The organism is Xanthomonas sp. NCPPB 3005 (genome assembly GCF_041228095.2).
GTDB lineage: Bacteria > Pseudomonadota > Gammaproteobacteria > Xanthomonadales > Xanthomonadaceae > Xanthomonas_A > Xanthomonas_A bonasiae.
Map to the genome: position 1 here is coordinate 395,274 of NZ_CP166096.2, position 55,932 is coordinate 451,205.

Below are 55,932 nucleotides of genomic sequence, written 5' to 3' on the forward strand. Positions count from 1 at the left end.
GCCATGTGCAGCTTGGTGCGCCAGGTCGCGATATCCGGCGGCGGTGGTCCGGCCAGCACCATGTCGGTGGAAGCCGGCGCGGCCGCCTTGGCTGCGGACGCGGCGTCGGCCGGCGCCGTTGCAGGTTCGGCCGCGCGCGCGGCGACGCCATCGTTGGCCGCGGGCGTGTGCTTGGCGATCCGCGCATCGTCGCCACTCACCTTGAGCATGTAGTGCCCGATGCGGATCTCGTCCTTGCCGTCGATCGGACCCTGCTTGGCCACGACGACCTTGCCGTTGAGCGTGATCGGTTCGCGCCCGCCCAAGGGCAGGATGAAAACGCCCTCGTCTTCGCGCAGCAGGGTGGCGTGCTTGCCGGCGATATTCCAGCCCTGGAGCATCACCAGATTGGCATCGGCGCGCCCGATGCCGCACTCCCGATGCATGCATTTGACCTGGCGGGTATCGCGGCCTGGCGTATTGATCAGCACTGTGAACATGACGATGAACCTTCCGCACTACGTGGGGTGGATTACTTGATCAACTTGTCCTGCCTGGGGCTGATCTCGTCCTGCAAGCCCTTCTCGATCGCATCGCCGCGCTGCAGATCCTGCAGGTTCTCCGGCGAGGTCGGACTGACGATGCGCGGGGTCACGAAGATCACCAGTTCGGTCTTGTTGCCGCGGAACCCGTCGGAGCGGAACAGCTTGCCCAGGATCGGGATGTCGCCGAGGATCGGCAGCTTGTCCACGGCCTTGGAAGCCTCGCGATCGAGCAGGCCGGAGATGACGATGGTCTGGCCGGCGTTGACGTTGATTTCGGTCTCGGCGCGACGCGTCAGGAAGCCGGGCACGCCCTGCACCGACACCGAAGGATCGATCCTGCTGACCTCGGCCATGATCGAGGTGTTCACCTGATTGGAGGAGTTGACCGTCGGGTTGATGTTGAGACGGATGCCGTATTCCTTGTATTCGATCTGGGTCTGCCCGAGCACCGACGGCACCACGATCGGCACTTCGCCGCCGACCAGGAACGAGGCGCTGCTGCCGCTCTTGGCGCTGAGCTTGGGCTGGGCCAGCACCCATGCCTTGCCGCGGCTCATCAGCAGGTTGATCTGCGACCCGATGGTGGTCGCGATGCCGAAGTAGCCCTGTGGCCCGGGCAGCCTGGTGGGCAACGTGTCCTTCACGTCCTGGAACGTCTGGTTGTTCTCGGGAAGCACGCGAAAGAAGCCGTTCGTGGTGACATCGCGGATCAATCCGCCGATCGGACCGTCGATCGTGGTGTCCCAACGGATGCCCAGGTCTTCCACCGCGTTCTTGTTGAACTCCATGATGGAAACGTCCATCTGGATCATCGGCCGCATGCCGACCGGATCGGCGCCGGCGAAGTTCAGGACTTGCGGGTAGAGCTTCTGCAATGCCTGGATCTTGGCGGTCGTGGCCGCATCGATGTCGTTACCGGAGATGACGACGTTGGAGCCGATCGCCCTGACGGTGACGCCAGGCGTATTGCCCAGCAACTCGCGCACGGTCTCGGCCACGCCTTCCGACTTGCCGCCCGTCACCGTCACGCTGACATCGCGCTGGCTGCCGTCTGCCATCCATAGATGCACGTTGGTGTCGCCGGGCTTGGTGCCGATCATGACCAGTTCGGACTTGCCGACCGAAAACACGCTGAGCACCTCGCCATCGCCGACTGCGATGCGGCGCAAGGCACCGTGCACGCGGCGAACCACGGCCTCACCTGCATAGACGGTCTGGGCAGGCTGCAGGGGCGGTGCGACGGACGGCTTCCTGTCACCAGCCAGGGCGACGCCGCCCGAGGCCGTACCCGTTCCCAATTCCTGGATCTGCGATTCGGCCGCGCGCTTGAATTGGTCGACCTGGCGACCTTGTGCGATCAGCCGCGCCTGCTCGGCCGCCGCTTCGTCGGACGGCGTGCCGGCGGCGGGCGCCGCCGCAGGATGCGCCGCGGTGTTCGCCGCGGCCGGTGTGGCGGCCTGTTGGGCCGACGCGTTGATTCCCCCAATACCCGCCAACAGGATGCCGGCCAGCCACGCCGCCGACCTGCCTGCCTTGCTTCTGCCACGTCCTGGTGCTTGCCTCATGCTCAACCCTTTCCGCCAATGATGAACTCAACGCGGCTGCTTCCGGTGCCGGTGCTTTCCGGATCGCCCGATCCCAGCGATCGCAGTAACTGACTCTCGCTCATGCCTGTCGCCGCGCCAGGCGACGTGTCCTGAAGTTCGCGCAGCAGCACACGGACCGCGCCCACCTTCGATGCCATGGCCAACTGCTTGGCCTGGTACTGGTCGAGCTCCAGGGTGACGCTGGAAAATCCAGCCGATTCGTTCGACTCCTCTCCCTCCTTTGGCGTGGGCGCATCGCCGATCCGGCTGCCGGCCGCCAGGACCTTGACCTTCTGCAGCAGCGGAAACACCTGGGCGCCGCTGCCCGAACCGGGCGCGCCGCTGGTGGAGGCATCCTTCACGAAGAAGATGTCGATGAGGTCGCCCGGGGCGATCATGCCGGAGATCGAGTTGTTCTCGTCCACGCTCATCGTGTAGGCGACCTTGCCCTTGGGAATCAGCCGGGAAAACTGTTCGTACAGCGGCACCAGCGCACTGGCGCTCAGCGGCGCGCCGCCACGGGCCGGAGCACGCAGCATCCGACCTTCGTACTGGCCGTGGTTGTCCGGCGTGACCGCATCGGCAGGCGCGAATTCGGCCGGGATCGGCCGCGACGCCAGATCGCTGCCTTGCAGGATGGCGCCCTGCGGCAGGTCGTTCACCGGCACGGCCACCTCGACCATCGGCCGGGTGTCCTGGGTGCGCTCGGCGACGGTGGTGCGGATGTAGCTCACCGCGATGAAGGCAGCGAAGGCGGCCATCACCACGGCGATGAGGATGAACAGGACGTTCTTGCTGAGTTTTGGTTTCTGCATGAAGAGTTGCCGTCGAGGCAGGCCGTGGCGAGGGAATGGAGGTCAACCCACCAGGATGTCGGACGCCGAGATGGCGTAGACAAAGGCGGCATAGAGGTCTTTCAGGGCGGTGACCACGTCGGTGATCACGTTCGGATTGGCGATCAGCACGATCACCAGCGCCATCACCACCACGGTGTACTCGATCGTGGACTGACCGCGTTGGGTGCGCTTGCAGGGCATGCCGGAGCGATTCATTCGACCACCGCCACGACCACGGTGCCGGTCTTGCCGCGGCTGGAGGTCACGGTGACGCGTTCTTCCTGGCGGATGAAGCGGCCGATGCAATGCGGGCTCGTCGCCGCGCAGGCCGACGAGGAGCTGTCCCGCACGTAGCCTTGCGCTGCGAAATAGCGCGTGTAGTACTGCTGGTTCTGCAGCGGCGTATAGCGGTTGAGCATGCTCAAGGTCCTGACATGGCGCGGCGTGTCCATGTAGACGATGTCTTCGGCGACCTGCGTATCCGGCAGCCGTCCGAAGCCCTTGCCGACGCCGTCCGCCGGCAGGTCGTTCTTCGGGAGCTGCATGACGCCGATCTGGCCGCGCGTGCTGGTGGCATCTCCGCTCAGTTCGACGGTGACGTAGTAGCCGCCCGCCTCCATGTGGCCGAGCACGGTCTTGTTGCCCACGGGAGTGGCCACCACGCCCTTGCCCCATTCCTTTCGATAGAACTGTTCCACCTGGCTTGGCGGCGCGGGCACGGTGAAGCGGCTGGCGCGCATCGAAATGCCGTTGTAGATCATGTGGTCGGACACGATCTCGCCGGAGGCCTGTTCGGGCACAGGCACATCCGGCCAATCCGCAGCGCGTGCATGGTGGGCGGCGAGCCCCAACAGGACCGGCCCCACCATCTGCGCGAGCAGGCGGCTGGAAGGTCGCCCGCTCATTGCTTGGCCGGGTAATTGGCCAGCTTGTCGGAGGGGACGACATCCGGCTCGATCGTGCCGATTTCCAGATCGCCGAGCGATCCGACCATCGGCATGATCGGCTCCAGCACCTTCAGGGTGTCGAAGATGCCGTCGAGTCCTTCGAAATACGACAGCGGCGCCAAAGGCTTCACGGTGCTGACCACGCTGCGCGGTCCGCTGCGTGGGCCGGACGCATTCCAGGCGTCCGCCAGCAGGGTCTGGTGACGCTTGTCGACCAGGTTGAGGCTGTCCAGCGGCTCCAGGAAATGCGCGGGCCGGCCATCGGCGGTCTTCAGGTCGCGGTAGTTCAGCGACACTTCCGCGGTGACGTAGCCCTTCCGATTGGGCGGGAAGGCGTTGTCGAAATAGTTCTTCGGCAACAGCGTCGCCGCTTCGTCGACGTAGCCGGGCGAATTGGCGTTGGCGGTCCGTGTGACCGACAGGTCGTTCTTCTCCAGCAACTTCCTGTTCGAAAACGTATTGAGCATCTGGTCGCCGAACGCGCCGCTGCCGTTGCCGGACGTCGCCGACCTGATCGGCGCATCGGCATCGGCGAAATTGCGGTCGAGCGCCTTGCTCTGCAGTGCGCCCCGGGTAGGCGGCTGGTAGTTGTTGGCCACCGTGGCTTCCCAGGCCGCGTTGCGTGCGGCCTGCATCGCCATCTGCTTGCCGTGCCCGAGCTTGGCCACGACCGGGATCAGCAGAAAGAGCGGGACCAGCACGGCGGCGCAAACGGCCAGTTCCACCATGCCTTGCCCGCGCATGCGGCGTGGCGACGCAATGGACATCGCTTTCATCCTGCCTGCTCCTTGCCTGTTACCTCGCCGGCTGGGTCTTCGGGAAGCAGTCCCTTGCCAAGGCTGAACGACTTGACCTGCAACAGGCAGCCATTCCCGCCCTGCAGCGGCTTGGCTTCCAGCGGGATGGAATTCAGGTAATTGCCTGCGCTGTCCACCGTGCAGCCCGCCACGTCGCCAGGCGCCTCCCCGAATCCCCACTTGATGCCGCCGGACCACATGCAGACTTCCTGCTGCCCGTTCTGCCACCGTGTGCAGGGCTGGCCCTTGATCTGGCCGTCGCCCATGAGCTTCCAGCCGGTGCCTTGTACGTCCTGCCGCTCCTGGCTACGTGCGCCGCTGTCGATCGCCTGGTACATGCCGGTCGCGTCTTCGATCGCGTCGTGGTCTTCGTGTTGCTCGAGCTTGGCGAGGCATGCGCTTCGTCCGTCTTCGCCATCGGCGCCAAGCGTCCAGCTGACCTGGTGCGCGAACTGACGTCGCGCGTCGATCATGATTTCGACTTCGCCGGTGCCCAGCTTGGCTTCTTCCTGCGCCGAGAGCGCGCGCGTCGGCATGCCGGAGCCGCTGCAGGCGTCCAGCTTGGCGTGATAGTTCTTGCGCTCCATGTTCTCGCCGCCTACGCGCGATTCCCACGCCAGAACGACATGCAGTGCGGGCAGCGATTTGGCGCCGCCATCGGAAGCGGAGGCCTCTGCCAAGTCGCTTTCGGCTGCATCGCGCGAATGGCAGCCGCCGGTGAAGGCAAGCAAGGCCACGCAGCCTGCGGCGAGGGCGCGGGATCTTTGTTTGAAGAACATCATGGAGCGGCCACCAAAAGAGTACGGTCCGCCGCTGGTGTCTGCACCAGGCGGGCCTGCCAATACGGACTGAACAAACTGCCTTTTTCGAATTTTCCGTCGCCCTTGCCCCAGACCGAACGCCGGAAGGCAGCTAGCTCATGAGGGCGGTTGAAATAGACTTGCGCGCTGGCCATCGCCCGCAATTGGTTTCCCCGCGCCTCGTCCTTCAGTTCCATGCGGCCACGCCCGATCTTCAGCGTGGAACTGGTGCGCGCCTTTTCGATCTTGGTACCCACCTCGACCGTATAGATCGGCCCGGCATTGGCGCCTTCGGGAGTTTGCGAATAGGTGTTCTTGACGTCGTGATACTGCGGGCTGATGCCGTAGCGGTAGCCATTGAAAAATGCTTTGTCGCGCTTGAAATTCTCGATCACGGCAGGGTCGCTTTCGATGAACCGGCCGGCGATGTCGCTGCGCTTGGTGCCGTTGTAGGCCTTGTAGGTCTTGTTGTCGTAAGGCGACTTCCATCCGCGCCCGTTGCTCATTCCCGCGAAGAAATTCGGCTTGCGGCCATCGACGGCCTGGGTGCCGCCCCAGCCCAGCGGAATTTTGACGTCTTTGAGCGGCCACGGCAGAGGAAGCTTGAACTGGAAGCTATCCACGGCCGACCAACGATCGTATTCGACCATGTCGGTGCCGCCGTTGTTGTTGAACACCCCGAATGCGGTGCCGTCGCGCGCACGCGTAAATGTGTCGCGCGATGCCATGACCACGTTGCGGTAGCGCTCGCCGCCCGGATTGGTGCTGGTCAGGCCTTTGCGCTGGCCGGGGCTGTAGCGTTCCAGCTGGTTGCCCGCCGAGACCACGTTCTTGGCCAACACGCCCTTGCCGACCAGGGTCAGCTCCGCGTCTGGCGCGTTGTCCTTGACCACCTTGTTGGCGAGGAGGAAGACGTTGGCTTCCGAGGCGAGCGTCCCGACCGCGGCATCCGCCGCAAGCGCATAGGGGTGATCCAGTACCTGGTCCAGCACTCGGATTTCGCCGTTCGCCACCTGCATGAAACCTTGCCGAAAGACCTTGAGCGCCTTGTTGATCGCGGTCATGGCGCGATCTAGCGCGATCAGCACTTCGCCCAGCCCAGGCACCCAGAACAACAAGGTCTCGGCGACCTTGGTGAATTCTCCGAAATGCACGGAGGTGGAGTGCACCATCGTCAGCCACGAATTCAGGCTGACCGTTTGTGCGATCGCCACTTCGTTGGCAACGCGTCCGCGGTTCAGGTAAGCGGCGAAGTTGCGCGCGCGCGCCTGCTCGACCGCGATGCTGTAAGCGGCGGCATCGGCAGCATTGGTGATTTCCACTTTCTTGCCGACGACCTGCCCGGTGTTGAAGGTCACCAGCAGGCCAACGCACAGCACCATCAGGAACGCCAGCACCATGGGCATCGACTGCCCTGACATGTCAGGGCGGACGCGTCCCAGCCGTGGCGCAACGTTCCTTGTAGACGGATCGGCGGCTGCGATGATCCCCATCTGGTGTCCTTCCGGAAAAACGCTTCGCTAAGAACGCAATGGATGCGTTCAGCTCGGCTGGGTCCATTTAGAGGTGCTGATCAGGAAAAACGCCGAGGCGTGCCCACGGCGGTGACAACGACAGGCCACCATCTGCCCTGCTGGGCAGATGGTGGCGAAGGCCTTACTTGTTGCCGTTGTACGCGGCCATGCCCTTGTCCTTGTCGGCCTGGCTCTGGGCTTTGCCGGCGTTGGTACCGGCGCGGTTGATCATCTGGCTAGCGTCCTGCTTGCCCGAGAGTTCCTGCGCCATGCCGGCGACCTGGCTGCGGACGGTGCCGCCGAAGAAGGTAAATACGCCGATGGCGGCGATCGCGATCAGGGCCACGATGATGATGTATTCGGTCATGCCCTGGCCGAGCTGCTTGCGGCCGAAACGAATGTGCCTGCGTTGGTTATTCATCTGAATCCTCTCCTTGGCTCTGGCGCCCACTGGACCGGCAGCACACTTACGTCCGCGCGGTTGCGTGAAGGCGTGTGGGTTGCATAAGTGAAAACATGCACAGATATGAAACTTATCCTTGGCCCGCATTTGACATTGCGTGACAAATGTATCTCGGACGTGGCCACTTTATCGTCAAAATATTGCCGGTTCAAGAAAACTAGCGTTAATGTTTTGACGGAAAATGGAATGGCTATCCCGCAATCAAGTCAAACTTCAGGCGCAACGTTCCATGAATCGATTCACTCTGTGCTGATTTCGGAATGCCGAGTCCGCCACTGCACAAACATCGATAGTTCATGCCGTTACGCGGCGAATTGTTGACTCGGCGAGATCGCATCGTTGACCCACCCTGGATGAATAGGTGCGTCTCTTTTTCGCTTGATCCCGGCGCACAACTGGAGTCGAAAGGCCGGAAACAGGAATGTGGAAGACGCATCGCCACGTGATGCAGATGACCGCATTGCACCCTGCTGGTGCAGCGAGGGTCGGGAGCGTGTCGAGAATGCCGGCAGACCGAATCTGCGCAAGTAGGCACCACACCTTCGCCGCGTGGATTGGCTGCCGCCTATCGCAAGTACCGGCTGGCGTATCGGTGATGCCCGGAGTATCGATCTACGGCTGCTTCACCGACGGATACGCCCTGGTCGCGACGGCGCCGAGGATCGGGATGCGCATCTGGTGGTGCGCTCTGGCGATGTGGAATCCGCCGGCAGGGCCGTGCTAGCCCTTGGTGTCCTGCTTGGCCAGCGGGCCGATCAGGGTCTCGATCCCGGCGCGCACCTCGGCGCACTGCTCGCGGTAGTGCGCCTTGCGTTGCGCCAGGTCCTGGGCGCCGTCCTGCGCCTCGAGGGCGGCCAATAGCTGGCGGAAATCGTCGAAGCCGGCACGCATCGCAGCGTCGTGCGCGGCTTCATCGAAGGTCACGTTCGCGGCCAGCGCGCGCTCGCGCGCGGCCTGCTGCAGCGCGCCGGCAAGGCGGGACATCTCGGCCGGCGGCAGCTCGCAGTAACGCGCCTGGGCCAGCTGCGTGCCGTCGGCCTCGCCCAGCCGGTACAGCGTCTCGGCGCTCGGCGCGGCCGGATCCTGGCCGGCCGCAGGCGCGGCAGCCGCCACCGCGGCGCCGCCGCACAGCAGCCACAATGACAGCGGCCCGATGGCGCGGCGCATGCTCAGCTGCGCAATCCCACTCCGCGCTTGAGCAGCCACAGCGCCAGCGCGCTGAGCACCGCGACGAAGCCCAGCATCAGCGCGTAGGCCACCCACACCGGCACGTCGCTGCTGCCGAGCAGGCCGTAGCGGAAGGCGTTGACCATGTAGAAGATCGGGTTGGCATGGGTGGCGGCCTCGGCCCAGCCGGGCAGCAGCTTCACCGAATAGAACACGCCGCCCAGGTAGGTCAGCGGGGTCAGGATGAAGGTCGGCACGATGGCGACGTCGTCGAACTTCTTCGCGTAGACGGCGTTGATGAAGCCGGCCAGCGAGAAGATCGTCGCGCCCAGCAGCACCGTGGTCAGCGTCACCAGCGGGTGCGGGATGCGCACCGGGGTGAAGAACATGGCGATGATCAGCACCAGCACGCCGACCATCAGTCCGCGCAGCACCGCGCCGGCCACGTAGCCCCACAGGATCACCCAGTTCGGCATCGGGCTGACCAGCAGTTCCTCGACGTGGCGGCCGAACTTGGCGCCGAAGAAACTGGAGCTGATGTTGCCGTAGCTGTTCTGGATCACGCTCATCATCACCAGGCCGGGGACGATGAACTGCATGTAGCTGTAGCCGCCCATGTCGCCCACGCGCGAGCCGATCAGCCCGCCGAAGATCAGGAAGTACAGGGTCATGGTGATCGCCGGCGGCACCAGGGTCTGGCCCCAGATGCGCAGGATGCGCTTGACCTCGCGGCGCACCACGGTGCCCAGCGCGACCCAGTTGCGCTGGGCCGGCGTGGTCTCGGGGAGGAGGGATTGCGGTTTGGCGGTGGTGTTCATTGGCGTCCAGCGAAAGAGGGGTCAGGCGGCGGCGGGCGGCTGCTTCGGCGAGTCTGGCGCCGAGGCCGGGCCGCTTGCGCCGTCCCGGTTGTCCCCGGTGAGGCGCACGAACAGCTCCTCCAGGCGGTTGCTCTTGGTACGCATCGAGCGCACGCGGATGCCGGCGCTGCCGAGCGCGGCGAACACGCGGTTGAGGTCCATCGCCCGCGGCATGTCCAGGTCCAGCGTATGCGCGTCCTGTGCGAGCAGGGTGGTGCCCTCGATCGCCGGCAGCTGTGCCGGCAGTTCGCCGTCGATGTCGAGCAGGAAGCCTTCCACGTCGAGCTTGGCCAGCAGTTCGCGCATCGGGCCCTGTTCGACGATGCGGCCGCGGTCGATGATCGCCAGGTTGCGGCACAGGCTCTCCGCTTCCTCCAGGTAGTGCGTGGTCAGGATGATGGTGGTGCCGGCGGCGTTGATCTCGCGCAGCACGCGCCACATGTCGCGGCGGATCTCGATGTCCACGCCGGCGGTGGGTTCGTCCAGGATCAGCAGGCGCGGCTGGGTCATCATCGCGCGGGCGATCATCAGCCGCCGCTTCATGCCGCCGGACAGGGTGCGGCTCATCACCTGCGCCTTGTCCCACAGGTGCGCGCGCTTGAGCTCCACTTCGGCCTGGTGCTCGGCCTGCGCGCGCGGCATGCCGTAGAACCCGGCGTAGTTGACCAGGATGTCGAAGGGCTTCTCGAACAGGTTGAAGTTGATCTCCTGCGGAACCAGGCCGAGCAGGCGCATCGCCGCGCTGCGCTGGGTGGTCAGGTCGGTGCCGAACACCTCGACCTGGCCGGCGCTGAGGTTGACCAGCGAGCTGATGATGCCGATCAGGGTGGACTTGCCGGCGCCGTTGGGGCCGAGCAGGGCGAAGAAATCGCCGGGCAGCACGTCCAGCGACACGCCGTGCAGCGCCTGCACGCCGTTGTCGTAGGTCTTGCGCAGCTCGCGCACGCGTAGCGCGGGCACCGGGGAGGGGAGCGGGGAGGCGATATTCAAGGCGGACCCTTTCGCGCCCTGTTGACGGCGCTGAAGAAATGCAGCCGCTATTATAGAAGACCTCGTGGGCTCGGCCCCGGCCATAGACTGTTGCATCCGCGTGCCTGCCCAATTCCCGTTGAAACTGGTCGACCGCCACATGCTGGCCCCGGCCGTCGGCCACTACCGCTTCGTCCGCGACGACGGCCAGCCGCTGCCGTTCGTGCCCGGCCAGTTCGTGCAGGTGCACTTCCACTACGCCGACGGCACCGCCACCAAGCGCAGCTATTCGCTGGCCACCCGCCACGATCCGTCGCAGCCGGCCGATGCGACGGTCGAGATTGCGGTCAGCTTTGTCGCCGGCGGCGCGGCCACGGCCTTGTTCGAAGGCCTGGAGATCGGCGGGCAGGTCTGCGCCAGCGGTCCGTACGGCCGCTTCTGCCTGAACCAGGGCGACAGCAACCGCCGCTACCTGCTGATCGCCACCGGTACCGGCGTCACCCCGTATCGCTCGATGTTGCCGCTGCTGGAAGCGGCGATGGCCGAGCGCGGCGCGGAGGTGGTACTGCTGCTGGGCGCGCGCACGCCGGCCGAGCTGCTGTACGGCGACGAGTTCCGCGCCTTCGCCGACGCGCATCCGCGCTTCCGCTTCGTGCCGTGTTTCTCGCGCGAACTGCCCGCTGCGCCGCATGCGGACGTGCGCCACGGCTACGTGCAGCAGTTCCTCGGCGAGTTCGCGCCGCAGGCCGACGGCGATATCGCCTATCTGTGCGGCAATCCGAACATGGTCGACGCCTGCTTCGATGCGCTGAAAGAGGCGGGTCTGCCGGTGCAGCACATCCGCCGCGAGAAGTACGTCAGCAGCAAGTAGCGCCTGCGCGCCGTCGCTCGCCATGCGCCGGCGCCTGGTGGCTCGCTTCCTGCCCGCGCCGGACATCGCTCCGGGCGCTGCAGTGTTTGCTCGGCACGGGGCCCGCGCTTCGGCTACGCGGCCGAGGTCAGGCGTTGCCGGGTGTCCTTCATGTCCTTGCCCGGCGGCATGCCGAACATGCGGCCGTATTCGCGCGTGAACTGTGGAACGCTTTCGTACCCCACCGCCGAGGCCGCCCGGCCGATCGTCGCGCCTTCCGCCAACAGCAGGCGCCTGGCCTCGATCAGGCGCAGCTGCTTCTGGAACTGCAGCGGGGTCAGCGAGGTGATCGCGCGGAAGTGCACATGGAACGTCGACAGGCTCATTCCCGCCGCGTCCGCCAGCTGCTCCATGCGCAACGGCCTGGCGAAGTCCGAGCGGATCCTGGCCACCGCGCGGCCCACCCGCCGGGCATGGCTGTCGGTGACGCCCAGTGCGCGCATTGCGCCGCCGTGCCGCCCCGACAGCAGCCAGTAGTGCAGTTCGCGCAGCAACTGCGGGCCCAGCACGGGGACCGACGCGGGGCGGTCCAGCAGGCGGATGAGCCTGTCGGCGGTGTCGGCGACTTCCGCCTCGGTCGGATCGACGCGTACCGGCGACCCCATCGCGAAAGGGGTCGTGCCCATCTCGGCCACCAGCGATGCGATGGTGGCCGGATCCAGCTCCACCACGCAGGCGTAGTAGGGCGCCGCGAGCGAGGCACGGGTGATCTGGCTGACCGTGGGCACTTCCGCGGTGACCAGCAGGGACTCGCCGGCACCGAAGTCGTAGCTGCTGCTGCCCATCGTGACCTGCTTCCTGCCCTGCAGCACCAGCGCCACCAGCGGCCTGCAGATGGCGTAGTGCAATGGCGTCGGCCGGGTCTCGCGCAGGATCGCAAGCCCGGGCAAGGGCGTGCGCGCGACTCCGGCCTCGTCGACGTTCGCATCGGCGTAGCGACGCGCGGTTTCCAACAGATTCGCAGGCATAAGCAGACCCTAGCGCGTGGCCGCAGCGGGCACAATCGAGTTGGATGATTGGGCAAGAAATCCGGAAGAAAAGGCAGGAGCACGCTGAGTTTTGCGGTGATGAAATGAGGGGTTCTTGAGGTTCATTGGTGCGAACTCTGGATGAATAGGCAAGAAATGGGCGGGATCGGGAAACTGCGCGAGGGCGTTCCGTCCGATCGTCTCTCCACCCCGCAACATCCACTTTGCTGGAGATTCCCATGACGTCGATCACCCTCATCACCGGTGCCAACCGCGGCCTCGGCCGCAATACCGCCATCAGCATCGCCCGCCGTGGCGGCGATGTCCTGCTGACCTACCGCAATGGCGCCGACCAGGCCAAGGCCGTCGTCGCCGAAATCGAAGCGATGGGCCGCAAGGCGGTGGCCTTGCCGCTGGACGTGAGCGACGTGGCGTCCTTCGGCGCTTTCGCCGACGCAGTGCGCAGCGCCCTGTCCGGAACCTGGTCCCGGACCGACTTCGACCACCTGCTCAACAATGCCGGCCATGGCGAGATGGCCATGCTCGCAGAGACGACCGAAGCCCAGTTCGACGCGCTGTTCGCGACCCACGTCAAGGGCGTGTACTTCCTGACCCAGGCGCTGCTGCCGCTGATCGCCGATGGCGGCCGCATCGTGAACTTTTCCTCCGGCCTGACCCGCGTGTCGATGCCGGGCTTCTCTGCCTACGCGGCCGCCAAGGGCGCCGTCGAGATCCTGTCGGTCTACATGGCCAAGGAATTCGGTGGCCGCGGCATCGCCGTGAACACCGTGGCCCCGGGCGCGATCGAAACCGATTTCCTGGGCGGCGCCGTGCGCGACCTGCCCGATCTGAACAAGCAGTTCGCCGACATGACCGCCCTGGGGCGGGTGGGCGTGCCCGACGACATCGGCCCGATGGTCGCCAGCCTGCTCGGCCCGGACAACCGCTGGGTCAACGCGCAGCGGATCGAGGTGTCGGGCGGGCAGGCCATCTGACCGACGGTTCCGCGAGGCTCGGAGGGCGTCGGCCTGCTGGCCGGCGCCCTTTGTGCGGCGACGGCAGAGCGCGCGCAAGGGTGCGGCCTGTGTGCGATCGCAGCGCGACGAAGCTGCCGATGTCGCAAGGAGACGGATGCGCAGTGCGATCGCAGAGAGGTCCTGCGCGACTGTCTGAAAACGCCTCCGTGCCTGGCCACGACGCAGCTGCTGGCGTGATGCCGAGGTGCGCGTTGCGGGAGTCGCGCGTGCGGCAATCGCGCGCGACGCCAACGCCAACGCCAGCGCCGACGCTGCGACTCTGACGGATTGCGCGATGGCATCGCCTGTCGCCAGCGGCTGTAAAGGACGCTTGACAGTCGCTGCGGGCGCGCGCATCCTCCTGTAAAGCGTGCTTGACAGGGGGGGGTGTATGCGAAACGTCGTGATGGCATTCGATTGGTGCCGGCCGGAGACGGTCGGCGCTGCGGTCGGGGCGCGGCCGTGAACCGCTGCAAGCGCAGCGCGATCGTGGTGCTGGGCGTGAGCGTCGCGCTGCTCGCGGTCACGCCGTGGCTGCGGCTGTTGCGCGGCGACGACTATTTTCGTGGGCTGTGGTTCGGGCTGTGCATCGGCGGCATCTTCCTGGCGCTGATGCTGTGGTGGTCGTCGGGCAGCCTGCGCGACAGCGCGGTGCCGGCGCTGGCGCGCCGCTACTACCGTGAACTGGGTCCGCCGATGCTGATCTACGTCGCGGTGATGCTGTGCTGGAGGCGCCTGCTCAACAGTGTCGAGGCGGACTGGGCACGGGTGCTGATCGCGCTGCTGCCGGCGCTGCTGGTGGCGCTGGTGATCCGTGCGGTGGCGCGCTTCGTGCGCGACTCCGACGAGATGCAGCGGCGCATCGAGCTGGAGTCCATCGCCATCGCCGCCGGGCTGGTCGCCGGCGGCTACATGACCGCCGGTTTCCTGCAGGCGGCGGGCACGATCGCGGTGCCGGCAGCGGCGGCGATGCTGTGGGTGTTCCCGCTGCTGTGCGCGACCTACGGCATCGCCAAGGGCGTGAATGCGCGCCGCTACCAATGAACAGCCGCATCCGCGAACTGCGCGAGGCCCGCGGCTGGTCGCAGGGCGAGCTGGGCGAGCGGCTGGGCGTGTCGCGGCAGACCATCAACGCGCTGGAAACCGGCAAGTACGATCCGAGCCTGCCGCTGGCGTTCCGTATCGCGCGGCTGTTCGCGCACAGTATCGAGCAGGTGTTCCTGTTCGACGATTCCGAGTAGTCCTTCCGACCTGCCATCGGTCACCTACGACGCCATGCTCCGGCATGGCATCCTGCAAGCCATGAACTCAAGGATGCGAACCATGCGACACCCATGCAGACCGCTCGCCGTCGTCGCGGCGACCTTGCTGCTCGCCGCCTGCCAAGGCGGACACGGACCGGCTCCGCAGAATGCGGGGCGCAGCTACGGCACGCTGCGCTTCCATCCCTGCACGTTGACCAGTCCGGTCGCGTCCAACAACGTCGAGGCGCAATGCACGCGCATGCCGGTGCCGGAGAATCCGGCGGTGCCTGGCGGACGCAAGATCGAACTCAACATCGCCTGGTTGCCGGTCACCGGCCAGGGCGGCAGCGATCCGGATCCGGTGTTCTTCCTCGCCGGCGGCCCGGGTCAGGCGGCGACCGAGGTCGCCAGCATCGTCGACATGGCCTTGCGCGAAACCCGCAAGCGCCGCGACGTGTTCCTGATCGACCAGCGCGGCACCGGCCAGTCCAATCCGCTGACCTGCCTGGGCGCGGACGGCAAGGAAATGCAGCTGGCCGATCCGGCGCGCGCGCCCACCGCCAGTGAACTGCTCGACTACGCGCGGCGTTGCGCGCAGTCGCTGCAGGGCCGCGCCGATCCGCGCTACTACACCACCACCCAGGCCATCGCCGACCTGGATGCGGTGCGCGCCGCGCTCGGCACGGACAAGCTCAACCTGATCGGTGGCTCCTACGGCACCCGCGTCGCCCAGCAGTACGCGGCGCGCTATGCGGCGCACACCCGCAGCGTGGTGATCGACGGCGTGGCGCCGAACGACCTGGTGGTCGGCGGCGAATTCGCCACCACCTTCGAGGATGCGATCAAGCTGCAATCGGAGCAGTGCAGGGCCACCCCGGCCTGCGCCAAACGTTTTCCCACCGACACCCGCGCGCAGCTGCGCACGGTGGTGGAGCGGCTGCGGCAGGCGCCGGCGGACGTGGACTATCGCGACCCGGCCAGCGGCGAGAGCAAGCACGACCGGGTGACCGCCGACACCGTCACCAGCCTGGCGTTCTCGTTCTCGTACGCGCCGCAGACCGCGTCGCTGTTGCCGCTGGTGCTGGACGAGGCCGCGCACGAGCGCTATGCGCCGCTGATGTCGCTGGCGAAGATGATGGGCAAGCAACTGGACGGGCAGATGAACCGCGGCATGCAGTGGTCGGTGATCTGCGCCGAGGATGCCGACCGTTACCACCCGCCTGCCGCCGGCGGCGAAACCCTGCTCGGCCCGGAGGTGGCGCAGATGTTCTTCGCCGCCTGTCCGGCATGGCCGACCGGGACGCGCCCGGCCGGTTTCACCGCGCCGTTCAAATCCGAACTGCCGGTGCTGCTGACCTCCGGCGAGCTGGATCCGGTGACCCCGCCGCGCTATGCCGCGCGCGTGTTGCAGGGCCTGCCCAACGGCCGCCACCTGGTGGTGCGCGGGCAGGGCCACGGCACCATGACCCTGGGCTGCATGCCCAAGCTGCTGAGCCAGTTCTTCGAGAACGCCGATGCCAAGCAGCTCGACGCCACCTGCCTGGACGCGATGAGCGGCGTGCCGGCCTTCACTTCATTCAACGGATGGGAACCATGAGCCGCGCAGCGTTTCGCAGGGGAGAGTGCGCATGATCGTCGCCGACAATCTGCACAAGGCGTTCAAGACCAAGGCCGGCGTCGTGCAGGCGGTGCAAGGGGTCAGCTTCGAAGCCGCCGACGGCCAGATCACCGGCCTGCTCGGTCCCAACGGCGCCGGCAAGACCACCACCTTGCGCATGCTGTACACGCTGATGGCGCCCGACCAGGGCCAGGTGCGCGTGGACGGCATCGACGTCGGCGCCGATCCGCTGGCGGTGCGCCGCGCGCTGGGCGTGCTGCCCGATGCGCGCGGCGTGTACAAGCGCCTGACCGCGCGCGAGAACATCGCCTACTTCGGCGAACTGCACGGGCTGTCGGCGGCGCGCATCGCCGAGCGCACGCGGCTGCTGTCGGCGGCGCTGGACATGGACGACATCCTCGACCGCCAGACCGAGGGCTTCAGCCAGGGCCAGCGCACCAAGACCGCGATCGCGCGCGCGCTGGTCCACGATCCGCGCAACGTGATCCTCGACGAACCCACCAACGGCCTGGACGTGATGACCACCCGCGCGATGCGCGGCTTCCTGCGCGGGCTGCGCGAGGAGGGGCGTTGCGTGATCTTCTCCAGCCACATCATGCAGGAGGTGGCGGCGCTGTGCGATCGCATCGTCATCGTCGCCAAGGGCACGGTGGTGGCCGCCGGCACGGCCGACGAACTGCGCGCCCTGACCGGCGAAGACAATCTGGAAGACGCCTTCGTCAAGGCGATCGGCAGCGACGAGGGACTGCACGCATGAGCCTGTTTCGAACCGTTTTCACCGTGATGCGCAAGGAATTGCGCGACCTCGGGCGCGACCGCCGGACCCTGGCGCTGGCGCTGCTGCTGGGCCCGCTGCTGTACCCGGCGCTGATCCTGGGCATGGGCGCGCTGGCCGAGAGCCGGGTCAGGACCCAGATCGACAAGCCGCTGAACATCCCGGTGATCGGCCGCGAGCGCGCGCCGAACCTGGTTGCGTTCCTCGCCGCGCAAGGCCTGAACGCGGTCGCCCCGCCCAAGGACCTGACCGCGGCGATTCGCAGCCAGGACGTGGACCTGGCGCTGAAGATCGACGAGGACTACGCCAACGCCTGGCGCGAGGGGCGGCCGGCGCTGGTGGAGATCATCAAGGACAGCACCCGCCGCGATGCCGACATCCCGACCACGCGCGTGCAGACGGCGCTGAGCATGTACAGCCAGCAGGTCGGCGCGCTGCGGCTGTTGGCGCGCGGCGTCGATGCGCAGGTGGCGCGGCCGCTGGACATGGCCGTCCAGGACCTGGCCACGGCCGAGGCCAAGCGCGGCGTGTTGCTGGCGATGCTGCTGCCGGTGCTGCTGAGCATCACCTCGTTCATCGGTGGCGCCTATCTGATCCTCGACGCCACCGCCGGCGAACGCGAGCGGCAATCGCTGGAGCCGCTGCTGGCCACGCCGGCGTCGCGCGGCGCCATCGTCAGCGGCAAGATCGCCGCCGCGTGCGTGGTCGGGCTGGCCTCGCTGCTGCTGACCCTGCTCGCGTTCAAGCTCAGCGCGCAGGTCGCCAGCGGCATCGGTCGCCAGCTCAACGTCAGCTTCGTGGCGATGCTGCAGATGCTGTTCGTGCTGCTGCCGATGCTGTTCATCGGCACCTCGCTGCTGACCCTGCTGGCCGCCGCGGCCAAGAGCATGAAGGAAGCGCAGAGCCACATGACCTGGCTGATGCTGCTGCCGATGCTGCCCGGCTACGCGTTGATGGTGTATCCGCTGAAGACCACGCTGTGGCAGTTCGCGGTGCCGTTCCTGGCGCAGAACCAGATGCTGCTGAAGATCATCCGCCGCGAACCGATCGACCTGCAGATCTGGGCGGTGTACCTGGCCGCCGGCTTCGGCCTGGCCGCGGTGCTGTGGCTGGCCGCGGTGCGCCGCTACCGGCAGGAGCGGTTGGCGATATCGGGGTGATTGAGAGCCGGGAAACGGGAATGGAGAACCGGGAATAGGAAAAGCGGGAATGCCGACCGGGCGCAGCGCTTCCGCGATTCCCCATTCCCGATTCTCCAATCCCAAAAAAAGCCCGGCGGAGCCGGGCTTTTTTTCTTAGCCGCCGGGATTGAACGCCAACGTGCGCCGCGTCGTGACCGGCGCGCTGACCGGCTCGAAGCGCCAGCGCTTGGTCGCGTTCAGCGCTTCGCGGTCGAACACCCGTGCCGGGGTGGCGCGCAGCACGCGGGCGCTGGTGACCGAGCCGTCGGTGCCGACGGTGATCTCCACCAGCACTTCGCCGGCGGTGCCCGAACGCAGCGCTTCGGGCGGGTAGCGCGGCGCCGGGGTGCTGATCGCCCGTAGCGATTGGGTGCTGGCGGTGGCGGCCGCCGGCGGTGGCGTGGCCGCAGGCTGTGCGGCTGCCGGAGCCGGGGTCGGCGCGCTGCGCGCGGCGGCGGCCTGGCGCTCGGCTTCCTGGCGCGCGCTCTCGCGGCGCGCGGCTTCCTGTTGCGCGGCGATCTGCTGCGCGGCCTGCGCCTCGCTGGCCTGCTGCTGCGCCTGCTTTTGCTGCTCGGCCAACAGCTTGGCCTTTTGTTCGGCCTCCTTCTTGACCTTGTCGGTCTCTTCCTGGCTGCGCTGCGCCGCGGACTGCATGCCGTTGCTCACGCCCAGCTTCAGCCGCGGCAATGCCGGCGCCTGGCTGTCGATCTTCTCGATCAGCGCGACCAGCCGCTGCGCTTCCGGGAAGTCCTCGCGGTTGATGCTCTGCTCGGCGGCGATCAGCGTGTACGGCATCAGGTCGGTCAGCGCGCTCTTCACCCCGGCGTCGTCCGGCTGCTTGTCGCGCAACGCCAGGTAGTACTCGACCGCGTTGTTGCCGGCCGGCGCATACATGCGGTTCTCGCGCAGCGCCTGGCTGGCCGATTCGTGCAGCTGCTCGGTGCCCATCGATTGCACCTTGGCCGAGACCGGCGGTGCGGCCGGTACCGTTGCCGCGGGCTTGGCCGCCGGCGCAGCGGTCGGGGCGGCGTCCTCCTGCTTGGAACAGGCGGCCAGCGCGGCCAGCAGCAGTACCGGCGCCATGCGGCGCGCCTTCGCGAATGTCGTTACCTGCAACATGCTTCCCCCTAATCCCCGGTGATGGCCATGAATACGCAGCGGTGGTTCTCCCGCGCAGCCGGTCCGGCTCCCCCGTCCCTGCCAGCGCACCCCACCTGCCAATCTAGCATCCGCTCCGGCCGCGTGCTTGACGGCCGCGTGGCGGCGGCCGGAAAAGCGTGAGCCCGTGCACGCGAGGTCAGTGCGCCGGTTTCGGCGGCGCGGACATCAGCCGGTCGGTCCAGGCGATGCCGATCGCCGACAGGATGAAGATGCCGTGGATGATGGTCTGCCACAGCACGCCGGTCTGGGTCAGCGTCGCACAGCTCTTCAGGTCCACCGTGGCTGCGGCGCTGGCCAATTGGTCCGGCGAGCACAGCGGCATGCCGCCCAGCGCGCCGACCGCGATGAAGGTCTTGAGCAGGTGGATCGAGGAGATGCCGATGATCGACAGCGCCAGCTTCACCTTCAGCACGCTGGCATTGACGTGGCTCAGCCACTCCGGCTGGTCCGGATGGCCTTCCAGGCCCAGCCGCGAGACGAAGGTCTCGTAGCCGCCGACGATCACCATCACCAGCAGGTTGGAGATCATCACCACATCGATCAGGCCGAGCACGATCAGCATGATCTGCTGCTCGCCCAGGCTCGGCGCCTCGTGGATCAGGTGCCACAGTTCCTTGCCGAACAGGAACACGTAGACGCCCTGGGCCACGATCAATCCCAGGTACAGCGGCAGCTGCAACCAGCGCGAGGCGAAGATCAGGCTGGACAGCGGATTCAGGCGGGGCGTCGGGCGCGGAGGGCTCATGGCGTGGTATCGAATGCTGCGTTGCAGGAAGGCGCAGGGTACTGGCCCGCCGTGATGCTGCCAAGCGCACGGCGCGGCTACACTGGACGCCCCCGTTTCCGGACCGCCGCCATGATCGATCTGTACTACTGGCCCACGCCCAACGGCCACAAGGTCACGTTGTTGCTCGAGGAAGCCGGCCTGGACTACACCATCAAGCCGGTCAACATCGGCGCCGGCGAGCAGTTCGCGCCGGAGTTCCTGGCGATCTCGCCGAACAACAAGATGCCGGCGATCGTGGACCATGCGCCGGCCGACGGCGGCGCGCCGCAGAGCGTGTTCGAATCCGGCGCGATCCTGCTGTACCTGGCCGAGAAGACTGGGCGCTTCCTGCCGGCCGATCCGCGCGGGCGCATCGTCGCGCTGGAGTGGCTGTTCTGGCAGATGGCCGGGCTCGGCCCGATGAGCGGGCAGATGGGCCACTTCAATGTCTATGCGCCGGAGAAGATCGGCTACGCGATCGACCGCTACAACGCCGAGGTGAGGCGCCTGCACGGCGTGCTCGACAAGCGCCTGGCGCACAGCGAGTACCTGGCCGGCGCCGAGTACGGCATCGCCGACATGGCCAGCTATCCGTGGATCGAGGTGTACAACGGGCTCACCCCCGACTACGCCGCGTTCCCGCACCTCAAGCGCTGGCACGATGCGATCGGCGCACGCCCGGCCACGCAGCGCGCCTACGCGCTGAAGCAGCAGGTCAATCCGGACGCCGGCAAGCCGCTCAGCGACGCCGAACGCAAGCATCTGTTCGGCAAGCGCTGAGCCTGTCCGCGTCACGCTTCTCAAACCGCCGGCACGCGCGCATCCTTGCGCGCTAGTGCCACGCCAGGAACCTTCATGCGCTCTGTGTTCGCCGCTCTCGCCCTCATGCTCGCCACGTCCCTCGTTCCCGCGCACGCCGAAAAACTGACCCTGGAGGCCATCACCGGCAGCAAGCCGCTGTCGGGGCCGACCCTGATGAAGCCGCAGGTCGCGCCCGACGGTTCGCGGGTGACCTTCCTGCGCGGCAAGGACAGCGACCGCAACCAGCTGGACCTGTGGGAATACGACATCGCCAGCGGCCAGACCCGCTTGCTGGTGGACTCGAAGGTGGTGCTGCCCGGCACCGAGACGCTGAGCGACGAGGAGAAGGCGCGGCGCGAGCGCCAGCGCATTTCCGCCTATGCCGGCATCGTCGATTACCAGTGGGCGCCGGATGCGCATGCGCTGCTGTTCCCGCTCGGCGGCGAGCTGTATCTGTACGACCTGCGCAAGACCGGCAGCGCCGCGGTGCGCAAGCTGACCCAGGGCGAGGGCTTCGCCACCGATCCGAAGATCTCGCCCAAGGGCGGCTACGTCAGCTTCGTGCGTGCGCGCAACCTGTGGGTGATCGATCTGGCCAGCGGCCAGCAGCACCAGCTGACCCGCGACGGCAGCGACACCATCGGCAACGGCGTGGCCGAGTTCGTCGCCGACGAGGAGATGGACCGCCACACCGGCTACTGGTGGGCGCCGGACGACTCGGCGATCGCCTTCGCGCGCATCGACGAATCCGGCGTGCCGGTGCAGAAGCGCCCGGAGGTGTATGCCGACCACACCGAGGTGATCGAGCAGCGCTATCCGCAGGCCGGGCAGCCCAACGTCAGGATCCAGCTGGGCACGATCGCGCCGCGCGCCGGCGCGCAGCCGCAGTGGATCGACCTGGGCAAGAATCCGGACATCTACCTGGCGCGGGTGGACTGGCGCGATGCGCAGCGGTTGACCTTCCAGCGGCAGTCGCGCGACCAGAAAAAGCTCGAACTGATCGAAGCGACCCTGGCCGGCGGCAAGCAGCGGGTGCTGGTCACCGAGACCAGCAAGACCTGGGTGCCGCTCAACCACGACCTGCATTTCCTCAAGGACGGGCGCTTCGTGTGGGGCTCGGAGCGCAGCGGCTACGAGCACCTGTACCTGGCCTCGGAAGACGGACGCAAACTGGTTCCGCTGACCCACGGCGACTGGATCGTGGACGAGCTGCTGGCGGTGGACGAAGGCGCCGGCAAGGTCTACTTCTCCGCGACCAGGGAGTCGCCGACCCAGACCCAGCTCTACGCGGTGCCGCTGGACGGCGGCGCGATCGAGCAGCTGTCCAAGCCCAACGGCACGCATGCGGCCAGCTTCGCCAAGAACGCCAGCGTCTACGTCGACAGCTGGTCCAACACCGCCACGCCGCCGCAGATCGAGTTGTTCCGCGCCAGTGGCGAAAAGATCGCCACACTGCTGGTCAACGATCTGGCCGATCCGCAGCATCCCTACGCCAGGTACCGCGACGCGCAGCGTCCGGTCGAGTTCGGCCACCTGACCGCGGCCGACGGCAAGACGCCGCTGCACTACCGGCTGACCAAGCCCGCCGACTTCGATCCGGCCAAGCGCTATCCGGTGGTGGTGTACGTCTACGGCGGCCCGGCCGCGCAGACCGTGCTCGACGGCTGGCCGGTGCGCGGCGACGCGCTGTTCGACCAGTACCTGGCCCAGCACGGCTATGTCGTGTTCTCGGTCGACAACCGCGGCACGCCGCGCCGCGGCCGCGACTTCGGCGGTGCGCTGTACCAGCGGCAGGGCACGGTGGAAGTGGACGACCAGCTGCGCGGCGTCGCCTGGCTGAAGGCGCAGCCGTGGGTGGATGCCGCGCGCATCGGCGTGTACGGCTGGTCCAACGGCGGCTACATGACCCTGATGCTGCTGGCCAAGCACAGCGAGGCCTATGCCTGCGGCGTGGCCGGCGCGCCGGTGACCGATTGGGGGCTGTACGACAGCCACTACACCGAGCGCTACATGAACCTGCCCGCGGCCAATCCCGACGGCTACCGCGACGGCCGCGTGGCCGCGCATCTGGATGGCCTGAATTCGCCGCTGCTGCTGATCCACGGCATGGCCGACGACAATGTGCTGTTCACCAACTCCACCTCGCTGATGAGCGAGCTGCAGAAGCGCGGCAAGCTGTTCGAGCTGATGACTTATCCTGGGGCGAAGCACGGCCTGTCCGGCAGTAATGCGCTGCACCGCTACCGCACCACCGAAGCGTTCCTGGCGCGTTGCCTGAAGCCCTGAGCGCCACCCGCACCGTCTTTCGCCGAAAAGGAGTTCTGCATGTCCACGCCGCCGCCGTTACCCGGTTCGCCCGTGTCTGACCCCGCCGCCGCCGCGCCGCCGGTGGCGGCCCGGAAGGGCTGGTGGGCACGCCACTGGAAATGGGCGGTGCCATTGGTGGTGCTGTTGCTGGGCGCAATGCTGCTGGCCTCGATCGCGGTGTTCGTGATGGGCATCGCACGCGTCACCAAGTCGTCCGAGCCGTACCGCGTCGGCCTGATGGCCGCGCAGCTCGACCAGCGGGTCATCGCTGCGCTGGGCGCGCCGGTCAAGGACGGGATCATGCCCAGCGGCAGCATTTCCACCAGCAACGGCACCGGCAGCGCCAATCTCAGCGTGTCGCTGCACGGCGCGCGCGGCAACGGCACCTTGTACATCGAAGCCGAGCGCCATGCCGGCGAATGGCACTACACGACGCTGCAGGTGCTGCCCGACGCCGGTGAGGCGATCCCGCTGCTCGAGGATGTCGAGTCCGGAGTGGACGACGCCATCGAAACCGATGCCGAGTCCGATTCCGACGCGGATGCCGTCAACGAGGTGCAGACCGACGCGGATCCGGCTGCGCCGGCCGAGGCGGACAGCACGCAATAAGCTCCGCGCCGCCGCGGCATGCGGCGCAGTGGCACCCACGCCGCGTGGCCGAAGCCGTCGCGTCGCTGCGTTGCGCGGGCAGGGTGGATGCGGGGCATCGCGCTGTCGCCGTGCTGCCGTCCGCAGACGGTGTGGCCGTGTCTACGATTCGCGAGCCTGCAGCGGCGGCCCTGGTCGCTTCGTGTCGCGCGCGATCGCTGGCCGCCCGACGCGGCCATGACCTACGGCAGCTTGCCGGCCGTGCGCGCGCCGCGTACGGTCGCCGCATCGTCCCGCTGGAGATTCACCGATGAAGCCACTCGTCCTCGCCATCGCGCTGGCCCTGGTCGCGCCGTTGCCTGTCCTCGCGCAGGCCGCGCCCGCCGCCGCTTCGGCCGAGGCCGCCGGCCCGGCATGGGTGAAGCGCAGCAACGACTTCGCGCAGATCCTGCTGCAGGCGCAGGCGCCGTTCCAACCCGAGGAGGTGAGCTTCTTCGGCGTGCCGGGCTACGACGACAAGGTCGCCGACCTGGGGCCGGACAATGCCCGCCGCTATCGCGACGCGATCGGCAAGGCCCGGCGCGCGCTGCAGGAGAAGCTGGAGGTCGAGCGCGATCCCAACGTGCGCCAGGACCTGGCGATCATGATCCATGCCGCCGACCAGGCCGCCGAAGGCAGCGCGTTGAACGAACGCCTGCTGCTGCCGTGGCAGGATGCGCCGCAGATGGTGTTCGGCGGCCTCAACAATCTGCTGTCCGAACAGGTGCCGGCGGCGCGCCGGGCCAAGGCGCTGGACCGGCTGCAGCGCTATGTCGGCCTGGCGCCCGGCAGCACCTCCTCGCTCGTGCTGGCGCGCCAGCGCTACGAGGAAAAGCTGGCCAACGGCGCGCTGCTGCCGCCGACCCGACGCGAGGTCGAGCAGGCCTTGAGCAACGTCGACACCTACGCCAAGGGCATTCGCGAACTGTTCGCGACCTACAAGATCGACGGCGCCGAACCGGCGCTGGCGGCGATGGACAAACAGTTCAAGGACTACGCCGCTTGGACGCGCAAGGTGGTGCTGCCGAAGGCGCGCGAGGACGCGCGCCTGCCGCCGGAGCTGTACGCCTTCCAGCTCAAGCAGGTCGGCATCGACATCGCGCCGCAACTGTTGATGCAGCGCGCGCAACTGGAATTCATGGAGACCCGCGCGGCGATGCAGCAGCTGGCGCCGCTGGTGGCCAAGGCCCAGGGCCTGAAGGTCGACAATCCCGGCGACTACCGCGCGGTGATCCGAGCGCTCAAGCGCGACACCATCGCCAACGACCAGTTGGAAACCCATTACCGCGACGTCATCGCGCAGATCGATCCGATCATCCGCCAGCAGCGCATCGTCGATGTGCCGCAGCGGCCGATGCAGATGCGGCTGGGGTCGGCGGCCGAGAGCGCGGCGCAACCGGCGCCGCATTTCCGTCCGGCGCCGCTGGTCGGCAATACCGGCGAGCAGGGCACCTTCGTGCTGCCGCTGGGCAATCCGGATACCGCCGGCAAGGGCGAGCACTACGACGACTTCAACTTCGGCTCGGCGGCGTGGACGCTGAGCGCGCACGAGGGCCGGCCCGGCCACGAACTGCAGTTCACCGCGATGGTCGAGCGCGGCGTCTCCCTGGCGCGCAGCATGTTCGCGTTCAATTCGGTCAACGTCGAAGGCTGGGCGCTGTACGCCGAGGCCGAAATGGTGCCGTACGAACCGCTGGACGGGCAGCTGATCGCGCTGCAGTTCCGCCTGCTGCGCGCCGCGCGCGCCATGCTCGACCCGATGCTCAACCTGGGCCTGACCGACCGCGAACGCGCGCGCCTGGTGCTGGAGAACGACGTCGGCCTGTCGCCGGCGATGGCGCGGCAGGAACTGGACCGCTACATGATGCGCGCGCCCGGCCAGGCCGGCAGCTATTTCTATGGCTACAGCCGCATCATGGAACTGCGCATGCGCACCGAACTGGCGCTGGGCGCGAAGTTCGACCGGCTCAAGTTCAACAACTTCCTGCTGGACCAGGGCCTGCTGCCGCCGGACCAACTGGCGACTGCGGTGGACGAGGTGTTCGTCCCGGCACAACGGAAGTGATGGAACCGTGCCGCTGCGCCGACCGCGCAGCGGCACGGTCGGACTTCAGTGATCTTCCGGGACGCTCTCAGGGCGCCGCCCGTCCGTGTTCTTCCAGTCGCTTGCTTTTCCGCCGCCTATGGGACACATGGCCATGTACTGCCCGACAGCGGTCACTGCAGTTTGCGTCCATGGCAGGAAGCAGACATTTCCGATGCAGCAGGCGCCAGTGGTTGGGTAAGGGCAATATCCAGGCACCGCTACCCAAGTCCCGCTGCTTGGACTTATCGGGATCCAGTTCTTGTCGCCGTCCTTGCAGCCTTGGGTACAGAACACGAAGGGGTCATTGTCGCGGCAAGCAAACTCCACATAAGGGCCCACTGCTTTGGCCGTGCCCTGCAGTCCGAAGAACGCGACCAATATCCATATCCAGCGCTTCATAACGAGTCCTTCTGTCAATGACGGTCCATCCCGGGCGCTAACACCAATGACGGGTCACTGCCCTCGCGGGTCCGGATCCATCCCCTGCAATGCCCGAGGGTCGGGGAATACTATAACCCGGCCAATAGCTTACCAAGGGTTCCCGGACGGCGGTCGTCTGTGCCTGGGCCGCCGCGGCGACTCAGGGCAGGGTGAAGCCGGACGCCGAGGAGGCGGAAACCGCCGGGATCACTCTCCCAAGACGCTCAGCGTTCCTGCGCCGGCAACGGCGGTTGGGGCTGTGGCTCTTGCGCCTTCGGCACCTGCGCCCCCGGCGGCACCCAGATCGCCATGCCGGCGGCGCGTTTCTGCGTGGTCGGGATGCCGATGCCCAGGCCGCCGCCGACGTGGCCGCCGTAGCTGCCGGCGCCCACCGACACGCCGCCGCCGGAGCGCTGCGAGGCCACGCCCATCAGTACCACGCCGTTGGCGCCGAGCTTGGCCGCCTCGCGCTTGAGCCGGGCCATCGCCGCATCGGTCTGGCCCTGGGTGCCGAAGCCGGCCGCGCTGGACGATTCGAGCTGGGCGATGTCGACCGCGCCGAGCGGCGGGGTCGAATAGATCTGGACCAGGGCCGGGTCGATCGGGGGGCGCGGCGCGCCGACCATCACCTTGGAGGAACTGGCGCAGCCGGCCAGCGCGAACAGCAGCGCCAGCGGCAATAGCGGTCGGACGTTCATGGCATCACCCCTGGGAATCGGTTCACGATGCGATGATAGGCGCGATCGGTGAACCGCGGCGCACCCGCCATCGCCGCCACCGTGGCACGCCCGCCGTGAGTCCCGTGCCAAGAGTTGGCTTGCGCCGCCGGGGCCGCGCGCTATGGTGCGCACTGGCATTCAGCGTAGGGCGACGGCATGGGCTTGATCAGTCTGTTGTGGGGCATCGTGGCGTTGCTGTGGATGATCCTGGCCTTCATCCCGCTGCTGGGCTGGGGCAACTGGTTCGTGATCCCGTTCGCCGCGGTCGGCGCGATCATCGCCGCGATCGGGCTGCTGTTCACTTCGGCCCCGAACCGCGGTCGCGCCAAGACCGGGCTGATCCTCAACGGCCTGGTGATCGTGGTCGGGGTGATCCGGCTTAGCCTGGGAGGCGGAGTGATCTAACGGCATGCCGGCGCATGCCGGGCACGGCGGCATGCTGTGTTGCAGCAGTTCCCGTCCATCTGCGGCCGGCAGGCGTAAAATTCGGCGGTGACGACCGCTGCGGTGGCCGTCACCGTTCGCGCCGGTGCGTGCGGCGCGGCTCGGCAGACCGGGCGTCGCCTCGCAGTGCCGCGTGCGCGACGTCCGACCCGTCCCTGCAGGAGCCTCGCGTGGCCCATCCCCATTACCGCCCCCGGCGCATGCGCCGCGACGACTTCTCGCGCCGGCTGATGCGCGAGAACACCCTGACCGCCGACGACCTGATCTGGCCGGTGTTCGTGCACGAACTGCCAGGCCGCGCGCCGATCGCCTCGATGCCCGGCGTGGAGCGGCTGTCGATCGACGACCTGCTGAAGGAAGCCGAGACCGCGCTGGAACTGGGCATCCCGGTGATCGACCTGTTCCCGGTGATCGACCCGTCCGGCAAGAGCCTGGACGCGGCCGAGGCCTGGAACGAGGACGGCCTGGCGCAGCGCGCGGTGCGCGCGCTGAAGGCGCGTTTCCCCGAACTGGGGGTGATGACCGACGTGGCGCTCGATCCGTACACCACCCACGGCCAGGACGGCATCATCGACGCACGTGGCTACGTGCTCAACGACATCACCGTCGAAGCGCTGGTCAAGCAGTCGCTGTCGCACGCGCAGGCCGGCGTGGACATCGTCTCGCCCTCGGACATGATGGACGGGCGCATCGGCGCGATCCGCCGCGCGCTGGATGCCGAGGAGCATCTGCACGTGCGCATCATGGCCTATTCGGCCAAGTACGCCTCGGCGTTCTACGGCCCGTTCCGCGACGCGGTCGGCAGCGCCGGCAACCTCGGCAAGGCCGACAAGAGCACCTACCAGATGGACCCGGCCAACGGCGACGAGGCCATGCGCGAAATCGCGCTGGACCTGGAGGAAGGTGCCGACATGGTGATGGTCAAGCCCGGCATGCCGTACCTGGACGTGGTGCGGCGGGTGAAGGACGAATTCCGCGTGCCGACCTTCGCCTACCAGGTCAGCGGCGAGTACGCGATGCTCAAGGCCGCCTTCGCCAACGGTTGGCTGGACGAGCGCAAGTGCGTGCTGGAATCGCTGATGGCGTTCAAGCGCGCCGGCGCCGACGGCGTGCTGACCTACTTCGCGCCGCAGGTGGCGCGCTGGCTGCGCGAGGCGCGCTGAGGCGGTAGCGTTCTTGCGATTCAGATCATGCCGCTTTGTTGTAGGAGCGGCTTCAGCCGCGACAGGGCTCTACCGGTAGCACCCTGTCGCGGCTGAAGCCGCTCCTACGACGGCATGATGCGCGCAGGCAAAAACGTGCGGGCGTCGGTGATGCATTTACGCGGACGGATGCGCCATCGGCATGGAAGCCGCTGCCGGCAGGCAGCCCAACCCGAGCAATGTCGCCTCCACCGCGTCGTCCAGCGGCGTGTGCGGCTCTTCGCCGAGCGTCTGTAGCAGGCGCGTATTGCGCATGCGCAGCGGATGGCGCCACAGCGGGCGCATCTCGCGCAGTTCGCGCGCCAGCGGCCAGAAGGGCATGGCCAGGGTCAGCAGCCACCACGGGAAGCGGCGGGTCCGTGGCGGCGCCATGCCGTGGCGGTGCAGTGCGCGTGCGATCGCCGCCGCCATTTGCGTGCCGTCGGCGTCCCAGTGTCCGTCCATGTGCAGCCGCGCGAACGCCGGAAGCGCATCGCGCTGCTGCAGCAAGCGCAGCATGGTCCGCGCCACGTCCGGCACGTACGCCCATTGATGGCCGATGCCGGGATCGCCCGGCAGCGTCACGCTGGCGATCGGCTGCCCTGCTTTCACCAGTCCCTGCGCGAACCAGCTGTTGCCCACGCGTGGGCCGAAGAAGTCGCCGGCGCGCACCACGATGACCCGCGTACCGTGCGCGGTCGAAGCCTGCAGGCGCCGCTCCAGCTCGACCCGGATCGCGCCCTTGCGCGTAGCCGGGGTCTGCGCGGCGTCTTCGTCCGGCGCCGGGTAGGCATCGAGGCCGTAGTTGTAGACCGTGCCCGGCAGCACGATGGTCGCGCCCTCGGCGCAGGCCGCGGCGATCGTGTTGTCGATCATCGGCAGCACCAGCTCGGCCCAGCGCCGGTAGCCGGGCGGATTGACCGCATGCACGATCGCCGCGCAGCCGCGCGCCGCCTGCAGCACGTCCTCGCGGCGCATCGCGTCGCCGCGCAGCCAGTGGATGCCGTCGCGGGTGTCGCTGGCGGCCGCGAGTCCGCGTTGCAGGGCGCGCACCTGCCAGCCGGCGTCGCGCAGCTGGCGCGCCAGCTCGCCGCCGATGCCGCCGCTGGCGCCCAGGACCAGGGCGGTGGATGTCGTTGTCATGCGGGGACTCCGTTGCGGGGAATGCGATCAGTGTGATCACCGCCGCATAGCAAAGGAATTGGCGAACATCGGCGATCGGCTATACATTTATGTATGGACAATGCCATCGGTTGGGAGCTGTACCGGTCTTTCCTCGCGGTGCTGGAGGAGGGGTCGCTGTCCGCGGCGGCACGTGCGCTGGACCTGACCCAGCCCACCGTGGGACGGCATGTGGCGGCGCTGGAAAAGGCGCTGGCGGTGCCGTTGTTCGTGCGCTCGCAGAGCGGATTGCTGCCGACCGACGCGGCCCTGGCGCTGCGCGGCCATGCCCAGGCCATGCGCAGCATCGCCGCGTCGCTGCAGCGCGCGGCCGGCCGCCACGGCGAAGCGGTGCAGGGCACGGTGCGGATCTCCGCCAGCGAGGTGATCGGCGCGGAAGTGTTGCCGCCGGTCTTGGCCGGCTTGCGCCGCGCGCATCCGCAGCTGCGGCTGGAACTGGTACTGAGCAACCGCGTGCAGGACCTGCTGCACCGCGAAGCCGATGTGGCGGTACGCATGACCCGGCCGCAACAGGATCCGCTCATCGCCCGCCGCATCGGTGAGATCGCGATCGGCCTGTACGCCGATCGCGACTACCTGGCACGGCATGGCACGCCGCAAGACCTGGACGAACTCGGGCAGCACGCACTGGTCGGCTTCGATGCGGAGACGCCGTTCCTGCGCGCCGCGCGCACCGGGCTGCCGCAGTGGCGCCGCGAGGCGTTCGCGCTGCGTGCCGACAGCGACCTGGCGCAGCTGGCCTTGATCCGCGCCGGCTGCGGCATCGGCTTCTTCCAGGCGGCCCTGGCCCGGCGCACGCCGAGCCTGCTGCCGGTGCTGCCGCAGCAGGTGCGGCTGGGCCTGGAGACCTGGATCACCATGCACCAGGACCTGCGCGGCAGCGCGGCCTGCAGCGCCGTGTTCGCGGCGCTGGTGGAAGCGATGACCGCGCACGTGGCCTGAGCGACGCGCGCGGCGATTCGCTGGTGATTCGATGGGCGAGCCGCCTGTCTGCGGAAATGCGGTCTGCGCGTGCGAATGCATCTGCAGACCGCCTTCGCAGCGCTACATGCAACTACGGTATCGACACAGTCTCAGTAGGCGATGCGGCTACGAATCCCCAATCCCGAATCCCCAATCCCGGCTTTCAGGGCATCGTCAACGCGATCGGCGTGGACTTCATCGCCGCGGAGATCGACGGGAACGGGTCGACGCTGGCCATGGTGATCACGTCGTCGATCGACACCACATCGCAGGTGATGCTGTCGTCGTTCACGCACAGGTACGCGGCCGCGCCCACGCCCGGCTCGTACACTGCCTTCCACACGTAGTCCGCCACTTCCACCTTGTCGGTGCCGATGGTCGTCACGTTGTCGTCGAAGGCCGGGCCGGTGACCACGTAGATCTCGCCGCGCTGCTTGGCCAGCTGCCGCACCTGCTCTTCGATCCGCGCCCATTCGCCGGTGTTGAGCTTGTGGTCCTGCGGGACCACGTTGGCCATCGAGAAGGTCTCCTTCTCCGAGCTCTCGGTCGAGGCGTCGCCGGCCGGGGTCATGTGGCCGCGGTCGAACCCGGTGTTGGTGTAGTCCGAGCTCTTGGAGCGGTCGGCGGCGGGAATGGCGGTTTCCTCGTGGAACGAGCCGACCCGGCCGATCGCCTCGGCGCCGGCGACCTGCTGGTCGGTCAGGTGCTCGGCCGAGTACAGCGGGCCCTTGGTCACGCCCGAGGCCAGGATCGCGTATTCGGTGTGGCAGACCTCGGTGGTGCGGGCGGTCAGCGAGGCGTCCACGCTCGGCGGTTTGCCGCCTGCGTACAGCGTGGCGCAACTGGTGGCGGCCATCGCCGTTTGGGCCGTGAACAACGCAAGCAGAACCAGACAACCGCGCAGGGAGAAGGACATCGCGTACCTCGCTAGCCAAGGGGGAGTGAAGAAACTGGCGAGGGGCGATGTCGTTACGGTGACTGTTGGATGTGTCGCGCATGGCAAACGCGCTGCCGGTCACGTTTGCGGGTAGACGACGCGGGCCGGCTCGAGGCGGATCCGATAAGCGTTCTCATTTACAATGCGCGGCCGCCTTCCGAACGTGTCCTGCGCCGTGACCAAGAAGCTGTTGTTCCAGCTGCACTGGCTGTTCGGCATCAGCGCCGGGCTGGTGCTGTCGGTGATGGGCCTGAGCGGGGCCACGCTGGCGTTCGAGGACGAGATCGTACGCTGGGCCAACCCGCCGCTGGCCGAGGCGGCCGCGCGCCATGCGGCCGGCGAGTCGCCGTTGCCGCTGGCCGAGCTGGCGCGGCGTCTGGACCTGGGCGGCACGCACCGCACCACGCGCATGTTGATCGACCCCACCGGCACGCGTCCGTCCAACGTGCGCCTGGCCGGCCGCGACGGCGGACGCCTGTACTTCGATCCCTATACCGGACGCACGGTGGCGGAGCCGCGGCTGACCGGTTTCTTCGCCTTCGTCGAGGACCTGCATCGGCGCCTGGCCGCCGGCGAACGCGGCAAGGCGGTCACCGGCGCCTGCGCGATCGCGCTGCTCTTCTTCTGTCTGTCCGGGCTGTACCTGCGCTGGCCGCGGCAGTGGTGGAGCTGGCGCGCGTGGTGGGTGGTGGAATGGAAGCGGCAGGGCCGCAGTTTCCTGTGGAGCCTGCATTCGGTGATCGGCACCTGGTGCCTGGCGATCTACCTGTCGATCGCGCTGACCGGGCTGTACTGGTCCTACGACTGGTACCGGCAAGGGCTGGTGGCGGTGCTCGGCGGCGAACGCGCGGACAACGAGGGCGGCGGCCGTGGCGGCAAGCCGCCGGCGGTGGACTATGCGCGGCTGCAGGCCACGCTCGATGCGCTGCCGGACGTGCGCCGCGCCTATCTGGACCTGCGCCTGCCCAGTCGCCCCGGGCAGCCGCTCATCGCACGCTACCTGGCCGCCGATCCGGTGCACAGCCGGGCCTTCGACGGCCTGGAGATCGATCCGCGCAGCGGCCGCATCCTGCGCCGCCTGGACTACCGGCAGCAGCCGCTGGGCCGGCAATTGCTGAGCAGCGTGTTCGCCCTGCACACCGGCAGCTTCTTCGGCCTGGCCGGGCGCGTGGTGGTGATGCTGGCGAGCCTGTGCATGTCCCTGTTCTTCGTCACCGGCTGGCTGTTGTACCTGGACCGGCGACGCAAGAAGCGCGCGTTGCACACGGCGCGGCGCGATCTGGCGTCGCCCGTGCTGGACGCCGCCGAGCCGTGGCTGGTGGGGTTCGCCAGCCAGAGCGGATTCGCCGAACGGCTGGCCTGGCAGGCCGCCGGCCAGCTGCAGGCGGCCGGCGTGCCGGTGCAGGTGCAGTCGCTGGCGCAGCTGGATGCGGCGCAGTTGCGCGGTGCGCGGCGCGCGCTGTTCGTGGTCAGCACCTTCGGCGACGGCGAAGCGCCGGACCCGGCGCGCGCCTTCGAGAAGAAGGTGCTGCGCCAGGCGCAGGCGCTGCCCGACCTCGGCTATGCGCTGCTGGCCCTGGGCGATCGTCAGTACGCGCGCTTCTGCGGATTCTCGCGCCGGCTGGAGCAGTGGCTGGCCGCGCAGGGCGCGCAGGCGCTGTTCCCGGCGGTGGAGGTGGACAACGCCGATCCGCAGGCGCTGGCGCAGTGGCAGCGGCAGCTGTCCGCGGTCACCGGTGTGGCGGACGCGGCGCCGGAGTTGCAGGCGCCGCCGGCGCTGGAATGGCGCCTGGCCGGACGCACCCTGCTCAACCCCGGCAGTGCCGGCGCGCCGGTGTGGCGCATCGATCTGGCGCTACCGGCACAGGCGCAGTGGCAGGCGGGCGACATCCTGGAAGTGCAACCGTGTCACGCCGCGGATGCCGTGCGCGCCTGGCTGGCCGCGCATGGCCTGGCAGCGGACACGCCGCTGCGCGCCGCTGGCGTGCCGCTGCCGTTGCAGGCGGCGCTGGCCGATCGCGAACTGGTGCCGCCCGGGGACACGCACGATCTGCAGGCCTGGCTGGATGCGCTGCCGCCGCTGCCGCTGCGTGAATACTCGATCGCCTCGGTGCCGGCCGACGGCCTGCTGCAACTGGTGGTGCGCCTGACCCGGCGCGACGACGGCAGCGCCGGCCTGGGCTCGGGTTGGTTGTGCCTGCACGCGCCGCTCGGTACCGCGGTGCAGGCGCGGGTGCGCGCCAACCCCGGTTTCCGCCGACACGGCGCCGCCCCCTTGCTGCTGATCGGCAACGGCACCGGCATCGCCGGCCTGCGCAGCCTGCTGCGCGAAGCCGAGCAGGCCGGTGTGCATGGGCACTGGTTGCTGTTCGGCGAACGCAATGCCGCGCACGACGCGCTGTTTGCTGCGGAACTGCAGGCATGGCGGGACAGCGGCCACCTGCAGCGGCTGGACCTGGCGTTCTCGCGCGACCAGCCGGACAAGCTCTACGTGCAGGATCGCCTGCGCGACGCCGCCGACGAAGTGCGCGCCTGGCTCGCGCGCGGCGCCACGCTGCACGTCTGCGGCAGCCTGGACAGCATGGCCCGCGGCGTGGATGCGGCCTTGCGCGAGATGCTGGGTGAGGATGCGCTGGATGCGCTCAGCGCGGATGGGCGGTATCGGCGCGATGTGTATTGAGGTCTGAGGCAGGTGGAGCGGTTTGGGGGAGTGCTCGGCCCCGGATCGAATTCGGTGGCGTTGTTTCCACCGCTGCGTCTGTCGCGGCTGAAGCCGCTCCTACAAAGGCAGCGGAGGCGCGCGGCTTTTTGTAGGAGCGGCTTCAGCCGCGACCAACTGCATCAGCGATCGCGTGGAAACGGAGATGCCAGCACGCGCAGGCTTCGTCAGCGAAGCCGTCGCCGTCAGCGCGCACCCGCACAATCGCCGCTGCCGCTCGCAGCCGGTGCCTTCATCCGGTACACGTCGAGCTTGCCGGCCTTCGGTGCGCGCGCGCTGCCGACCACCAGCAGCTCGGTCGGCTTGGAGGCATCCAGCACCGCACCGCGGGTGTCGCCGTCGGCGCCGTTGAACGACAGCGCCAGCGGCTGCGCCTGCACGTAGTGCCCACCGGCGCACTGCGCGAGCAACAGCTGCGCGCCCTGCGCCTTGCGCGCCCGCGCGAACACCAGCGCGCGGCCGTCGCCCAGCCAGGCCGCGTCGGTTTCGTCGTCGGCGCTGTTGATCCCATCCAGCGCCTGCGGTTGGCCGAAGGCCTGGCCCTGCAGCCGCGCCACGAACAGGTCCATGCCGCCGGCGCCGCCGTGGCCGTCGCTGGCGAACAGCAGCCGGGTGCCGTCCAGCGACAGGGTCGGCGCGCGCTCGTCGCCGCGCGAGTTCACCGCCGCGCCAAGGTTCTGTGGCGGGCCGTAGCGGCCGTCGGCCAGCACCGGCGCGCGGTACAGGTCGCTGCCGCCGTGGCCGCCGGCGCGGTCGGAGGCGAAGTACAGCCAACGCCCGTCGGCGCTGAAGAACGGGTCGCCATCGGCATCGGGCGAGTTCAGCGGCGCCGGCAACGGCTGCGGGTCGACCCAGCGTCCGTCGCGCAGCGTGGCCTGCCACAGGTCGCCGCCGCCGGGCCCGCCGGCGCGGTCGGGGCTGGCCCAGACGATGCGTCGTCCGTCGGCGGAAACGCTGGCGCGGGTCTCGTCGGCCTTGGTCGAGACCACGCCCATGCCCTCGATGCCGAACTCGGAAAGCGCGAACGCCGGCGGCGCGCAGAGTAAACTCGCGGCCAGCGCGAGCGGCAGGGCGGGGGTCCGCATGTCGGATTCCTTCGGATGTCGCGACCAGTCTAAAACAACCAACGAGCGTTCCATGCCCACATCCCGCTATGCCGTGTTCGGCCATCCCGTCACCCATTCGCTGTCGCCGCGCATCCATGCCGACTTCGCCAAGCAGACCGTCATCGCCCTGCAGTACGACGCGATCGACGCCCTGCCGGACGGCTTCGCGGCGGCGCTGGCGGCCTTTGCCGCGGAAGGTGGCGTGGGCGCCAACGTGACCCTGCCGCTGAAGGAAGCCGCATACGCGCTGAGCGTGGTCCACAGCGAGCGCGCGCAGCGCGCCGGGGCGGTCAACACGCTCAGCTTCCGCGACGGGCAGTGGCACGGCGACAACACCGACGGCGCCGGCCTGGTGCGCGACCTGACCGGGCGCAACGGCCTGGACCTGCGCGGCCGCCGCGCGCTGCTGATCGGTGCCGGCGGCGCCGCGCGCGGCGTGGCGCCGGCGCTGCTGGAGGCCGGCGTGCAGCAGTTGCTGATCGTCAACCGGTCGCCCGAGCGCGCCGATGCGCTGGTCGATGCGCTGGGCGAACCGGCGCGGGCCATTTCCCGCTACTGGGAAGACCTGCGCGAACTGGGCGACTTCGAACTGATCGTCAATGCCACCGCCGCCGGCCGCGACGACAGCGCGGGATTCTCGCTGCCGCTGTCGCTGGTCAACAGCATGACCCTGGCGGTGGACCTGAACTACGGCGAGGTCGCGATTCCGTTCCTGGCCTGGGCGCGTGCGGCGCACTGCCGCGATACCGTGGACGGGCTGGGCATGCTGGTCGAGCAGGCGGCCGAGAGCTTCGAGCGCTGGCACGGCGTGCGCCCGGACACCGACCCGGTCTACGCCGCGCTGCGCGCGCGCGACGCGGTGCTGGTCAGCGCCGACTGATCTTGCGCCCCGGCGCTGTTTTCGTGGCTAGACGGAGATTCCGATGGACGATGGATTCGTGATGCAGCTGTTGACCACGGTGGGCTTCCAGCTGCCGATCCTGATCGTGCTCGGCACCGGTCTGGTGCTGCTGGCCACGCGCCGCCCCGGCCGCGCCCGCACGCTGGGCCTGTGGGGCTTGAGCCTGCTGCTGCTCGGCGGGCTGTGCGGCACGGTGACCTCGCTGCTGCCGATGTGGGTCGTCGCGCAGGGCGGGAGCTTCTCCAGCTACGCCGTCTGGTACGGCATGCTGCAGGCGGTGTTCACCCTGCTGCATGCGGTGGCGATGCTGCTGGTGGTGCTGGCGCTGCGGTTTGCCTTGCCGCGCTAGCACGGGCCGTCCGCGTTGGTCGCAGCAGCTGTCGGTGTTGCTACCATGTGGTCACGCCTGCCGTAGCCGGAACGATCGCGATGCGCCTTAACCATTTCGTGGATTTTGCGCTGGTGGCCGGGAGTGTCGGCCTGGCCGCCAAGTTCGGCATCCTGCTGCTCGGCTTCCTGCTGCTGTTGCGCTGCGCACCCGGCCGCCCGCGCACCCTGTTGCAGTGGGGGCTGGTGGTGCTGCTGGCCAACGTGATGCTGCCGATGTTTCTGGTGGCAGTGGTGGGCGTGGTGCGGCTGATCACCGGTTTCTCCGGCGACATGTGGGCGGACACCGCGATCAAGCTGCTGCAGGATCTTCTGTTCGCCATCGGCCTGGCGCTGCTGCTGCAGGCATTGTGGCTGACCCTGCCGCGCAAGCAGAGCGCACCGGGCTGATCGGCAGGCGCATGCCCGGTCGCGGTAGTTGCGACCAGACGTGAGAAAATGCCGGCATGAACGATGACGCCACAGCGGCCGCGGCCCGCGCAGCCGACACCCCCCAGCGCCAGCTGACCGAGCCGATGAAGCTGGCGATCCGCGACGCCTACACCAAGCTGCAGGCCAACACGCCCGGTTTCATGGTGCGCCGCGCGCAGAGCCAGATGATCGGCGTGGTCTCGCGCGCGCTGGGCACCTCCGGCGGCGTCGGCGTGGCCGAGGCGCCGACCGGCGTCGGCAAGAGCCTGGGCTATCTCACCGCCGGGGTGCCGATCGCGCTGGCCAGCAAGAAGAAGCTGGTGATCAGCACCGGCACCGTGGCATTGCAGTCGCAATTGGTGGAACGCGACATTCCCGCCTTCCTCAAGGCCACCGGCATCGAGGCGACGGTGGCGCTGGCCAAGGGCCGCACCCGCTACCTGTGCGCGCGCAACGTCGCCGAGCTGCATGGCGACGCCGCGCAGAACAGCATGTTCGAGGACGAGGCGCCGCTGTACGACCGCCCGCTGAGCCCGGCCGAGGCCGAGCAGGCGCGCACGCTGGCCAAGGCCTACGCCGACAAGACCTGGAACGGCGACCTGGACGCTGCGCCGGAACCGATCCCGGCGTCGCTGCGCGCGCGCATCACCACCAACGCCGCCGGCTGTGCCGGACGCCGCTGCTCGTTCGCGGTGCAGTGCCCGGTGCTGAAGGCGCGCAGCGACGTGCGCGATGCGCAGATCGTGGTCACCAACCATGCGCTGCTGCTGTCGGCGCTGGCGTTGGGCGACAGCGACAACGGCCAGCCGCTGATCGCGCCGCCGGCGGACATGCTGCTGGTGCTCGACGAAGGCCACCACATCGCCGGCGTCGCCATCGACCAGGGCGCGGCCAACCTGGCGCTGGACGACATGGCGCGGCGCACCGGCCGCCTGCAGGCGCTGGTCGGCGCCGCCTATCGGCTGGCCGACAAGGACACCATCGGCAACCAGTTGCCGAACGAAGCGATCGAACTGGCGACCCAGGTCAGCAAGGGGCTGAAGAGCTTCCGCGCCGAGATCGAACGCGCCTGGGTGCCGGACCCGGGCCAGGAAGAACCGATGTGGCGCGCGCCCAACGGGCGCCTGCCCGAGGACTGGAAACCCTTCATCGATGCGCAGGCGCAGGACACCGCCGCGCTGCTCAACTGGGTGCAGGCCGCGCATCAGCTGGTGGCCAAGTCCAAGCAGGAGGACGCGGCCAAGGAGCGCCTGCAGCGCAGCCTGGGCATGGCCCTGGAGATGGTCGAGCAGCAATACGCGCTATGGCTGGGCTGGCGCCGCGAGGACCAGGACGGGCAGGCGCCGATGGCGCGCTGGATCACCCTGTCGCGCGATGCCGACCTGGTCTGCCATTGCTCGCCGGTGTCGGCCGCACAGGTGCTGCGCGCGCTGCTGTGGAGCGAAGTGGACTCGGCGGTGCTGACCTCGGCCACGCTGACCGGCGGCGGCGACTTCCAGGCGCTGGCGATCGACAACGGCCTGCCCGCGCATGCGGAAATGGTGTCGCTGTCCTCGCCGTTCGACCTGCCCAACCAGGCCGAACTGATCGTGCCGAAATTCCCGGTGGCGCCGGACGACCGCGAAGGCCATCCGCGCGAGGTCGCGCGCTACCTGGTCAAGGAGCTGGACTGGGGCAAGGGCTCGATCGTGCTGTTCACCTCGCGCTGGAAGATGCTCAAGGTCGCCGACCTGTTGCCGATCGCGCAGCGCAACCGCGTGCTGGTGCAGGGCGATGGCTCCAAGTCGCAGATGATCGGCGAGCACATGCGCCGCATCGGCGCCGGCGAGGGCTCGGTGCTGTTCGGCCTGAATTCCTTCGGCGAAGGCCTGGACCTGCCGGGCGAGGCCTGCACCACCGTGGTCATCACCCAGGTGCCGTTTGCGGTGCCGACCGACCCGCAGACCGCCACGCTCGGCGAGTGGTTCGAAAGCCGCGGCCTCAACGCCTTCAACCTGATCGCGGTGCCGCACGCGCTGCGCACGCTGACCCAGTTCGCCGGCCGCCTGATCCGCAGTTCCAGCGACCACGGCCGAGTCATCATTCTCGATTCGCGCCTGCTGACCAAGCGTTACGGCAAGCGCATCATCGATGCGCTGCCGCCGTTCAAGCGGGTGATCGGGTAGCGATCGCGAAGGCCGGCGCTATGGCGTCGGCTGCAGGCTGTACAGCAAGGTGCCGTAGCCGAGCTGGTCGTAGCCGCCGCTGTTGGGGCCGTAGTCGCCGCCGCCGCCCTCGGCGCGGACCTTGGCGGCGAATCTGGTCAGGTACGGTGCCTTGAGGCCTTTCAGCACCACGTAGTGGTTGTACAGCAGCTCCCATTCCGGGCGCAGCGCGCCGCGCCCGTTCGGCGAGAGCGTCGTCTGCGTGACGTCGCTGTTGCTGTAGGGGGTGTACGGCAGCGCCAGGGTGTCGTCGCAGCGGTCGCCATCGGTGTCGCAGACGTTGTAGGCGGCCACGTATTCGGCGCCCTTGAGCACGCGGTTGTCGTCGTAGCCGAACAGGTCATCGCCCTGGCTCCAGGCCATCTGGCACAGCGAACCGAGCAGCGCGATCACCAGCGTGGCATGGCCCTGGTCGCGTCCGCTCTCCTGCACCTGGCCCATGCCCTGCGCCGGATACAGCTTCCAGATCGCCTTGGCCAGGCTGCCGTTGCCGGCGCCGTGCTTGAAGTAGTCGATCGCCTCGTCGTACAGATCCGCGCGGTCGGTGAGCACGCCGATGGCGAGGATCGCATTGAGCTGCGCCAGATCCCAGTTCGCCCAGTAGTGGTCGATCTGCGCGTTGTTGTGGCGGACCAGGAAGTCGTGATTGATCGGATAGAACACGTCCAGCAGCATCCGCTTGAAGCGATTGAAGTCATCCCCGTTCCAGCCGGTGTAGTCGCGCATCAGTTCGCCGGCGTTGGCAAATTCGTAGCCGTAGATGCCGGCGGCCAGCGCCGCGTCGCTGGTGCCGCGGATCGCGGTGAGCTTGCCCGACCAGGCATTCATGATCTCCACCGCCTTGTCGGCATAGCGGCTGTCGCCGCCGAGCTTCCAGCGCAGCGCCAATGCATAGGCGGCCGCGGCATCCCGGTACAGCTGCACGTAGTTCTCCGGATGCTGGCCGTCGTAGCCACGATAGACGATCTCCACGGGGCGTGGCTTCCAGTCCAGCGAGGCATGCGGGTTGGCGATCAGGCGTTCCCATCCTGCTTGCCAGGGGGCGGCGGAGAGGGTGAGTTTTTCCCGGATACGGGCCAGATCCTGTGCGCTGTGCAGCAAGCCGGGATGTGCGAAGGTCCGGGTCGCTGCATCGGCTTCGGCGACGAGGGCGGCCATGCACAGCAGCAACAGCGCGATCCAGCGCAGCGCGCCGCGCGTGCGCGAACGGCGCTCTTCTACACGCACAGTCGTGTGGTCATGCATCGGAATCTCCTGGGTTGGGGGGGGCGCGCGATGCGCGCACGGCGGCCGCGCTCGGCGCGCGCGGCACGGCAGGTTCGCCGGCATCGTCTACATTTTGATGTCGGTTTTCCGTTGCTGCGCTGCGCATGCGATGTGTGTCGTCGAACCTGCAATGCATCGCCCACGCTATCGGAGACCGCAATCACATCGCCGTCGCTGTATCTGCCGCGCCTATCGCTTCCATAGCAACTAACGAATTCTCCGCGCACGACGCTACCGCCATCATTCAGCTCCCTCAACACGAGCTGACGCCATGCGCCCTGGAACACTGTTGGTGCTCGCCCTGCTGTCGCAGACCCTGATCGTCCCCGCCGGGTTCGCGCAGTCCACGCTCACGCGCGACAACGGCGCGCCGGTCGGCGACAACCAGAACTCGCAGACCGCCGGCGCCACCGGCCCGACCCTGCTGCAGGACGTGCAGCTGATCCAGAAGCTGCAGCGCTTCGACCGCGAGCGCATCCCCGAGCGCGTGGTGCATGCGCGCGGCACCGGCGTGCATGGCGAGTTCACCGCCAGCGCCGACATCTCCGACCTGACCAAGGCCAAGGTATTCGCTGCCGGCGCGAAGACCCCGGTGTTCGTGCGCTTCTCCTCGGTGGTGCACGGCAACCATTCGCCGGAGACGCTGCGCGACCCGCACGGCTTCGCCACCAAGTTCTATACCAGCGAAGGCAACTGGGACCTGGTCGGCAACAACTTCCCGACCTTCTTCATCCGCGATGCGATCAAGTTCCCGGACATGGTGCATGCGTTCAAGCCGGATCCGCGCACCAACCTGGACGACGATTCGCGCCGCTTCGATTTCTTCTCGCACGTGCCCGAAGCCACGCGCACGCTGACCCTGCTGTACTCCAACGAAGGCACGCCGGCCGGCTACCGCTTCATGGACGGCAACGGCGTGCATGCCTACAAGCTGGTCAACGCGCAGGGCGAGGTCCACTACGTCAAGTTCCACTGGAAGTCACTGCAGGGCCTGAAGAACCTGGATCCGAAGCAGGTGGCGCAGGTGCAGGGCAAGGACTACAGCCACCTGACCAACGATCTGGTCGGCGCGATCAAGCAGGGCGACTATCCGAAGTGGGACCTGTACATCCAGGTACTGAAGCCGGAAGACCTGGCCAAGTTCGACTTCGATCCGCTGGACGCGACCAAGATCTGGCCCGACGTCCCCGAGCGCAAGATCGGGCAGATGGTGCTGAACAGGAACGTGGACAACTTCTTCCAGGAGACCGAGCAGGTGGCCATGGCGCCGGCCAACCTGGTGCCGGGCATCGAACCGTCGGAAGACCGGCTGCTGCAGGGTCGCATCTTCTCCTATGCCGACACCCAGCTGTACCGCGTCGGCACCAACGGCCTGAGCCTGCCGGTGAACCGGCCACTGGTGGCGGTCAACAACGGCAATCAGGACGGCGCGATGAACGCCGGCGCCACCGCCAGCGGCGTCAACTACGAACCGAGCCGGCTCAGCCCGCGTCCGCAGGATCCGAACGCGCGTTACAGCCAGCTGCCGCTGTCGGGCACCACCCAGCAGGCGAAGATCGTCCGCGAGCAGAACTTCAAGCAGGCCGGCGATCTGTTCCGCAGCTACAGCAAGAAAGAGCAGCAGGACCTGATCCAGAGCTTCGGCGAATCGCTGGCCGGCACCGACGACGCCAGCAAGCACATCATGCTGTCGTTCCTGTACAAGGCCGATCCGGCCTACGGCAGCGGTGTCGCCCGTGTCGCCAAGGGCGATCTGGCGCGGGTCAAGCAGCTGGCCGCGCAGTTGCAGGATTGATCGTTCGCTGCGCAGCGCGGCGGCGCCTCCCCCACGCCGCGCTGCGCTGCGCCCTCTTTGTCGGAGACCGAGCATGCGTCGCTTCCTTCTTCTCGTCCTGAGCCTGGTCGCCGTCTCGGCGACTGCCGCGCCCGCACCCGCCGACCCGGCCAAGGTCCAGGCGCAACTGCGCGACTACTTCTTCGATGCCGCGCGCGAAGGCCGCCAGGACATGCTGGCCGAGTTCATCCGGGCGCACTACGACCTCAACACCCGCGACGACAAGGGCTATACCGCGCTGATCCTGGCCGCCTACCACGGCCAGCAGCCGGCGGTGGAGCAATTGCTGCAGGCCGGCGCCGATCCGTGCGCGCAGGACAGGCGCGGCAACACCGCGCTGATGGGCGCGATCTTCAAGGGCGAGCTGGCGATCGCCAAGCGGCTGATGCAGGCCGATTGCGCGCCCGACCAGCGCAACAACGCCGGGCAGACCGCAGCGATGTACGCGGCCCTGTTCCAGCGCACCGAGGTGCTGAAGGACCTCGCTGCCAAGGGCGCGGATCTGCAGGCGAAGGACGCGCAGGGCAACGACGTGGCCAAGCTGCAGCGCGGCGAGTTCGCGCAGGCGCCGCTGCGCTGAACCGCATGCGGACACCAGCGGTGCGCGCGGGCATGGCCGCGCTCCGCGCGCTCAGCCGACCGTGCCGCCATGCGGCTCGTTCAATGTGGCGGCCACAGCGCAGCGAAGATGCACGCGTTCATCGCCAGGTTGAAGCTGGCATGCGCGGCCATCGCCGGGAACAACGAACCGCTGCGGTGCCGCAGCGATGCGAACAGCAGCGCCGTGCAGAACATCAGGCCGACCCACAGCGCAGCGGACAGCGGCAGCAGGCGGATACCGGCCGCGGTCGCCAGCAGTCCGTGATGGCAAAGATGCACCAGGCCGAACCACAGCGCTTCGATGCAGGTGCTCGCGCGTAGCGAAAACCGCTCTTCCAGCGCGCGTTGCAGCAGGCCGCGGAAAAAGATCTCCTCGCCGATCGGGCTGAACAGCAGCGCGGGCACGGTGGCCACCAGAAACAGCTGCAGCGTGCTGAAACCCTGGTGGGGAATCGTGTCGCGGTAATTGCGCGCGACGCTGACGAACCAGTTGTCCTCGCCGCTGCCGAAGGCGATGGCGCCGAGTGCGAAGCATGCAAGGGCCGCCAGCGCCCCCAACGCGAGCGACGGCGCGAACCAGGCGAGCCGTATCGGCCGCACCAATCCGATCTGCTGGCGCCCCGGACGGGACAGCAGCAGCCACGGACTCGCTGCCATGCACACGAAGCCGAGCGGCAGCAACCAGCGCCAGTGCGCCGGCGCCAGCGTGCCTGCCGCACGCATGGCGGCGAAGACCAGCGCCAATGCCACGGCAACAGGCAACCCGCGCGCGCTGCTGAACTTCCACGACAGACGCGAGGTCAGGGACACGGGCCGATCTCGCTCGATGTGGGTGCGCTGGTGCGCGTAGGGCAGGCTGCTGTGCTGGTGCTCGGCCACGCAAGCGTGCGATCACTGGAGAGGCTGCAACAGACGCGCGGGAGCGTCAGTCGCCACGGGCGCTACCGGTGGCGCTTGTGGCAAGGAATGGCCGAGGCCATCCGGTGTCGCTCCCAAATGCCACGCCAACGGCGGTTGCGCGCGACGACGATGGCTAGCGAGCGGGTTCCGCCGGCATCCAGCGCAGCGTCGCCGCCCAGAACAGCAGCGCCGCCGCGCTGGTCGCCGCCCCCAACATGCACACGCCCGTCCATCCGGCATGCGCATAGGTGGCGGTGGCGGCGATCGCACCCAGGCCGCTGCCCAGTGCGTAGAACAGCATGTAGCCGGCCACGCGCCGGCTGTGCGCCTGCGCGTCGCCGCGGAAGATCAGGCTCTGGTTGAGGACATGGATGGCCTGGCCCGCCATGTCCAGCACGACGATGCCGAGGATCAACGCCGACAGCCAGCGTATGCCCAGCGCCAGCGGCAACCACGAGGCCAGCAGCAACGCCAGCATCAGCCCGCTGCTGCGCTGCGCCCAGCCACGGTCCGCCCAACGCCCGGCGCGCGCAGCGGCCAGGGCGCCGATCGCCCCGACCAGGCCGAACGCGCCGATCGTGGTGTGCGAGTACGCATGCGGCTGCGCGCTCAGCGGCAGCACCAGCGCGGTCCAGAACACCGAGAAGCTGGCGAACATCAGCAGCGCGATGCCGCCGCGGATCTGCAGCACGCGCTCGTGCGCCAGCATGTGCAGCATCGAGCGCAGCAGGGCGGCGTGGCCGGGTGGCCGTCGCGGCGCAGGCAGGGCGGGCAAGGCGTGCCGCAGCCACAGCAGCAACAGCAGCGTCAGCGCCGCGGATGCCGCATAGACGCCGCGCCAGCCGGCCAGGTCGGCGATGACGCCAGCCAACACGCGCGCCAGCAGCAAGCCGATCACCACGCCGGCCTGGGCCGCGCCGACCACACGGCCACGTTCGGCCGGTGCGGCGCTGGCCGCGGCGTAGGCGATCAGGCCCTGGGTCATCGCGGTGCCGAGCAAGCCCACGGCGAGCATGCCGGCCAGCAGCGCCGGCAGCGTCGGTGCCGCGGCCACCGCCAACAGCGCGGCCAGCAACGCGCCGGCTTGCCACAGCATCAGCGGGCGCCGCGCATGGCGGTCGCCCAGCGGCACCACCAGCAGCAGCGCCAGCGCGCAGCCGGCCTGGGTCGCGGCGATCACCCCGCCGGCAGCGCCCTGACCGATGCCGAACTCCGCCGCCAACGCGTCGAGCAGCGGCTGCGCGAAGTAGACGTTGGCCACACTGGCGCCGCTGGCGCAGGCGAACAGTGCCACCTGCGCGCGGCGCAGCGCGGGCAGCGCGGGCGCGGGCTGGGGGTTGGGTACGGTCGGCACGGGGCTGCGCATGGCTAACTGGTTGCAATAAAAAACCACTGACAGGGTGTCGATTTTGGTTTTAAAATGCAACCGGATGCCGCACTCGGCGAATGGGAGCCAGCATGGCCAGACGCAGCAAGCACCCTGCCCAACCATGCCCGGTGGCGCGTTCGGTGGAGCTGATCGGCGAGCGCTGGGCGCTGCTGATCGTGCGCGATGCCTTCGACGGAATCTGCCGGTTCGGCGATTTCCAGCGCAGCCTGGGCATGGCGCGCAACATCCTGGCCGATCGCCTGCGCCTGCTGGTCGAGGCGCAGATCCTGGCGCTGCGGCCGGCCGCCGATGGCAGCGCCTATCAGGAGTACGCGCTCACCGAAAAAGGCGAGCAGCTGTTCCCGCTGCTGCTGGCGTTGCGGCAATGGGGCGAGCGGCACCTGTTCGCGCCGGGCGAGGCGCATTCGCGCCTGCTCGATCGGCGCACCGGCAAGCCGCTGCCGGCGATGCTGCCGCGCGATGCGGCAGGCCGCGCGCTGAAGCCGCGGCAGACGCTGGTACGCAAGGTCGAGGCGCCTGCCGACGGCGCATGAGCGCGGCGGGGGTGTTGGGACGCGGGCAGGATCGGGACGCAATCCGGGGCCGACATGGCGCCGACACCCCCGGATCGGCGAAAATACCGTCTGGCCGGCCTGTCCCGGCCCGTTGCAACGCTCCCTGCGCTGCCGTTGCCCGTTCGCCGCAAGCGCCGGGCGTGCTGCATCGCCGCCCTTTCGTCGGCTTGCTGCCGCGCCTTCGCCACGGCTCGCCGCCGCTCATTCCGGATCCGTCTTGAACACCACCGCCTCGCCCCCTGCCACCGACGCCCTGCCCCTGACCGAGCGCCTGCGCGTCGCCCTGGACCTGCTCGAAGCCATCGATGCCGACCGCAGCGTGCTCGACGCGCTGCCCGAGGCCGACCGCGTGCGCCTGCACCAGGTTGTCGCCAAGGTCTACCACCCCGAGCCCAAGGCGCGCCGGCAACTGCTCAAGCAGCAGGCGCGCGAACGCCACCAGGAGAAGGTGCGCAAGGCCGAAGCGCTGCTCGAGCAGACCGGCATCCGCGCGCTGCGGCGCAAGCCGGTGTTCAGCACGCCGAACTACTTCCCGCCGCATGCCGCTGGCCTGCACGACGCCAGCAATGCCGCAGCCGAGGAACCCGCAGCGGCGCAATCGCCCGAGCTGCGTCACTGCTACGTGTGCAAGCAGAAGTTCACCCAGCTGCACCATTTCTACGACCAGATGTGTCCGGCCTGCGCCGAGCTGAACTACTTCAAGCGCACCGAGACCGCGGACCTGCGCGGGCGGGTGGCGCTGCTGACCGGCGGCCGGGTCAAGATCGGCTACCAGGCCGGGCTGAAGCTGCTGCGCGCCGGCGCCGAGCTGATCGTGACCACGCGCTTCCCGCGCGATTCGGCCGCGCGCTACGCGCAGGAACCGGATTTCGCCGAGTGGGGCCACCGCCTGCAGGTGTTCGGCCTGGACCTGCGCCACACGCCCAGCGTCGAAGCGTTCTGCAGCCAGCTGCTGGCCACGCGCGAGCGGCTGGACTTCATCGTCAACAACGCCTGCCAGACCGTGCGCCGGCCGCCGCAGTTCTACGCGCACATGATGGCCGGCGAGACCGCCGCGCTGCACGAACTGCCCGAGCACGTGCGCCGCCTGGTCGGCCACTACGAAGGCCTGCGCAGCCCGGAGCTGCTGCCGGCCGCGTCGGCGACCACGCTACCGGCGGGTCAGGGCCACGGCATCAGCGGCGCCGACGGCCTCACCCGCGCCGCCGAGCTGTCGCAGGTGCCGTTGCTGGCCGACGAACTGCTCGGCCAGCAGCACCTGTTTCCCGAAGGGCGCCTGGATCAGGACCTGCAGCAGGTGGACCTGCGCGGACGCAACTCGTGGCGCCTGCTGATGGCCGAAGTGCCGTCGGTGGAATTGCTGGAGACGCAGCTGGTCAACGCCATCGCCCCGTTCATCATCAACGCACGGCTCAAGCCGCTGATGCTGCGCACGCCCGAGCGCGACAAGCACATCGTCAACGTGTCGGCGATGGAAGGGCAGTTCTACCGCAACTTCAAGACCACCCGGCATCCGCACACCAACATGGCCAAGGCCGCGTTGAACATGATGACCCGCACCTCGGCGGCCGATTACCAGAACGACGGCATCCACATGAACAGCGTGGACACCGGCTGGGTCACCGACGAGGACCCGGCCGAGATCGCCGCGCGCAAGGTGCAGGAAGAACGCTTCCACCCGCCGCTGGACATCGTCGACGGCGCCGCGCGCATCGTCGACCCGATCATCCACGGCTTCAACACCGGCGAGCACGTGTGGGGGCAGTTCCTGAAGGATTACGCGCCGACCGATTGGTGAGGGGCGGCGTGGTCCACGCCAACCGGTCTGCTTCCATGATCGTGGCGATCTGACGATCGCCGCGGCCATTCCGACGGGGCGCGGCGTGCTTTCGGAGATCAGCCGCCGGCGACCGCGCGGTGCATGGTGCCACTGTAGCCCCAGGCGAATTGATACCACTGATCGTCAGGAGAAACGTCGAGATTGTTCACGGTGCGCTGCCAATAGACGATCATCTCGTCGTTGGAGGTCCGCGCAAGCGTGAATGAGGACGACTCAACCCAGACGGAACTGCCCCGGCTTCATTTCTTGCCACGATCCCTTGACCACGTTGTAGACCCGCACTTGCCAGCGGGAAATGACGAAGCGAAAGCGTCTCGGAAAGCCTGCGCTATCCACGTAGCGGGGCGCGTCGAATCCGTCCAGCACACCTTCCCACGTGCCCTGGAAATCGAATTTGGCATCGCTCGGGTGGGCGAGGACGGGGCGTGGCCGATACGTGTAGAGCGGCGCCGTCACGGTGGCGCAGGACGTCAGGAGAAACAACGCAAGCGCGACCGTCCAGCGTGTGCATGCTTTCATGGGAAGTGGCATCCGATTCGATCAACCAGCGCAGCCGATTCGATTTGGGTGGGTTACAAGAGACGCATCTGGATCAGAACGATTGGACGATGCGCTTGAGGGGCGCCATATTCGTCTCAACTGGATGGATCGGAGGCGGCCGTGGAGGCGGCCTGGCCGTTTTCGCGGCCCCAGAATTCCACCATGATGGTCATCAAGGTCCACACGAGCAGCGTGGGTTGCACCTTGTCGGGCAGCAGATCGTGCCCTTTGAGCATGATGTCGATCATCTGCGGCATCGTCAGCGCCAGCAGCAGCGTGTAGACCGCATACGCGATCCTGTGCCGGCTGTTGGAAATGAACAGGATGGAGATGACCGTGCTGGCGAGGATGGCCAGCACGACGCCGAACCGCCAGCCGTCGAGCCGTTCCGTACCGGTGAGCACCAGGCCCAGCACGGCGCCGAAGAACGTGTTGATTCCGCTTAGATTCGCCTGGTATTCGCCATTGGACATCTTGCCAAGGCCGGTCTTGCCGAAGATCCCGCCGAACTTCTTCCACATGAGACATCCCCTTTGTCTGCCACGTGACGTATGTCGTCTGTTGCCGCTGCATCGAGCGTTCGACGCTGCCCGCGCCCCCGCGCGGCATCGGCCATATTCCCCGTTCCCGGCCCGCCTTGCCAACCCTGCGGCCAGCGGCCAACTCTAGCGGAGATTGGAGACGCCCACAGCGCGATCGCCGCCCGCGCGGATGCGCAAGGCGCGGGAAGAGCGTTTCCATCCGCCGCTGGACATCGTCGGCGGCGTCGCGCGCATCGTCGAGGCGATCCTCCACGGCTGCAACGCCGCGAGCCCGTGTGAGGGCAGTGCCCAAGGACTGCACGCCGACGGATTGGTCGGCGCACCATCGCATATCGCGGTCATGATCGCCGCGGCGCAATGCGCCATCGCCGCCGTGGCGCTGCCGCGACGGCGCCGATGCGTGCACGACGGGAGGCACGCATCGGCGTCGGCGAGGACCTACTTGCGCACGCTCTGCGTGTGCGACTTCAGCGCGTCCTCCAGGCCCGGCACCTGCGCCGCGCCGTCCGGCACGCTGAGGCTGGAGCCGACCAGGTCCTGGCCGAACGGCTGCGTGCGTCCGCCCAGGCACTTGCCCAGGAACGCCTCGCTGACCGCGTTGAAGGCCTTGCTGTTCTCCGGCCGGGCGAAGCCGTGGCCTTCGTCGGGGAACAGCACGTAGGTCACCGGGATCTGCTTGGCCTTCAGCGCGTTGACGATCTGGTCGGCCTCGGCCTGCTTCACGCGCGGGTCGTTGGCGCCCTGGCCGATCAGCAGCGGCCTGGCGATGCGGTCGGCGCGGCTCAGCGGCGAGCGTTCGTCCAGCAGTTTCTTGCCGGCCTCGGTGCGCGGATCGCCGATGCGCCGCGCCATCTGCTCGAAGCCGGATTTCCAGTACGGCGGGATGGTGCTGAGCAAGGTGTTCAAGTTCGACGGGCCGACGATGTCCACGCCGCACTTGAAGGCGTCCGGAGTGAAGCTCAGCCCGACCAGCGTGGCGTAGCCGCCGTAGCTGCCGCCCATGATCGCGACCTGGTCCTTGGTCGTGACGCCCTGCTGCACCGCCCACTGCACCGCATCGAGCAGGTCGTCGTGCATCTTGCCCGCCCATTCGCCATCGCCGGCGTTGGTGAAGCGCTTGCCGAAGCCGGTGGAGCCGCGGTAGTTGACCTGCAGCACCGCGTAACCGCGGTTGGCCAGCCACTGGTTGTAGCCGCTGTAGCCGTAGTCGTCGCGTGCCCACGGCCCGCCGTGCACGAACAGCACCAGCGGCACCGGCTTGTCGGCCTTGCCGTCGCCGTTGGCATCGGCCTCGCGCGGCAGGGTGAGGTAGCTGACCAGGGTCAGGCCGTCGCGCGAGCGGATCTCCTGCGGCCACTGCGGCACCAGCGGCTGCCCCTCCAGCGCCGGGCGTGCGGCGAACAGCTTGGTCAGCTTGCCCGCAGCGGACGGTGCGCGGTCGTAGCGGTAGAACGTGGCCGGCGCATCGGCGGCCGAGTAGGCGACGATCCAGGTGCGGTCGTCCTGGGTGCGGGTCAGCACTGAGATCTCGCCCGGGCCGATCGCCTGCAGCTGCTTGATGTCCGCGGCGATGGCCGGGTCCAGCACCTTCCATTCCGGACGCAGGTAGTTCGATTCCACCGCCTGCACCATGCCGCTGCGCGGATCGGTCAGGGTGCCGCCGACGTCCGCGCGTGCATCCTCGAACAGCAGCTTGCGCGTGCCGCTGGCCACGTCCACCGCGTACAGCGCCGAGGTGTCGCGCTGGCGCGAATCGACGAAGTACAGCGTCTTGCCGTCGGCGCTGAAGCCGGACGGCGCGGTGGTCAGCGAATCCTCGAACGGGATCTCCTCGCGCTTCTGCCAGCCGCCCTTGCCGTCCGGCTGCAACAGGTCCTCGCCGCCGTCCTCGCGCGAGCGCGTCGCCAGCCGCACCTGGTAGTCGTCGTCGGCCAGGTACTCGCCGATCTGATCGGTGTTCTTCTGCAGCAGCGTGCGCTTGCCGCGGGCCAGGTCGACCCGGTACAGATCGTGCCACTGCGCGTCGCGGTCGTTCATGCCGACCAGGATCGACTCCGGATGCGTGCGGCTGACCGCCACCACCCGCGCGCGGGTCTTGGGGAAGTCGCTGAGGTCGCGGCCGTTGCCGCCCTTGGCGACGTCGAGCGCGAACAGGTGGAAATCCTCGTCGCCGCCGCTGTCGCGCATGTACAGCAAGGTGTCGGGCAGGAACGACCAGAAATAGGAGCGGATGCCGCGGCCGCGGTCGTGGGTGACGGCGCGCGCCTTGTCGGGTGCGTCGGCCGGCGCGACCCAGACGTTGAGCACGCCGTCCACCGGCGCCAGCCAGCTCAGGGTCTTGCCGTCGGGGCTCAGCTGCACGCTGCTTCGCTCGGGGTTGCCGAACAGCACGTCGCGCGGGATCAACGGCGGTGCCGCGGCGGCCGCTGCCGGCGTCTGCGCGGCCGGCGCGTCCTTGGCGGCGGGAGCGGCGGCCTGCTGCGAGCAGGCGGAGACCGCGAGGGCGAGGCTGGAAACCAGGACGAGACGCCGCATGAGTGCTCCGGGAACGTTGTTGGCGGGATGGAATTGTTACTCTATAACAATTGGGGATTCCAGTGCGGCAGGTACCGATGCGGCCACGCGTGATGGATCTGCGACGCGCTCCAGTATCGGTTGCCGGCGGCCGTTGCGACTTCGGGGTTCGGTGCCCGGACATGGGCGTATCGGCGTGGCGCAGGATGCTTCCGATGTGTGGCGCACCCCGGCGCCGCCGGCGCTTGCGCTTTGCCGGCCGCGATGCAAAATCCGGCATCGACCCAAGCGCAGAGCGACGACATGGCCTCCGATGCCAGCTACGTGGAATACGTCATGGAACAGGCGGCGCTCGGCGCCGCGCTGACCTGCAAGAAGATGTTCGGCGAATACGCGCTGTACCTGGACGGCAAGGTGGTGGCGTTCGTCTGCGACAACCAGGTCTTCGTCAAGCCGACCGCCGCCGGGCGCGCGCTGCTCGACGATGTGGTCGAACAGGCGCCGTATCCTGGCGGCAAGCCGCACTACCTGATCGACGAGGGGCTGGAGGACCGGAGCCTGTTGCAGCGCCTGCTGCGCGCCACGGCGCAGGCATTGCCCGCCCCCAAACCGGCCAAGGTCGGCAAACGCGCGAGCCGGCCGCCGGCGCCGCGGTAGATCGCGCGTCGTTTCCTGGAATCCCGCAGCGCCGCTTCAGGTCAGCGCGTGCAGCTCGCCGCGGACGCCGCCTGCCTGCAGATGCAGATAGCCCACCCCGATCGGCAGGCTGAAACGGCGCGGTCCGGCACTGCCGGGATTGACGTACAGCACGCCGTCGCGGGTCTGCAGCAGCGGTTTGTGCGAATGTCCGCTGACCACCACGTCCACGGAGGCGGGATCGCGCGCCAGCGTCTTCAGATCGTGCAGCACGTGCAGGCGGATGCCCGCGATGTCGAGGTCCAGGGTGTCGGGCAGCGCCTGCGCCCACGGCGCGGTATCGATGTTGCCGCGGATCGCATGCAGTGGCGCGAGCGCGCGCAGCGCATCGAGGATTTCCGGCTTGCCGATGTCGCCGGCATGCACGATGGCGACGCAATCGCGCATCGCCGCCAGCGCCTGCGGCCGCAACAGGCCGTGGGTGTCGGAGATCAGGCCGATTCGCAGCGGCGGCACGGTAGGCATCGGCAGGGCTTGGCAACGGGACGGAGTGCTAGCCTAAACCCCACGTTCGCAAGGCCGCGTGCCGGTCGAGCGAAAGGCTTCCTTCACCACGTCGCGAGAACCGCATGTCTGCAGCGCTTGACCGGGAACCAGCGGCCTACGTGGAACAGGCCGACGCCGCCGCGATCCGGGTCCGGGCGATGCGTGACGAACACGATGCGGCGCTACGTGCGCTCGGTTTCGCACGCACCGGCGAGGCTGGCGTCTCTGCCATGGTGGTGCGCGACGATGCGGAAAAGGCCGAGGCCTTCCACGCGCTGCGCGAACTCGGCCTGGCCTTTGCCGCCGGAAGGGAGTGGTGCCCGGCAGAGGTCTTCGGCTATCTGCGCGACAAGGGATTGCTGAGCGGCCCGTTCCTGCGCATCGCCTGGACCCAGCCGGGCCGCTACCGAGTGGATGAGGCGTAATCGCGTGCCACGCGGGCCGGCTGCTCGCGACCGCGCATCCTGGCCGAGTCGCCAGGCGCATCGGCGAGTGTGGCCGCTACGTCCCTGTTCCGCCGTGATGCGGCGTGCAGCGTCGCATCGCGGCGCCCGATGGATGACCGCTTCGATGTGGCGGCCATCCGGATCCATCACGAACGCCGCGTAGTGCGTGCGGGTGGGTACCTGCGATGCCGACGACCAGCGTGTCGGGCAGCGCCCGCCCATGACGCGGCATCGATGTCGCCGCGGATCGCTGCACCCACGCGCGCGTGGGCAGCGCATCGAGGATCACGGGGTTGCCGATGTCGCCGGCGTGCACGACGACCACGCGATCGCGCATCGCCGCCAGCGCCTGCGGCCGCAGCCGGCCGTGGATGTCGGACATCCGGCCGATTCGCAGCGGCGAGACGGACGGCATCGGCGGTGGCCTGATGGGGAGGCCGATAGCCCGGCTGCGCAGGCGGCTACCGTTCTCCCCTGGTTTCGGCTCAGGCGAAATGCAGGGCGGCGGTCAGGTCGCCCGGGCGCACCCCGCTGGCGGCCTGCATGGCACGCTCCCGTTCGGCCAGGCCCGGCAGCGTCTCCAGCCCGAAGCGGCGGGTGATGAAGCGCAGGATCGAGCCGGTGTCGTAGACGCTGTGGTCGACATGGCCACGCCTGGCGTGCGGCGATACCACCAGCGCCGGGATGCGCGAGCCCGGCCCCCAGCGATCGGCCTTGGGCGGAGCCACGTGGTCCCACCAGCCGCCATTCTCGTCGAAGGTGATGAACACCACCGTCTTGTCCCACAGCGGACCGTTGCGCAGCGCGTCCACCACCATGGCGATATGGCGGTCGCCGGCGGCCACGTCGGAATAGCCGGCGTGCATGTTGAGGTTGCCCTGCGGTTTGTAGAACGCCACCGGCGGCAGCGTGCCGGCCTGCACATCGGCGATGAAGCGGTTGTCCGGGGCGCTGTCGCCCAGTCCGCCGTCGCGCAGGCGCCGCGCGCGCGCGGCCGTGCCGGGAGCGAGATTGGCGAAATAGTTGAACGGCTGGTGGTGGATCTGGAAATTGGGGCTGGTCGGGAACTCGGGGGTGTCGCCGGTGTCGCCCTTGCCCTGCACCGCCAGGCCCCAGCCGCCGGCATACCACGCCCAGTCCACGCCCTTGGCATCGAGCGCGTCGCCGATGTGGCGATGGGTCTGCGCCGGCAAGGTATCGGGACTGTCGGGGGCGGCGTAGTCGGGGCGCGCGGGGTCCTGGCTGGTGCTGGGCTGGAACGGCGGGCTCAGGGTGTTGACCGCCCAGAAGTCCGGGGTCAGCGCGCCGTTGCGCACGAAGCGCGGCTTGCCGTTGAGCGCGGTGTCCGGCGAATCCTCCTGCACGGCCAGGCGGATCTCGTCGGGCCGGTCGCTGGCCATGGCGCTGATCTGCAGCCGCGCCGGGCTGGTGTCCGCATGCGGGTAGTACGGCGCCTGCGCGGCGACCAGGTATTGGTGGTTGAGGAACGAGCCGCCGAACGCGCCCATGAAGAAGTTGTCGCACAGCGTGTACTCGCGCGCCAGGCTCCACAGCCGCAGCGTGGCCGGGGCGTCGGCGTAATGGCCCATCACCAGCCCGCCGGCATCGCTCCAGGCGGCGAAGCCATCGTTGCGGCCGCCATTGATCTGCATCTGGTTCTCGTAGAACCGGTGCACCAGATCGCGGGTGACCACGCCATGCGGCAGCGGTTTGCCGTCGGCCGTGCGCAGCGGGAACGGCGCATTGGGCAGCGGGCCGATCGCATCCTCGCCGATCTTGTAGCGGCGGTGGTCCACCACCTGCTCGTCCGGCGCCAGGCCGCCCCAGATCGGCGGCAGGATGTCGAGCACGCTGCCGTCGCGATCGACCTGCCGCGCCTGCGCCGGCGTCATCGCCGACAGCGGCCGCTGCAGCCCGGGAAAGTCCGGGAACAGGTTGTTGAAGCTGCGATTCTCGGCGTAGATCACCACCACGTGCTGGATCTTCTCGCGCAGCTGCTTGTCCAGGTCGCTGGCCGACAGCGGGCTTTGCGGCGCGCGCCTGGCCGCCTCGGCGAGGGCCTCGCCGGGGCCGATGGCCAGCGCGCCGCCGGCCAGTGCCAGGCCGCCGAGCAGGCGACGACGTTGCGGATTGTCGGGAGTTGCATCGGCGTCGGTGGACACGGGGTCCTGGGGCGGCTTCTTCACGGTGTCATGGGCATTGGGGGAAAGGCATCGGCCAGTGTGGGCCGCGCAAATGACAAGTCAAAGCGGGCGGGACGGCTGGCCGGCGTGGCGTTCAGCGGCCGTATCGCAGACCGTCGCCGATGTCCCTGGATCAGGCGGAACGTGGGCACCCCGCATCGGCTCAGCGGCGCCGCGTTGCGATGCCGAGGATGTGCTTGCACAGGTCGGCGTAACGGCCCGAGTCGTCGCGGGCCGCCGCCCCGCTTTCGATGGCCTCGCTGAGTACCTGTCCAAGCCGCGCGTGCCCCACGCGTGCAGCCAGCTCGCTCAGTTGCGCCTGGAAGCCGCACTGCATGGCCGCGATCTGCTGCGCATCGTGCCCGAGCCAGGCATGGCCTTTGTCGTTGTACATCGCCGCGCCGTGTAGCGCTTCGTCCAGAGCGTGCGACGGGTCCTGCTGATCGGTTGGCATCATGGCGACCCTGGCGTGTCGTCGGATCGCCGCCGTGCCCTGGTGCGATCCGACAGGAAGGGGGGCGCCGACCAGCCGATCCAGCTGTGTTCGACGGCGGAGATGTCCTGCAAGGCCTTGCGTTGCGGGCAGCGCCTCCTGCGATCGGCCGTCGGCATGGCGCGCGCCGACGCCAGCAGCGATCGGAACGCAG

The 55,932-nt window shown here is 68.4% G+C and carries 54 protein-coding genes (1 of these 54 cut by a window edge); 25 read left to right on the top strand and 29 right to left on the bottom strand.

The window, feature by feature from the left end; all coding sequences use genetic code 11:
- The 12 genes from AB8810_RS01820 to AB8810_RS01875 all read right to left on the bottom strand — a co-directional run.
- On the bottom strand, positions 1-479 hold the beginning of the coding sequence (locus tag AB8810_RS01820; RefSeq protein WP_369915388.1) for an ATPase, T2SS/T4P/T4SS family. The gene continues 1,246 nt to the left of window position 1, outside the view; the window shows 479 of its 1,725 coding nt (coding positions 1-479); it begins with the start codon at positions 477-479; its stop codon lies beyond the left edge, outside the window.
- A gap of 32 nt (positions 480-511) precedes the next feature.
- Positions 512-1,693: a type II and III secretion system protein family protein gene (locus AB8810_RS01825; RefSeq protein WP_369915389.1), complete on the bottom strand. Its 1,182-nt coding sequence runs from the start codon at positions 1,691-1,693 to the stop codon at positions 512-514.
- Positions 1,694-2,091: 398 nt separating this feature from the next.
- A complete protein-coding gene (cpaB, locus tag AB8810_RS01830; RefSeq protein ID WP_369915390.1) occupies positions 2,092-2,925 on the bottom strand; it encodes a Flp pilus assembly protein CpaB in 834 nt (277 codons plus the stop codon).
- Between the two features lie 42 nt (positions 2,926-2,967).
- Entirely contained in the window at positions 2,968-3,147 is a 180-nt protein-coding gene (locus AB8810_RS01835; RefSeq protein WP_369915391.1) for a hypothetical protein, read from the bottom strand.
- A gap of 11 nt (positions 3,148-3,158) precedes the next feature.
- Complete coding sequence (locus AB8810_RS01840) at positions 3,159-3,746, bottom strand: hypothetical protein (RefSeq protein ID WP_372530411.1); 588 nt, start codon at positions 3,744-3,746, stop codon at positions 3,159-3,161.
- Positions 3,747-3,847: 101 nt separating this feature from the next.
- Positions 3,848-4,660: a TadE family protein gene (locus tag AB8810_RS01845; protein ID WP_369915393.1), complete on the bottom strand. Its 813-nt coding sequence runs from the start codon at positions 4,658-4,660 to the stop codon at positions 3,848-3,850.
- Between the two features lie 5 nt (positions 4,661-4,665).
- Entirely contained in the window at positions 4,666-5,472 is an 807-nt protein-coding gene (locus AB8810_RS01850) for a hypothetical protein (protein WP_369915394.1), read from the bottom strand.
- Positions 5,469-6,983, bottom strand: coding sequence for a pilus assembly protein TadG-related protein (locus AB8810_RS01855; protein ID WP_369915395.1), 1,515 nt, complete (start codon positions 6,981-6,983; stop codon positions 5,469-5,471). The genes AB8810_RS01850 and AB8810_RS01855 overlap by 4 nt, the downstream gene beginning before the upstream one ends.
- Positions 6,984-7,146: 163 nt before the next feature.
- Positions 7,147-7,425, bottom strand: a complete 279-nt coding sequence (locus tag AB8810_RS01860; RefSeq protein WP_369915397.1) for a pilus assembly protein — start codon at positions 7,423-7,425, stop codon at positions 7,147-7,149.
- 762 nt (positions 7,426-8,187) lie between these two features.
- Positions 8,188-8,634: a hypothetical protein gene (locus AB8810_RS01865; RefSeq protein ID WP_369915398.1), complete on the bottom strand. Its 447-nt coding sequence runs from the start codon at positions 8,632-8,634 to the stop codon at positions 8,188-8,190.
- A gap of 2 nt (positions 8,635-8,636) precedes the next feature.
- The gene (locus AB8810_RS01870) at positions 8,637-9,452 is read right to left on the bottom strand and encodes an ABC transporter permease (RefSeq protein ID WP_191825924.1); all 816 of its coding nucleotides are present in this window, start codon (positions 9,450-9,452) and stop codon (positions 8,637-8,639) included.
- A 21-nt stretch (positions 9,453-9,473) separates the two neighbouring features.
- Positions 9,474-10,481: an ABC transporter ATP-binding protein gene (locus AB8810_RS01875; protein ID WP_241093919.1), complete on the bottom strand. Its 1,008-nt coding sequence runs from the start codon at positions 10,479-10,481 to the stop codon at positions 9,474-9,476.
- Positions 10,482-10,620: 139 nt separating this feature from the next.
- On the opposite strand from AB8810_RS01875, the gene AB8810_RS01880 reads away from it, so the two are divergent.
- Positions 10,621-11,331, top strand: coding sequence for an FAD-binding oxidoreductase (locus AB8810_RS01880; RefSeq protein WP_241092923.1), 711 nt, complete (start codon positions 10,621-10,623; stop codon positions 11,329-11,331).
- Positions 11,332-11,444: 113 nt separating this feature from the next.
- Here the strand turns inward: AB8810_RS01880 and AB8810_RS01885 are convergent, their stop codons facing one another.
- A complete protein-coding gene (locus tag AB8810_RS01885; protein ID WP_369915399.1) occupies positions 11,445-12,338 on the bottom strand; it encodes an AraC family transcriptional regulator N-terminal domain-containing protein in 894 nt (297 codons plus the stop codon).
- Between the two features lie 239 nt (positions 12,339-12,577).
- Between AB8810_RS01885 and AB8810_RS01890 the strand changes: the two genes are divergently transcribed.
- From AB8810_RS01890 to AB8810_RS01915, 6 genes are all read left to right on the top strand, one after another.
- Entirely contained in the window at positions 12,578-13,333 is a 756-nt protein-coding gene (locus tag AB8810_RS01890) for an SDR family NAD(P)-dependent oxidoreductase (protein ID WP_369915400.1), read from the top strand.
- A gap of 483 nt (positions 13,334-13,816) precedes the next feature.
- The gene (locus AB8810_RS01895) at positions 13,817-14,398 is read left to right on the top strand and encodes a hypothetical protein (RefSeq protein ID WP_369915401.1); all 582 of its coding nucleotides are present in this window, start codon (positions 13,817-13,819) and stop codon (positions 14,396-14,398) included.
- Complete coding sequence (locus AB8810_RS01900; RefSeq protein WP_003472309.1) at positions 14,395-14,595, top strand: helix-turn-helix transcriptional regulator; 201 nt, start codon at positions 14,395-14,397, stop codon at positions 14,593-14,595. Before AB8810_RS01895 ends, AB8810_RS01900 begins: the two co-directional genes overlap by 4 nt.
- Before the next feature lie 82 nt (positions 14,596-14,677).
- Positions 14,678-16,195 (top strand): alpha/beta hydrolase, encoded by a 1,518-nt coding sequence (locus AB8810_RS01905; RefSeq protein WP_179571043.1) that lies wholly within the window; start codon positions 14,678-14,680, stop codon positions 16,193-16,195.
- 31 nt (positions 16,196-16,226) lie between these two features.
- Complete coding sequence (locus tag AB8810_RS01910; protein ID WP_179571042.1) at positions 16,227-16,973, top strand: ATP-binding cassette domain-containing protein; 747 nt, start codon at positions 16,227-16,229, stop codon at positions 16,971-16,973.
- Positions 16,970-18,151, top strand: a complete 1,182-nt coding sequence (locus tag AB8810_RS01915) for an ABC transporter permease (protein WP_179571041.1) — start codon at positions 16,970-16,972, stop codon at positions 18,149-18,151. Before AB8810_RS01910 ends, AB8810_RS01915 begins: the two co-directional genes overlap by 4 nt.
- 135 nt (positions 18,152-18,286) lie before the next feature.
- Here the strand turns inward: AB8810_RS01915 and AB8810_RS01920 are convergent, their stop codons facing one another.
- On the bottom strand, positions 18,287-19,291 hold the full coding sequence (locus tag AB8810_RS01920; RefSeq protein WP_369915402.1) for an energy transducer TonB: 1,005 nt from the start codon (positions 19,289-19,291) through the stop codon (positions 18,287-18,289).
- A 178-nt stretch (positions 19,292-19,469) separates the two neighbouring features.
- Positions 19,470-20,078 carry a TIGR00645 family protein gene (locus AB8810_RS01925; protein ID WP_179571039.1) on the bottom strand — a complete coding sequence of 203 codons (609 nt, stop codon included), beginning with the start codon at positions 20,076-20,078 and terminating at the stop codon, positions 19,470-19,472.
- Between the two features lie 111 nt (positions 20,079-20,189).
- On the opposite strand from AB8810_RS01925, the gene AB8810_RS01930 reads away from it, so the two are divergent.
- The 4 genes from AB8810_RS01930 to AB8810_RS01945 all read left to right on the top strand — a co-directional run bounded on the left by AB8810_RS01930 (position 20,190) and on the right by AB8810_RS01945 (position 25,899).
- Positions 20,190-20,879 carry a glutathione binding-like protein gene (locus AB8810_RS01930; protein ID WP_179571038.1) on the top strand — a complete coding sequence of 230 codons (690 nt, stop codon included), beginning with the start codon at positions 20,190-20,192 and terminating at the stop codon, positions 20,877-20,879.
- Between the two features lie 75 nt (positions 20,880-20,954).
- Positions 20,955-23,186, top strand: coding sequence for a S9 family peptidase (locus tag AB8810_RS01935; RefSeq protein ID WP_179571037.1), 2,232 nt, complete (start codon positions 20,955-20,957; stop codon positions 23,184-23,186).
- A 39-nt stretch (positions 23,187-23,225) separates the two neighbouring features.
- The gene (locus AB8810_RS01940) at positions 23,226-23,816 is read left to right on the top strand and encodes a cytochrome c oxidase assembly factor Coa1 family protein (protein WP_179571036.1); all 591 of its coding nucleotides are present in this window, start codon (positions 23,226-23,228) and stop codon (positions 23,814-23,816) included.
- A 289-nt stretch (positions 23,817-24,105) separates the two neighbouring features.
- Positions 24,106-25,899, top strand: a complete 1,794-nt coding sequence (locus AB8810_RS01945; protein ID WP_369915404.1) for a DUF885 domain-containing protein — start codon at positions 24,106-24,108, stop codon at positions 25,897-25,899.
- A gap of 665 nt (positions 25,900-26,564) precedes the next feature.
- Here AB8810_RS01945 and AB8810_RS01950 read toward each other — a convergent pair.
- Entirely contained in the window at positions 26,565-27,038 is a 474-nt protein-coding gene (locus AB8810_RS01950) for a hypothetical protein (RefSeq protein ID WP_179571034.1), read from the bottom strand.
- 177 nt (positions 27,039-27,215) lie between these two features.
- Between AB8810_RS01950 and AB8810_RS01955 the strand changes: the two genes are divergently transcribed.
- Together AB8810_RS01955 and hemB are read left to right on the top strand one after the other, a co-directional pair.
- Positions 27,216-27,464, top strand: a complete 249-nt coding sequence (locus tag AB8810_RS01955; protein WP_053839316.1) for a hypothetical protein — start codon at positions 27,216-27,218, stop codon at positions 27,462-27,464.
- 209 nt (positions 27,465-27,673) lie between these two features.
- Complete coding sequence (gene hemB / locus AB8810_RS01960; RefSeq protein WP_179571033.1) at positions 27,674-28,666, top strand: porphobilinogen synthase; 993 nt, start codon at positions 27,674-27,676, stop codon at positions 28,664-28,666.
- 156 nt (positions 28,667-28,822) lie between these two features.
- Here the strand turns inward: hemB and AB8810_RS01965 are convergent, their stop codons facing one another.
- The gene (locus tag AB8810_RS01965; protein ID WP_179571032.1) at positions 28,823-29,827 is read right to left on the bottom strand and encodes an NAD-dependent epimerase/dehydratase family protein; all 1,005 of its coding nucleotides are present in this window, start codon (positions 29,825-29,827) and stop codon (positions 28,823-28,825) included.
- Positions 29,828-29,920: 93 nt separating this feature from the next.
- On the opposite strand from AB8810_RS01965, the gene AB8810_RS01970 reads away from it, so the two are divergent.
- Positions 29,921-30,808, top strand: coding sequence for a LysR family transcriptional regulator (locus AB8810_RS01970; protein ID WP_179571031.1), 888 nt, complete (start codon positions 29,921-29,923; stop codon positions 30,806-30,808).
- A gap of 184 nt (positions 30,809-30,992) precedes the next feature.
- Here the strand turns inward: AB8810_RS01970 and AB8810_RS01975 are convergent, their stop codons facing one another.
- Positions 30,993-31,745, bottom strand: a complete 753-nt coding sequence (locus tag AB8810_RS01975; RefSeq protein WP_179571030.1) for a DNA/RNA non-specific endonuclease — start codon at positions 31,743-31,745, stop codon at positions 30,993-30,995.
- 196 nt (positions 31,746-31,941) lie between these two features.
- Here AB8810_RS01975 and AB8810_RS01980 point away from each other — a divergent pair, with 196 nt between their 5' ends.
- Positions 31,942-34,446, top strand: a complete 2,505-nt coding sequence (locus AB8810_RS01980) for a PepSY domain-containing protein (protein WP_369915406.1) — start codon at positions 31,942-31,944, stop codon at positions 34,444-34,446.
- Between the two features lie 224 nt (positions 34,447-34,670).
- Here AB8810_RS01980 and AB8810_RS01985 read toward each other — a convergent pair whose 3' ends face one another.
- Entirely contained in the window at positions 34,671-35,570 is a 900-nt protein-coding gene (locus tag AB8810_RS01985) for a PD40 domain-containing protein (RefSeq protein ID WP_206229329.1), read from the bottom strand.
- Positions 35,571-35,622: 52 nt separating this feature from the next.
- On the opposite strand from AB8810_RS01985, the gene aroE reads away from it, so the two are divergent.
- The 4 genes from aroE (at position 35,623) to dinG (ending at position 39,455) form a co-directional block, all read left to right on the top strand.
- A complete protein-coding gene (aroE, locus tag AB8810_RS01990) occupies positions 35,623-36,471 on the top strand; it encodes a shikimate dehydrogenase (RefSeq protein WP_369915407.1) in 849 nt (282 codons plus the stop codon).
- Positions 36,472-36,514: 43 nt separating this feature from the next.
- Positions 36,515-36,841, top strand: a complete 327-nt coding sequence (locus AB8810_RS01995; protein ID WP_191825908.1) for a hypothetical protein — start codon at positions 36,515-36,517, stop codon at positions 36,839-36,841.
- A gap of 80 nt (positions 36,842-36,921) precedes the next feature.
- Entirely contained in the window at positions 36,922-37,269 is a 348-nt protein-coding gene (locus tag AB8810_RS02000) for a hypothetical protein (RefSeq protein WP_191825907.1), read from the top strand.
- A 56-nt stretch (positions 37,270-37,325) separates the two neighbouring features.
- A complete protein-coding gene (gene dinG, locus AB8810_RS02005; protein WP_369915408.1) occupies positions 37,326-39,455 on the top strand; it encodes an ATP-dependent DNA helicase DinG in 2,130 nt (709 codons plus the stop codon).
- Between the two features lie 18 nt (positions 39,456-39,473).
- On the opposite strand, the gene AB8810_RS02010 is transcribed toward dinG, so the two are convergent.
- Positions 39,474-40,739, bottom strand: coding sequence for an alginate lyase family protein (locus tag AB8810_RS02010; protein WP_369915409.1), 1,266 nt, complete (start codon positions 40,737-40,739; stop codon positions 39,474-39,476).
- 292 nt (positions 40,740-41,031) lie between these two features.
- Here AB8810_RS02010 and katB point away from each other — a divergent pair, with 292 nt between their 5' ends.
- Together katB and AB8810_RS02020 are read left to right on the top strand one after the other, a co-directional pair.
- Positions 41,032-42,555, top strand: coding sequence for a catalase (katB, locus tag AB8810_RS02015; RefSeq protein WP_206229334.1), 1,524 nt, complete (start codon positions 41,032-41,034; stop codon positions 42,553-42,555).
- 73 nt (positions 42,556-42,628) lie between these two features.
- A complete protein-coding gene (locus tag AB8810_RS02020; protein ID WP_191825904.1) occupies positions 42,629-43,174 on the top strand; it encodes an ankyrin repeat domain-containing protein in 546 nt (181 codons plus the stop codon).
- Between the two features lie 80 nt (positions 43,175-43,254).
- Here AB8810_RS02020 and AB8810_RS02025 read toward each other — a convergent pair whose 3' ends face one another.
- Complete coding sequence (locus AB8810_RS02025) at positions 43,255-44,004, bottom strand: lysostaphin resistance A-like protein (RefSeq protein WP_369915410.1); 750 nt, start codon at positions 44,002-44,004, stop codon at positions 43,255-43,257.
- A 223-nt stretch (positions 44,005-44,227) separates the two neighbouring features.
- A complete protein-coding gene (locus AB8810_RS02030; RefSeq protein ID WP_369915411.1) occupies positions 44,228-45,460 on the bottom strand; it encodes an MFS transporter in 1,233 nt (410 codons plus the stop codon).
- Between the two features lie 92 nt (positions 45,461-45,552).
- Here AB8810_RS02030 and AB8810_RS02035 point away from each other — a divergent pair, with 92 nt between their 5' ends.
- Together AB8810_RS02035 and AB8810_RS02040 are read left to right on the top strand one after the other, a co-directional pair.
- Entirely contained in the window at positions 45,553-46,017 is a 465-nt protein-coding gene (locus tag AB8810_RS02035; protein ID WP_179571020.1) for a helix-turn-helix domain-containing protein, read from the top strand.
- Between the two features lie 238 nt (positions 46,018-46,255).
- A complete protein-coding gene (locus AB8810_RS02040) occupies positions 46,256-47,836 on the top strand; it encodes an SDR family NAD(P)-dependent oxidoreductase (protein ID WP_206257057.1) in 1,581 nt (526 codons plus the stop codon).
- Between the two features lie 255 nt (positions 47,837-48,091).
- Here the strand turns inward: AB8810_RS02040 and AB8810_RS02045 are convergent, their stop codons facing one another.
- From AB8810_RS02045 to AB8810_RS02055, 3 genes are all read right to left on the bottom strand, one after another.
- Positions 48,092-48,397: a hypothetical protein gene (locus AB8810_RS02045; RefSeq protein WP_369915412.1), complete on the bottom strand. Its 306-nt coding sequence runs from the start codon at positions 48,395-48,397 to the stop codon at positions 48,092-48,094.
- A gap of 116 nt (positions 48,398-48,513) precedes the next feature.
- Complete coding sequence (locus tag AB8810_RS02050) at positions 48,514-48,939, bottom strand: hypothetical protein (RefSeq protein WP_369915413.1); 426 nt, start codon at positions 48,937-48,939, stop codon at positions 48,514-48,516.
- Between the two features lie 459 nt (positions 48,940-49,398).
- A complete protein-coding gene (locus AB8810_RS02055; RefSeq protein WP_369915414.1) occupies positions 49,399-51,495 on the bottom strand; it encodes an alpha/beta fold hydrolase in 2,097 nt (698 codons plus the stop codon).
- A gap of 282 nt (positions 51,496-51,777) precedes the next feature.
- On the opposite strand from AB8810_RS02055, the gene AB8810_RS02060 reads away from it, so the two are divergent.
- Entirely contained in the window at positions 51,778-52,131 is a 354-nt protein-coding gene (locus AB8810_RS02060; protein ID WP_369915415.1) for a TfoX/Sxy family protein, read from the top strand.
- 36 nt (positions 52,132-52,167) lie between these two features.
- Here the strand turns inward: AB8810_RS02060 and AB8810_RS02065 are convergent, their stop codons facing one another.
- Positions 52,168-52,635: a metallophosphoesterase family protein gene (locus AB8810_RS02065; RefSeq protein ID WP_369915416.1), complete on the bottom strand. Its 468-nt coding sequence runs from the start codon at positions 52,633-52,635 to the stop codon at positions 52,168-52,170.
- Positions 52,636-52,739: 104 nt separating this feature from the next.
- On the opposite strand from AB8810_RS02065, the gene AB8810_RS02070 reads away from it, so the two are divergent.
- Positions 52,740-53,081: a hypothetical protein gene (locus AB8810_RS02070; protein ID WP_369915417.1), complete on the top strand. Its 342-nt coding sequence runs from the start codon at positions 52,740-52,742 to the stop codon at positions 53,079-53,081.
- A gap of 76 nt (positions 53,082-53,157) precedes the next feature.
- Here the strand turns inward: AB8810_RS02070 and AB8810_RS02075 are convergent, their stop codons facing one another.
- The 3 genes from AB8810_RS02075 to AB8810_RS02085 form a co-directional block, all read right to left on the bottom strand.
- Positions 53,158-53,517: a hypothetical protein gene (locus tag AB8810_RS02075; RefSeq protein ID WP_372530412.1), complete on the bottom strand. Its 360-nt coding sequence runs from the start codon at positions 53,515-53,517 to the stop codon at positions 53,158-53,160.
- A 70-nt stretch (positions 53,518-53,587) separates the two neighbouring features.
- Positions 53,588-55,288 carry an acid phosphatase gene (acpA, locus tag AB8810_RS02080; RefSeq protein WP_369915419.1) on the bottom strand — a complete coding sequence of 567 codons (1,701 nt, stop codon included), beginning with the start codon at positions 55,286-55,288 and terminating at the stop codon, positions 53,588-53,590.
- 160 nt (positions 55,289-55,448) lie between these two features.
- Entirely contained in the window at positions 55,449-55,739 is a 291-nt protein-coding gene (locus tag AB8810_RS02085) for a hypothetical protein (RefSeq protein ID WP_179571209.1), read from the bottom strand.
- Positions 55,740-55,932 lie beyond the last annotated feature (193 nt).

What these genes read in the sequence shown, in the direction of transcription:
- AB8810_RS02020 (WP_191825904.1), top strand. Translation starts at nt 42,629, where the DNA reads ATGCGTCGCTTCCTTCTTCTCGTCCTGAGCCTGGTCGCCGTCTCGGCG.
- AB8810_RS02030 (WP_369915411.1), bottom strand. Translation starts at nt 45,460, where the DNA reads ATGCGCAGCCCCGTGCCGACCGTACCCAACCCCCAGCCCGCGCCCGCG.
- AB8810_RS01880 (WP_241092923.1), top strand. Translation starts at nt 10,621, where the DNA reads ATGCTGGCCCCGGCCGTCGGCCACTACCGCTTCGTCCGCGACGACGGC.
- AB8810_RS01865 (WP_369915398.1), bottom strand. Translation starts at nt 8,634, where the DNA reads ATGCGCCGCGCCATCGGGCCGCTGTCATTGTGGCTGCTGTGCGGCGGC.
- AB8810_RS01855 (WP_369915395.1), bottom strand. Translation starts at nt 6,983, where the DNA reads ATGGGGATCATCGCAGCCGCCGATCCGTCTACAAGGAACGTTGCGCCA.
- katB (WP_206229334.1), top strand. Translation starts at nt 41,032, where the DNA reads ATGCGCCCTGGAACACTGTTGGTGCTCGCCCTGCTGTCGCAGACCCTG.
- AB8810_RS02085 (WP_179571209.1), bottom strand. Translation starts at nt 55,739, where the DNA reads ATGCCAACCGATCAGCAGGACCCGTCGCACGCTCTGGACGAAGCGCTA.
- AB8810_RS01970 (WP_179571031.1), top strand. Translation starts at nt 29,921, where the DNA reads ATGGACAATGCCATCGGTTGGGAGCTGTACCGGTCTTTCCTCGCGGTG.
- AB8810_RS01950 (WP_179571034.1), bottom strand. Translation starts at nt 27,038, where the DNA reads ATGAACGTCCGACCGCTATTGCCGCTGGCGCTGCTGTTCGCGCTGGCC.
- AB8810_RS02060 (WP_369915415.1), top strand. Translation starts at nt 51,778, where the DNA reads ATGGCCTCCGATGCCAGCTACGTGGAATACGTCATGGAACAGGCGGCG.
- AB8810_RS01910 (WP_179571042.1), top strand. Translation starts at nt 16,227, where the DNA reads ATGATCGTCGCCGACAATCTGCACAAGGCGTTCAAGACCAAGGCCGGC.
- AB8810_RS02075 (WP_372530412.1), bottom strand. Translation starts at nt 53,517, where the DNA reads ATGCCGTCCGTCTCGCCGCTGCGAATCGGCCGGATGTCCGACATCCAC.
- AB8810_RS02065 (WP_369915416.1), bottom strand. Translation starts at nt 52,635, where the DNA reads ATGCCTACCGTGCCGCCGCTGCGAATCGGCCTGATCTCCGACACCCAC.
- AB8810_RS01915 (WP_179571041.1), top strand. Translation starts at nt 16,970, where the DNA reads ATGAGCCTGTTTCGAACCGTTTTCACCGTGATGCGCAAGGAATTGCGC.
- AB8810_RS01860 (WP_369915397.1), bottom strand. Translation starts at nt 7,425, where the DNA reads ATGAATAACCAACGCAGGCACATTCGTTTCGGCCGCAAGCAGCTCGGC.
- AB8810_RS02070 (WP_369915417.1), top strand. Translation starts at nt 52,740, where the DNA reads ATGTCTGCAGCGCTTGACCGGGAACCAGCGGCCTACGTGGAACAGGCC.
- AB8810_RS01940 (WP_179571036.1), top strand. Translation starts at nt 23,226, where the DNA reads ATGTCCACGCCGCCGCCGTTACCCGGTTCGCCCGTGTCTGACCCCGCC.
- AB8810_RS01845 (WP_369915393.1), bottom strand. Translation starts at nt 4,660, where the DNA reads ATGTCCATTGCGTCGCCACGCCGCATGCGCGGGCAAGGCATGGTGGAA.
- AB8810_RS01995 (WP_191825908.1), top strand. Translation starts at nt 36,515, where the DNA reads ATGGACGATGGATTCGTGATGCAGCTGTTGACCACGGTGGGCTTCCAG.
- AB8810_RS01850 (WP_369915394.1), bottom strand. Translation starts at nt 5,472, where the DNA reads ATGATGTTCTTCAAACAAAGATCCCGCGCCCTCGCCGCAGGCTGCGTG.
- AB8810_RS02055 (WP_369915414.1), bottom strand. Translation starts at nt 51,495, where the DNA reads ATGCGGCGTCTCGTCCTGGTTTCCAGCCTCGCCCTCGCGGTCTCCGCC.
- AB8810_RS02035 (WP_179571020.1), top strand. Translation starts at nt 45,553, where the DNA reads ATGGCCAGACGCAGCAAGCACCCTGCCCAACCATGCCCGGTGGCGCGT.
- AB8810_RS01870 (WP_191825924.1), bottom strand. Translation starts at nt 9,452, where the DNA reads ATGAACACCACCGCCAAACCGCAATCCCTCCTCCCCGAGACCACGCCG.
- AB8810_RS02045 (WP_369915412.1), bottom strand. Translation starts at nt 48,397, where the DNA reads ATGAAAGCATGCACACGCTGGACGGTCGCGCTTGCGTTGTTTCTCCTG.
- dinG (WP_369915408.1), top strand. Translation starts at nt 37,326, where the DNA reads ATGAACGATGACGCCACAGCGGCCGCGGCCCGCGCAGCCGACACCCCC.
- AB8810_RS01985 (WP_206229329.1), bottom strand. Translation starts at nt 35,570, where the DNA reads ATGCGGACCCCCGCCCTGCCGCTCGCGCTGGCCGCGAGTTTACTCTGC.
- AB8810_RS02010 (WP_369915409.1), bottom strand. Translation starts at nt 40,739, where the DNA reads ATGCATGACCACACGACTGTGCGTGTAGAAGAGCGCCGTTCGCGCACG.
- aroE (WP_369915407.1), top strand. Translation starts at nt 35,623, where the DNA reads ATGCCCACATCCCGCTATGCCGTGTTCGGCCATCCCGTCACCCATTCG.
- AB8810_RS01965 (WP_179571032.1), bottom strand. Translation starts at nt 29,827, where the DNA reads ATGACAACGACATCCACCGCCCTGGTCCTGGGCGCCAGCGGCGGCATC.
- AB8810_RS01885 (WP_369915399.1), bottom strand. Translation starts at nt 12,338, where the DNA reads ATGCCTGCGAATCTGTTGGAAACCGCGCGTCGCTACGCCGATGCGAAC.
- AB8810_RS02050 (WP_369915413.1), bottom strand. Translation starts at nt 48,939, where the DNA reads ATGTGGAAGAAGTTCGGCGGGATCTTCGGCAAGACCGGCCTTGGCAAG.
- AB8810_RS01925 (WP_179571039.1), bottom strand. Translation starts at nt 20,078, where the DNA reads ATGAGCCCTCCGCGCCCGACGCCCCGCCTGAATCCGCTGTCCAGCCTG.
- AB8810_RS01835 (WP_369915391.1), bottom strand. Translation starts at nt 3,147, where the DNA reads ATGCCCTGCAAGCGCACCCAACGCGGTCAGTCCACGATCGAGTACACC.
- AB8810_RS01930 (WP_179571038.1), top strand. Translation starts at nt 20,190, where the DNA reads ATGATCGATCTGTACTACTGGCCCACGCCCAACGGCCACAAGGTCACG.
- AB8810_RS01890 (WP_369915400.1), top strand. Translation starts at nt 12,578, where the DNA reads ATGACGTCGATCACCCTCATCACCGGTGCCAACCGCGGCCTCGGCCGC.
- AB8810_RS01920 (WP_369915402.1), bottom strand. Translation starts at nt 19,291, where the DNA reads ATGTTGCAGGTAACGACATTCGCGAAGGCGCGCCGCATGGCGCCGGTA.
- AB8810_RS02000 (WP_191825907.1), top strand. Translation starts at nt 36,922, where the DNA reads ATGCGCCTTAACCATTTCGTGGATTTTGCGCTGGTGGCCGGGAGTGTC.
- AB8810_RS01955 (WP_053839316.1), top strand. Translation starts at nt 27,216, where the DNA reads ATGGGCTTGATCAGTCTGTTGTGGGGCATCGTGGCGTTGCTGTGGATG.
- AB8810_RS01935 (WP_179571037.1), top strand. Translation starts at nt 20,955, where the DNA reads ATGCGCTCTGTGTTCGCCGCTCTCGCCCTCATGCTCGCCACGTCCCTC.
- AB8810_RS01900 (WP_003472309.1), top strand. Translation starts at nt 14,395, where the DNA reads ATGAACAGCCGCATCCGCGAACTGCGCGAGGCCCGCGGCTGGTCGCAG.
- cpaB (WP_369915390.1), bottom strand. Translation starts at nt 2,925, where the DNA reads ATGCAGAAACCAAAACTCAGCAAGAACGTCCTGTTCATCCTCATCGCC.
- AB8810_RS01905 (WP_179571043.1), top strand. Translation starts at nt 14,678, where the DNA reads ATGCGACACCCATGCAGACCGCTCGCCGTCGTCGCGGCGACCTTGCTG.
- AB8810_RS01975 (WP_179571030.1), bottom strand. Translation starts at nt 31,745, where the DNA reads ATGTCCTTCTCCCTGCGCGGTTGTCTGGTTCTGCTTGCGTTGTTCACG.
- AB8810_RS01945 (WP_369915404.1), top strand. Translation starts at nt 24,106, where the DNA reads ATGAAGCCACTCGTCCTCGCCATCGCGCTGGCCCTGGTCGCGCCGTTG.